General features: G+C 61.7%; 50 protein-coding genes (1 of these 50 cut by a window edge). 31 read left to right on the forward strand and 19 right to left on the reverse strand.

What is annotated here, in order from left to right; genetic code table 11:
- The 4 genes from BM315_RS17045 to BM315_RS17060 form a co-directional block, all read right to left on the reverse strand.
- On the reverse strand, positions 1-620 hold a 620-nt coding region (locus tag BM315_RS17045), incomplete at its 3' end, for a carboxyl transferase domain-containing protein (protein WP_280140428.1).
- Between the two features lie 104 nt (positions 621-724).
- Positions 725-1,906: an isovaleryl-CoA dehydrogenase gene (locus BM315_RS17050; RefSeq protein WP_090503189.1), complete on the reverse strand. Its 1,182-nt coding sequence runs from the start codon at positions 1,904-1,906 to the stop codon at positions 725-727.
- Between the two features lie 37 nt (positions 1,907-1,943).
- Positions 1,944-2,324 (reverse strand): MerR family transcriptional regulator, encoded by a 381-nt coding sequence (locus BM315_RS17055; RefSeq protein ID WP_090503383.1) that lies wholly within the window; start codon positions 2,322-2,324, stop codon positions 1,944-1,946.
- A 148-nt stretch (positions 2,325-2,472) separates the two neighbouring features.
- Positions 2,473-6,036, reverse strand: a complete 3,564-nt coding sequence (locus BM315_RS17060; RefSeq protein WP_090503192.1) for an indolepyruvate ferredoxin oxidoreductase family protein — start codon at positions 6,034-6,036, stop codon at positions 2,473-2,475.
- A gap of 473 nt (positions 6,037-6,509) precedes the next feature.
- Here BM315_RS17060 and BM315_RS17065 point away from each other — a divergent pair, with 473 nt between their 5' ends.
- From BM315_RS17065 to BM315_RS17100, 8 genes are all read left to right on the forward strand, one after another.
- The gene (locus BM315_RS17065; RefSeq protein ID WP_090503195.1) at positions 6,510-8,174 is read left to right on the forward strand and encodes a DUF1302 domain-containing protein; all 1,665 of its coding nucleotides are present in this window, start codon (positions 6,510-6,512) and stop codon (positions 8,172-8,174) included.
- 156 nt (positions 8,175-8,330) lie between these two features.
- Positions 8,331-9,683: a DUF1329 domain-containing protein gene (locus BM315_RS17070; RefSeq protein WP_090503197.1), complete on the forward strand. Its 1,353-nt coding sequence runs from the start codon at positions 8,331-8,333 to the stop codon at positions 9,681-9,683.
- Between the two features lie 62 nt (positions 9,684-9,745).
- The gene (locus tag BM315_RS17075) at positions 9,746-10,543 is read left to right on the forward strand and encodes an SDR family NAD(P)-dependent oxidoreductase (RefSeq protein ID WP_090503200.1); all 798 of its coding nucleotides are present in this window, start codon (positions 9,746-9,748) and stop codon (positions 10,541-10,543) included.
- A gap of 48 nt (positions 10,544-10,591) precedes the next feature.
- Positions 10,592-11,038 (forward strand): nuclear transport factor 2 family protein, encoded by a 447-nt coding sequence (locus BM315_RS17080; protein ID WP_090503202.1) that lies wholly within the window; start codon positions 10,592-10,594, stop codon positions 11,036-11,038.
- Positions 11,039-11,084: 46 nt separating this feature from the next.
- The gene (locus BM315_RS17085) at positions 11,085-12,461 is read left to right on the forward strand and encodes a phosphotransferase family protein (protein WP_090503205.1); all 1,377 of its coding nucleotides are present in this window, start codon (positions 11,085-11,087) and stop codon (positions 12,459-12,461) included.
- Positions 12,462-12,491: 30 nt separating this feature from the next.
- The gene (locus BM315_RS17090) at positions 12,492-13,334 is read left to right on the forward strand and encodes an SDR family NAD(P)-dependent oxidoreductase (protein WP_090503208.1); all 843 of its coding nucleotides are present in this window, start codon (positions 12,492-12,494) and stop codon (positions 13,332-13,334) included.
- A 68-nt stretch (positions 13,335-13,402) separates the two neighbouring features.
- The gene (locus tag BM315_RS17095; RefSeq protein ID WP_090503211.1) at positions 13,403-14,656 is read left to right on the forward strand and encodes an MFS transporter; all 1,254 of its coding nucleotides are present in this window, start codon (positions 13,403-13,405) and stop codon (positions 14,654-14,656) included.
- Positions 14,657-14,739: 83 nt separating this feature from the next.
- Entirely contained in the window at positions 14,740-15,666 is a 927-nt protein-coding gene (locus BM315_RS17100) for a quinone oxidoreductase family protein (protein WP_090503214.1), read from the forward strand.
- 188 nt (positions 15,667-15,854) lie between these two features.
- Here BM315_RS17100 and BM315_RS17105 read toward each other — a convergent pair whose 3' ends face one another.
- Positions 15,855-16,760 carry a helix-turn-helix domain-containing protein gene (locus BM315_RS17105; RefSeq protein WP_090503216.1) on the reverse strand — a complete coding sequence of 302 codons (906 nt, stop codon included), beginning with the start codon at positions 16,758-16,760 and terminating at the stop codon, positions 15,855-15,857.
- Positions 16,761-16,932: 172 nt separating this feature from the next.
- Between BM315_RS17105 and BM315_RS17110 the strand changes: the two genes are divergently transcribed.
- Complete coding sequence (locus BM315_RS17110) at positions 16,933-17,844, forward strand: LysR family transcriptional regulator (protein ID WP_090503219.1); 912 nt, start codon at positions 16,933-16,935, stop codon at positions 17,842-17,844.
- Positions 17,845-17,911: 67 nt separating this feature from the next.
- Here BM315_RS17110 and BM315_RS17115 read toward each other — a convergent pair whose 3' ends face one another.
- Both BM315_RS17115 and BM315_RS17120 read right to left on the reverse strand, forming a co-directional pair.
- Positions 17,912-18,463 (reverse strand): glutathione peroxidase, encoded by a 552-nt coding sequence (locus BM315_RS17115; protein WP_090503222.1) that lies wholly within the window; start codon positions 18,461-18,463, stop codon positions 17,912-17,914.
- Between the two features lie 72 nt (positions 18,464-18,535).
- Positions 18,536-19,384, reverse strand: coding sequence for an SDR family oxidoreductase (locus BM315_RS17120; RefSeq protein ID WP_090503225.1), 849 nt, complete (start codon positions 19,382-19,384; stop codon positions 18,536-18,538).
- 449 nt (positions 19,385-19,833) lie between these two features.
- Here BM315_RS17120 and BM315_RS17125 point away from each other — a divergent pair, with 449 nt between their 5' ends.
- From BM315_RS17125 to BM315_RS17155, 7 genes are all read left to right on the forward strand, one after another.
- Positions 19,834-21,495, forward strand: a complete 1,662-nt coding sequence (locus BM315_RS17125) for a DUF1302 domain-containing protein (protein WP_090503227.1) — start codon at positions 19,834-19,836, stop codon at positions 21,493-21,495.
- 24 nt (positions 21,496-21,519) lie between these two features.
- Complete coding sequence (locus BM315_RS17130) at positions 21,520-22,884, forward strand: DUF1329 domain-containing protein (RefSeq protein WP_090503231.1); 1,365 nt, start codon at positions 21,520-21,522, stop codon at positions 22,882-22,884.
- Between the two features lie 135 nt (positions 22,885-23,019).
- Entirely contained in the window at positions 23,020-24,171 is a 1,152-nt protein-coding gene (locus BM315_RS17135; protein WP_090503234.1) for a WD40/YVTN/BNR-like repeat-containing protein, read from the forward strand.
- Positions 24,172-24,205: 34 nt separating this feature from the next.
- On the forward strand, positions 24,206-26,704 hold the full coding sequence (locus tag BM315_RS17140; protein WP_090503236.1) for an efflux RND transporter permease subunit: 2,499 nt from the start codon (positions 24,206-24,208) through the stop codon (positions 26,702-26,704).
- Positions 26,705-26,787: 83 nt separating this feature from the next.
- Positions 26,788-27,759 (forward strand): VOC family protein, encoded by a 972-nt coding sequence (locus tag BM315_RS17145; protein ID WP_090503239.1) that lies wholly within the window; start codon positions 26,788-26,790, stop codon positions 27,757-27,759.
- Positions 27,756-28,574 carry an enoyl-CoA hydratase/isomerase family protein gene (locus BM315_RS17150; RefSeq protein ID WP_090503244.1) on the forward strand — a complete coding sequence of 273 codons (819 nt, stop codon included), beginning with the start codon at positions 27,756-27,758 and terminating at the stop codon, positions 28,572-28,574. The genes BM315_RS17145 and BM315_RS17150 overlap by 4 nt, the downstream gene beginning before the upstream one ends.
- A gap of 38 nt (positions 28,575-28,612) precedes the next feature.
- A complete protein-coding gene (locus BM315_RS17155) occupies positions 28,613-29,443 on the forward strand; it encodes an SDR family NAD(P)-dependent oxidoreductase (RefSeq protein WP_090503247.1) in 831 nt (276 codons plus the stop codon).
- Positions 29,444-29,507: 64 nt separating this feature from the next.
- On the opposite strand, the gene BM315_RS17160 is transcribed toward BM315_RS17155, so the two are convergent.
- Positions 29,508-30,158: a TetR/AcrR family transcriptional regulator gene (locus BM315_RS17160; protein WP_090503248.1), complete on the reverse strand. Its 651-nt coding sequence runs from the start codon at positions 30,156-30,158 to the stop codon at positions 29,508-29,510.
- Between the two features lie 190 nt (positions 30,159-30,348).
- Between BM315_RS17160 and BM315_RS17165 the strand changes: the two genes are divergently transcribed.
- Positions 30,349-31,128 (forward strand): SDR family oxidoreductase, encoded by a 780-nt coding sequence (locus BM315_RS17165; RefSeq protein ID WP_090503250.1) that lies wholly within the window; start codon positions 30,349-30,351, stop codon positions 31,126-31,128.
- 27 nt (positions 31,129-31,155) lie between these two features.
- Here BM315_RS17165 and BM315_RS17170 read toward each other — a convergent pair whose 3' ends face one another.
- On the reverse strand, positions 31,156-31,563 hold the full coding sequence (locus BM315_RS17170) for a VOC family protein (RefSeq protein WP_090503253.1): 408 nt from the start codon (positions 31,561-31,563) through the stop codon (positions 31,156-31,158).
- Between the two features lie 542 nt (positions 31,564-32,105).
- On the opposite strand from BM315_RS17170, the gene BM315_RS24700 reads away from it, so the two are divergent.
- The 7 genes from BM315_RS24700 (at position 32,106) to BM315_RS17200 (ending at position 39,021) form a co-directional block, all read left to right on the forward strand.
- Positions 32,106-32,273 carry a hypothetical protein gene (locus BM315_RS24700; protein ID WP_170862244.1) on the forward strand — a complete coding sequence of 56 codons (168 nt, stop codon included), beginning with the start codon at positions 32,106-32,108 and terminating at the stop codon, positions 32,271-32,273.
- On the forward strand, positions 32,270-33,928 hold the full coding sequence (locus tag BM315_RS17175; RefSeq protein WP_090503256.1) for a phytoene desaturase family protein: 1,659 nt from the start codon (positions 32,270-32,272) through the stop codon (positions 33,926-33,928). Before BM315_RS24700 ends, BM315_RS17175 begins: the two co-directional genes overlap by 4 nt.
- Positions 33,929-34,038: 110 nt before the next feature.
- The gene (locus tag BM315_RS17180; protein ID WP_090503258.1) at positions 34,039-35,322 is read left to right on the forward strand and encodes a cytochrome P450; all 1,284 of its coding nucleotides are present in this window, start codon (positions 34,039-34,041) and stop codon (positions 35,320-35,322) included.
- Between the two features lie 60 nt (positions 35,323-35,382).
- Positions 35,383-36,414 carry a hypothetical protein gene (locus BM315_RS17185; RefSeq protein WP_090503260.1) on the forward strand — a complete coding sequence of 344 codons (1,032 nt, stop codon included), beginning with the start codon at positions 35,383-35,385 and terminating at the stop codon, positions 36,412-36,414.
- Between the two features lie 84 nt (positions 36,415-36,498).
- Entirely contained in the window at positions 36,499-37,287 is a 789-nt protein-coding gene (locus BM315_RS17190; RefSeq protein WP_090503263.1) for an SDR family NAD(P)-dependent oxidoreductase, read from the forward strand.
- 51 nt (positions 37,288-37,338) lie between these two features.
- Positions 37,339-38,613: an MFS transporter gene (locus tag BM315_RS17195; RefSeq protein WP_090503265.1), complete on the forward strand. Its 1,275-nt coding sequence runs from the start codon at positions 37,339-37,341 to the stop codon at positions 38,611-38,613.
- Between the two features lie 57 nt (positions 38,614-38,670).
- Positions 38,671-39,021 (forward strand): nuclear transport factor 2-like protein, encoded by a 351-nt coding sequence (locus BM315_RS17200; RefSeq protein ID WP_090503269.1) that lies wholly within the window; start codon positions 38,671-38,673, stop codon positions 39,019-39,021.
- Between the two features lie 44 nt (positions 39,022-39,065).
- On the opposite strand, the gene BM315_RS17205 is transcribed toward BM315_RS17200, so the two are convergent.
- The 10 genes from BM315_RS17205 to BM315_RS17250 all read right to left on the reverse strand — a co-directional run bounded on the left by BM315_RS17205 (position 39,066) and on the right by BM315_RS17250 (position 49,814).
- Positions 39,066-39,305, reverse strand: coding sequence for a hypothetical protein (locus BM315_RS17205; protein WP_090503272.1), 240 nt, complete (start codon positions 39,303-39,305; stop codon positions 39,066-39,068).
- A 27-nt stretch (positions 39,306-39,332) separates the two neighbouring features.
- On the reverse strand, positions 39,333-40,916 hold the full coding sequence (locus BM315_RS17210; protein ID WP_090503274.1) for a phytoene desaturase family protein: 1,584 nt from the start codon (positions 40,914-40,916) through the stop codon (positions 39,333-39,335).
- A gap of 63 nt (positions 40,917-40,979) precedes the next feature.
- Positions 40,980-41,900, reverse strand: a complete 921-nt coding sequence (locus BM315_RS17215) for a VOC family protein (protein WP_090503277.1) — start codon at positions 41,898-41,900, stop codon at positions 40,980-40,982.
- A gap of 69 nt (positions 41,901-41,969) precedes the next feature.
- Positions 41,970-43,277 carry an amidohydrolase family protein gene (locus tag BM315_RS17220; protein ID WP_090503280.1) on the reverse strand — a complete coding sequence of 436 codons (1,308 nt, stop codon included), beginning with the start codon at positions 43,275-43,277 and terminating at the stop codon, positions 41,970-41,972.
- 32 nt (positions 43,278-43,309) lie between these two features.
- A complete protein-coding gene (locus BM315_RS17225; RefSeq protein WP_090503284.1) occupies positions 43,310-43,885 on the reverse strand; it encodes an aromatic-ring-hydroxylating dioxygenase subunit beta in 576 nt (191 codons plus the stop codon).
- A gap of 76 nt (positions 43,886-43,961) precedes the next feature.
- Positions 43,962-45,356, reverse strand: coding sequence for an aromatic ring-hydroxylating dioxygenase subunit alpha (locus tag BM315_RS17230; protein ID WP_090503287.1), 1,395 nt, complete (start codon positions 45,354-45,356; stop codon positions 43,962-43,964).
- A gap of 313 nt (positions 45,357-45,669) precedes the next feature.
- Positions 45,670-46,845 carry an MFS transporter gene (locus tag BM315_RS17235; protein WP_090503289.1) on the reverse strand — a complete coding sequence of 392 codons (1,176 nt, stop codon included), beginning with the start codon at positions 46,843-46,845 and terminating at the stop codon, positions 45,670-45,672.
- 75 nt (positions 46,846-46,920) lie between these two features.
- Positions 46,921-48,156 carry an NAD(P)/FAD-dependent oxidoreductase gene (locus BM315_RS17240; RefSeq protein ID WP_090503292.1) on the reverse strand — a complete coding sequence of 412 codons (1,236 nt, stop codon included), beginning with the start codon at positions 48,154-48,156 and terminating at the stop codon, positions 46,921-46,923.
- A gap of 46 nt (positions 48,157-48,202) precedes the next feature.
- A complete protein-coding gene (locus BM315_RS17245; protein WP_090503296.1) occupies positions 48,203-48,523 on the reverse strand; it encodes a 2Fe-2S iron-sulfur cluster-binding protein in 321 nt (106 codons plus the stop codon).
- Positions 48,524-48,536: 13 nt separating this feature from the next.
- Positions 48,537-49,814 carry an MFS transporter gene (locus tag BM315_RS17250; protein WP_090503297.1) on the reverse strand — a complete coding sequence of 426 codons (1,278 nt, stop codon included), beginning with the start codon at positions 49,812-49,814 and terminating at the stop codon, positions 48,537-48,539.
- Between the two features lie 189 nt (positions 49,815-50,003).
- On the opposite strand from BM315_RS17250, the gene BM315_RS25640 reads away from it, so the two are divergent.
- The 7 genes from BM315_RS25640 to BM315_RS17285 all read left to right on the forward strand — a co-directional run.
- Positions 50,004-51,659: a methyl-accepting chemotaxis protein gene (locus BM315_RS25640; protein ID WP_090503300.1), complete on the forward strand. Its 1,656-nt coding sequence runs from the start codon at positions 50,004-50,006 to the stop codon at positions 51,657-51,659.
- 372 nt (positions 51,660-52,031) lie between these two features.
- Positions 52,032-52,262: a ferredoxin gene (locus tag BM315_RS17260; protein ID WP_090503304.1), complete on the forward strand. Its 231-nt coding sequence runs from the start codon at positions 52,032-52,034 to the stop codon at positions 52,260-52,262.
- Between the two features lie 57 nt (positions 52,263-52,319).
- Positions 52,320-53,081 carry an SDR family NAD(P)-dependent oxidoreductase gene (locus BM315_RS17265; RefSeq protein ID WP_090503307.1) on the forward strand — a complete coding sequence of 254 codons (762 nt, stop codon included), beginning with the start codon at positions 52,320-52,322 and terminating at the stop codon, positions 53,079-53,081.
- A gap of 107 nt (positions 53,082-53,188) precedes the next feature.
- Positions 53,189-54,130: a VOC family protein gene (locus tag BM315_RS17270; RefSeq protein ID WP_090503309.1), complete on the forward strand. Its 942-nt coding sequence runs from the start codon at positions 53,189-53,191 to the stop codon at positions 54,128-54,130.
- A gap of 2 nt (positions 54,131-54,132) precedes the next feature.
- Positions 54,133-55,017 carry a fumarylacetoacetate hydrolase family protein gene (locus BM315_RS17275; protein ID WP_090503312.1) on the forward strand — a complete coding sequence of 295 codons (885 nt, stop codon included), beginning with the start codon at positions 54,133-54,135 and terminating at the stop codon, positions 55,015-55,017.
- On the forward strand, positions 55,014-56,642 hold the full coding sequence (locus tag BM315_RS17280; protein WP_090503315.1) for an MFS transporter: 1,629 nt from the start codon (positions 55,014-55,016) through the stop codon (positions 56,640-56,642). Before BM315_RS17275 ends, BM315_RS17280 begins: the two co-directional genes overlap by 4 nt.
- A 108-nt stretch (positions 56,643-56,750) precedes the next feature.
- Positions 56,751-57,271 carry the 5' portion of an IclR family transcriptional regulator gene (locus BM315_RS17285; RefSeq protein WP_090503318.1) on the forward strand. The gene runs 274 nt beyond the window's last position, so 521 of the gene's 795 nt are visible here — the first part of the coding sequence; it begins with the start codon at positions 56,751-56,753; its stop codon lies beyond the right edge, outside the window.

The raw sequence follows: 57,271 nt of genomic DNA on the forward strand, positions 1-57,271 counted from the left end.
TTGCGCACCATGATCGCCTCGTCGGCCATGGCCGGCACATAGGCGCCGCCGGCGGTGCAGGAGCCCATGACCACGGCGATCTGCGGGATGCCCATGGCGCTCATGTTGGCCTGGTTGAAGAAGATCCGGCCGAAGTGTTCGCGGTCCGGGAACACCTCATCCTGGCGCGGCAGGTTGGCGCCGCCGGAATCGACCAGGTAGATGCACGGCAGGCGATTCTGCTGGGCGATGGCCTGGGCGCGCAGGTGTTTCTTCACGGTCAGCGGGTAGTAGCTGCCGCCTTTCACCGTGGCGTCGTTGGCCACGATCATGCATTCGACGCCTTGGACCCGGCCGATGCCGGCAATCACCCCGGCGGCGGGTACGTCTTCGCCGTAGACGCCATGGGCCGCCAGTTGGCCGATCTCGAGGAACGGCGAACCGATATCCAGCAGGCGGTTGATGCGTTCGCGCGGCAGCAGCTTGCCGCGCGAGGTATGCCGATGCTGGGCCTTCTCGCCGCCGCCCTCATGGACGCGGGCGAGCAGGGCGCGCAGGGCGCCCACCTGGGTGAGCATGGCTGCGCTGTTGGCGGCGAACTCCGGCGAGCGTGTATTGATCTGGGTGTGCAGGATGGCCATCAGTGACTCCGATACCGTAATCCGTAGGGTGGATGACGTTTTATCCATCCACCAGCTTTGGTGGAAAACGCTTCGCGGTTTTCCACCCTACGCGGGCAAGCGCCTTACTTGGTTTCGTTGAACAGCTCGCGGCCGATCAGCATGCGGCGGATCTCGCTGGTACCGGCGCCGATCTCGTAGAGCTTGGCGTCACGCCACAGACGGCCGGTGGGGTAATCGTTGATATAACCGTTACCGCCGAGGATCTGGATCGCCTCGCCGGCGAGCCAGGTGGCTTTTTCCGCGGTATAGAGGATCACCCCGGCGCAGTCCTTACGGACCTGGCGCGCATGCCCGGAGCCGATCGAATCCAGGTGCTTGCCTACAGCGTAGAGATAGGCGCGGCATGCCTGGAGGGTGGTGTACATGTCGGCGACCTTGCCCTGGATCAGTTGGAACTCGCCGATGCTCTGACCGAACTGCTTACGGTCATGGATATAGGGCACGATCACATCCATCGCCGCCTGCATCAGACCCAGCGGCCCGCCGCTGAGTACGGCGCGTTCGTAGTCGAGGCCGCTCATCAGCACCTTGACGCCTTCATCAACCTGGCCCAGTACGTTCTCCTCGGGAACCTCGACATCCTGGAACACCAACTCGCCGGTGTGCGAACCACGCATACCGAGCTTGTCGAGCTTCTGCGCGCAGCTGAAACCTGGTGTGCCTTTTTCCAGAATGAACGCGGTCATGCCCTTGGCACCGGCGCTCAGGTCGGTCTTGGCGTAGACCACTAGCACGTCACAATCGGGGCCGTTGGTGATCCACATTTTGGTGCCGTTGAGTACATATCGGTCACCTTTCTTGTCGGCGCGTAGCTTCATCGATACTACGTCGGAGCCGGCATTAGGCTCACTCATTGCCAGAGCACCGATGTGTTCGCCGCTGACCAGCTTGGGCAGGAATTTGGCCTTCTGTGCGTCGCTACCGTTGCGGTTAATCTGGTTGACGCACAGATTGGAGTGGGCTCCATAGGACAGTCCGATGCCGCCCGCAGCGCGGGAGATCTCTTCCATGGCAATCATATGAGCCAGGTAGCCCATACCCGAGCCACCATATTGTTCGGGGACGGTCATACCGAGCAGGCCCATGTCGCCGAACTTGCGCCACAGGTCCATGGGGAACTGATCGGTGCGGTCTGCGGCTTCCGCGCGCGGGGCGATTTCTTTGGCTGCAAAGCTGGCAACGGAATCGCGCAGCATGTCGATGTCTTCACCAAGGAAGAAATTCAGTCCGGGCAAATGGCTCATGGTCCAGCTCTCCTGTAATCGTTGTCGATTGCTTGATTCATACCGCAGGTTGCCGCAGTGCGGCCTGGCAGCGTTGTTCTGCTGTGTTCAATTCCAGCTGCATGTGCTGGATGTCCAAAATCTGTTGTTCGAGTTGCTCCCGGCGTCCGGCAATTTTCTCCAGAAAGCGGCTCAGTTGTTTGTGGTTGCCGCCGGCGGGGTCGTACATACCAATCAGTTCCTTACATTCAGCCAGCGAGAAGCCAATACGCTTGCCTCGCAGGATCAGCCTCAGCGTGACCCCGTCGCGTAGCGAGTAGATACGCTCCTGGCCGCGTCGCTGGGGCACAAGCAGGCCCTGTTCCTCGTAGAAGCGGATGGTGCGGGTGGTCACTTGCATCTCGCGGGCAAGCTCGGAAATGCTGTATGTCCTTGGCATGCTCACGCGCGAATTACCTTTACGTTAACGTTTGTCCGCTTCCGTCGATTCAGCCACTGGCGTATCACCAGGCGGCTAAGCGCTCGACAGCTGTGCTTACTGCGATCCGCAGATCTGCGCAGGGCCTTCGAGAAGGCCCTGCGACCGATCAAAGCTGGGCCGCTGGGATGCGTACGGGTTTGCTGGCTAGGCCGGCATCGTGGAACTGATCCCCATGGCACCATTGCTCTAGCAGCTGGGTCTTTTGCTGCTGGGCATGGGCCAGGTAGCGCTCCTTGACCGGGCCATAGCCGCGTACTGCATCTGGCAGGCTGGCCAGCTTCACGGCGGTCTCGAGTTTTTCCGGGCTGAGCTCCGTTAGCAGTTGGTCGAGGATCTGTTCATAGCTGTGCAGCCACTCGCGCTCGACTTTGCGTTCGTGGGTGTAGCCGAACGGGTCCAGCCAGGTGTTACGCAGGAATTTCATTTTGGCCAGCAGCTTGAAGCCCTTGAGCATCCACGGGCCGAAGCTGCGCTTGGCCGGCTCGACGCCTGGCGCGGCTTTGTTCAGCAGCGGTGGCGCTAGGTGGAAGCGCAGGCTGTAGTCACCCTCGAAGGTCGTTTCGATCTTCTTGAGGAACTCGCCGTTGGTGAACAGGCGCGCCACTTCGTACTCGTCCTTGATGGCCAGGACTTTGAAGTAATAGCGCGCCACCGCCTCGGTGAGCGGGCCCGGCTGGCCGCACAGGGCAGATTCCGCTGCGCTGAATTGCTCGACTCGATCCCGATAACGCTTGGCCAGGGTTGCATCCTGGTACTCGGTGAGGAAACCGGCACGCCGGGTAATGCGTTCCTCCAGGCTCTGCGCCAGTTGGCGGTCGCGGCTCTGGACCTTGCTGGCCTCGAGGTTGCGCTGTACCCGTGGCAGGTCGACGGCAGCGCGGCGGCCCCAGGCGAAGGCCGCGCGGTTGAACGCTACTGCGGTACCGTTCAGCTCGATGGCCTGCAGCAGGGCGTCCTCGCCCACCGGTAGCCAGCCTTTCTGGTAGGCAAAGCCGAGCATGAAGGTGTTGGTGGCAATGGAGTCGCCCATCAGCGCGGTGGCGATCCGGCTGGCGTCGATAAAGCTGGCCTGACTGTCGCCGACCGCTTCGCGGATTTGCGCGGCCATGTCCTGGCTTTGGAACTTGGGATCGGGGTTGGCTTGCAGGTCGCCGCTTTCCGCCTGCTTGGCGAAGCTGCGCACGAAGGCGCTGGTGATGCTTTCCTCGCTGTTGACCAGTGCGTGGGTGACGCCCTGACGCAATTTCATCAGGGTTTCACTGTTGGCGCTGACCACCAGGTCGCAGCCGAGCAACAGGCTGGTTTCGCCCTCGGCGATGCGCGGCGCGAACAGCTGCTCCTGACGCGCGGCGATGCGGATGTGCGACCACACCGCGCCGCCTTTCTGCGCCATGCCGGCCATGTCCAGGTTGAGTGCACCCTTGCCTTCGATAAAGGCCGCCATGCCGAGCAGGGCACCGATGGTGACCACGCCGGTACCGCCGACGCCGGTGACCAGGATGCTGTACGGCTCATCCAGGGCGAGTGGCGAGGGTTGCGGCAGATCCCAGCGCTCTTCGCTGTTCTCGGCCAGGGCCTTGGGCTTGCGCAGCTTGCCACCTTCGACGGTGACGAAGCTCGGGCAGAAGCCGGACAGGCAGGTGAAATCCTTGTTGCAGGAGGACTGGTCGATCTCGCGCTTGCGACCGAATTCGGTTTCCACCGCGACCACCGACATGCAGTTGGATTTGCTGCTGCAGTCGCCGCAGCCCTCGCACACGGCCTCGTTGATCACCACGCGACGTGCCGGGTCGGGGAACTTGCCACGCTTGCGCCGACGACGCTTCTCGGCGGCGCAGGTCTGATCGTAGATCAATGCCGAAACACCGGGGAATTCGCGTAGCTCCTTCTGACACTCTTCCATCCGCTCGCGGGCATATACCGGAACGCCTTCAGCAAGATCCTTGGCGTCGCGGTATTTGTCTGGATCCTCGCTGACCACGATGATGCGCTGTACACCTTCGGCAGCCAGTTGGCGGCTGATTTGCGCCACGCTCAAGGTGCCGTCTACCGGTTGGCCACCGGTCATGGCAACTGCATCGTTGTAGAGAATCTTGTAGGTAATACGCGACTTGGCGGCTACCGCCGCGCGGATCGCCAGCAGGCCGGAGTGGAAGTAGGTGCCGTCACCGAGGTTGGCGAATACGTGCTGGGTTTCGGTGAACGGAGCTTGGCCGATCCAAGCCGCGCCTTCGCCGCCCATTTGGCTGAAGGTCTGGGTCTGCGGGTAGATCCAGGCCGCCATGTAATGGCAACCGATGCCGGCCAGCGCGCGGCTGCCTTCGGGAACTTTGGTCGAGGTGTTATGCGGGCAGCCGGAGCAGTAGTGCGGCACCCGATCCATCAGGTTGTTGAAGTGCCCCTTGCACGCCAACTGGGCGTCGAGGACCGCCAGGCTTACCTGCAACTGGTCGTTCTGCTGCTGACGCAGAATGCGTCCGGCCAACGCGCGGGCGATCTGTGCCGGGGTCAGTTCGCCGATGGCCGGCAGCAGCCAGCCCGTGTGCGGCAGGCTCCACTCGCCTTTGTCATCGAATTTACCGACGATGTGCGGGCGTACGTCTTCGCGCCAGTTGTAGAGTTCTTCCTTCAACTGGTACTCGATCAGGTGACGTTTTTCCTCGACCACCACGATCTCTTCCAGCCCATCGGCAAACTGGCGCACACCCTCGGCCTCCAGTGGCCAGATCATGCCGACCTTGTACACGCGCAGACCGAGTTGCTGCGCCATGGCCTCATCGATGCCGAGAATCTTCAGCGCCTGACAGACGTCGAGGTAGGACTTGCCGGAGGTGATAATGCCGATGCGCGCCTTGGGCGAGTCGAGCACGATACGGTCGAGGCTGTTGGCCTTGGCATACGCCAGTGCAGCATACAGTTTGTGCTCGAGCAGACGCTGTTCCTGCGCCAGGGGCGGGTCCGGCCAGCGAATATTGAGGCCGCCCTCGGGGAGCTCGAACTCGGGGATGATCGGCTGCACGCGGTGCGGGTCGAGGTCGACGATGGCGGCGCTTTCCACGGTGTCGGCGACCGCCTTGAGTGCGACCCAGCAGCCGGAGTAACGCGACATGGCCCAACCGTGCAGGCCGTAATCGAGGTATTCCTGTACCCCGGACGGTGCCAGCACCGGCATCATGACCGCCTTGAAAATGTGCTCGGTCTGATGCGGCAGGGAAGAGGAGCGGGCACCATGGTCGTCGCCGGCAATCGCCAGCACGCCGCCGAACTTAGAAGTGCCGGCGGCATTGGCGTGACGGAATACGTCGCCGCAACGGTCCACGCCCGGGCCCTTGCCGTACCACATGCCGAATACGCCATCGTACTTGGCACCTTCGAAGATGTTGACCTGCTGGGTGCCCCATAGCGAGGTGGCGGCGAGGTCTTCGTTGACCCCGGGTTGGAACACCGTGTGGTGCTGCTTGAGGTGATCGCGGGCTTTCCACAGGGCCTGATCGAAGTTACCCAGGGGCGAGCCGCGGTAACCGGAGATGAAACCTGCAGTATTGAGGCCAGCGTCGAGGTCGCGCTGGCGCTGCATCAGCGGCAAGCGCACCAGCGCCTGGATACCGGTCAGCAATACTTTTCCGCTTTGCTGAACGTACTTGTCGTCCAGGGACGGTGACGTGCTCATGGCTAACCTCCAATCTTGTTCTTATTGATTCCGATTGCCTCACTTGGGGAGGAATCGCTCAGAAAATATGAACAGATTGTCTGTTAGTGTTTTGTTATCTTAAAGACATAAAAATTGCTTTAAGGTATTTGATAAACAAATACCTAATGGCCTTGCCCCGAACAGCCACCGCACATACCTGGTGAGGGCGCAATGTCCTTAGGTTCAGCAGTGCGTCGAGCGCGACGGACAGGTCGAGCGAGCAGATCCGGCGGCATGAACGGTCTGCCGACCTGTTATCGATCCGCACCACTCAGCCACAGGCAGGGGCGCGCTTATGACCTGTGTATTTCAGCAATAGCCCTTTGTATTTCAGCGATAGCCTGAATCGTTGTGTCTGCGCATGTCCTCTCGTCTACTCAGTCGGCGGCTCTGCCAGCGGTGATCGTTGCAGTCAGCTGCGAATAACAATAACAAGCGAGACGGAGATTTTGATGTCTATTGGCAACCTGAAGCTGACCCGCCTGGCAATTGGCGTAGCCGTCGCCCTGGTCTGTAGCGGCCTGACCCAGGCAAGAGAGTTCACTACCGCAAACCCTGACCTGACCCTGCGTTGGGACAACACGCTGCGCTACAACCTCGGGATTCGGGCTGAAGAGCGCGAACAAGCGCTGGCCAACAATGCGACCTATGATGAATCCGACTCCAAATTCGACCGTGGTGACGTGGTAACCAACCGCATCGATGTGATGAGCGAGTTCGAATTGGCTTACCAGCAGTACCATGGGATTCGCGTCAGCGGCGCTGGCTGGTACGACCAGGCCTACGCCGATTCTGATGTCGAGACAAACTCCGGCAATGTCTTCTACCCAGGTGCGTTCCCCGGGGCTAGTACCCCGAGCTACCGAAGCGGTGAGTATTCGGGATTCACCAAGCGCTACCACCGCGGTTTGAGTGGCGAGTTGCTGGATGCTTTCGTCTTTACCCGCTTCAACCTCGGCGATGTGCCGGTCAGTCTGCGTGCGGGCCGACATACCGTGTACTGGGGCAACGGCCTGCTGATTCCCGGTCATGCGGTGTCCTATTCCCAGGCCCCGCTCGACGGCCGCAAGGCGGTGAGTAACCCCGGTACCGAAACCCGCGAGATCTTCCTGCCGCTGACCCAGGTGTCGGCCCAGGCTCAGATCAACGACCGGCTGTCGTTGGCGGCTCAGTATTTCTTCGAGTGGGACACCACTCGTGCGCCAGAAGGCGGCACCTATCTGGCATCCGCCGATGTGGCGCTTGAGGGGCCCGATCAATTGCCACTGTTTCAGGGGTTTGCCCGCCCGCTGGTCGATCCGCTGACGCCAGGGGACCGCGGTAATTGGGGCGTGATGGGCACTTACAGTCTGGACTTCCTGCACTCGGATATCGGCCTGTACTACCGCGAATATGATGACTACACCCCCTGGGGGCTGCAGGTCGGTGCCAATTTCGCACGCTACGTGTATGCCGAGAACGTCAAGCTTTATGGGCTGAGCTGGGCCGCCGGCCCGGTGCTCGGGGGCGCGTCGCTGGGCGTCGATTTGTCCTACCGCAAGAATGCCTCATTGATATCGAAAAACTTCAGCGCCGTGGATAACCAGGGCGCGCGCGGCGACACCGTGCACATGGTGGTCAACACACTGTGGCTGCTCCCACGCACCGACTACTTCGACACGGGCAGCTTTATCGCCGAACTGGCCTACAGCCATGTGCAGAAAGTCACCGAGCACAAGGAGTTGTTCAAGGGCGAGGGCTATGACGGTTGCCCCTCCGGTCAGGACAAGGAGTGGGGCTGTGCGACCCGTAACTATGTCGGCGTGGCGTTCAACCTGTCTCCGCAATGGCTTGGCGTGTTCCCGGGGTGGAACATTTCCGCACCGATGAGCTTCGACTATGGCCTGTCCGGCAACGCGGCCAACGGTGGCGGCAGTGAAGGCAAGTACAGCTACAAGGTGGGCATCAAGGGCACTTTCGATGAACGCTATGACGTCACCCTCGCTTACATCGGTTACGGCAGCCAGCGTAAGTACGCCGACATCGCTGGAGTTGGCAAGACGGTGGTGGGCGGCACTGGAGACATTGGCCTGTCGGATCGCAACTGGCTTTCGCTGAGCTTCAGTACGGCGTTCTGATGCTGGCGGGCCGGTCCACTCGTGAATCCGCGGCATATCAACCTCACGACATCCTTCTTCGCCCTGCGACTGCTTGGTAGCACGACGCGTGCTTGTTTGTTCGCTCTTGCTGCGCCTGTTGCCAGGCGACTACAAAAACAATGACTGGAGGTACTCATGACTTTAAATACCTACGCGACGGGGCTACTGGCCGTGTTGTTGGTCGGCACGGCTACTGCCGACAACAGTCCCATGCCCAGTGACCTCGGCGGCAAGCTGACCCGTTTCGGGGCGATTGCTGCCGGCAGCGCCGATGGCAACATTCCCGCCTACGCAGGTGGCCTCAAGGTGCCAGCGGGGCTGCAACCCGGCGACGGCTTCTGGCCCAACCCCTTCGCCGATGAACAGCCACGTCTGCGCATCGATGCCAGTAATGCACAGCAGTATGCCGAGCAATTGTCTGCCGGGCAGATGAAGCTGCTCAAGGACAACCCGCAGAGCTACTTCATGGAGGTCTATCCGACCCACCGCACTGCCGCGTTTCCCGAAGCATTTCTCGCCGCCACCGAACGCAACGCCAGCAACCCGGAATGCAAGTCGTTGAACCAAGGGTTGTCGCTCGCCGAGGCCTGTCGCGGTGGCCTGCCGTTCCCGCTGCCCAAGGATGGTCAGCAGGTGATGTGGAACTACATCCTCAACTACCAGGGGGTCAATGGCTGGGACTGGAATCACAGTGCCTATGTGGTCAACCAGGGCCACGTAACGCTGACCAACACCAACCGCGCCACCGGTGAGAAACCCTACTACCAGATTGACGTGGCGGACCGCGACCCGGGCATCGCCCAGCGGATCTGGTCGCGCATTATTGCCCCGGCACGGACGGCCGGGCAGGCGTCCGGTTACTGGGACTATCTCGATCCGGTGGCTAACGCCCGTTCGGCCTGGAGCTATTCGACCGGCCAACGGCGCGTGCGCAAGGCCCCGGAGTTTGCCTACGACACACCTAACTCGGCATTCGGCGGGGTGTCGTTCTACGACGAAATCTTCCTGTTCTCCGGGAAGATGGACCGCTTCGACTGGAAGCTGCTGGGCAAGCAGGAAATGCTGATTCCCTATAGCAACTATGACCTCAAGTGGAAGTGCGACATGGCCACCAAATTGATGGACAAGCACATCAATCCGGCCTGTGAGCGTTGGGAGTTGCATCGCGTCTGGGTGGTCGAGGCCACACGCAAGGAAGGCGTGCGTCACGCGCAGAAGACCCGCCGTTACTACATCGATGAGGACACCTACGGAGCGGCGTTGTATGACGCCTGGGACGACAGCGGGGAGATGTTCCGCGCCGGTGCACAGTACAACATCCAGGCGTATGGCATCCCCAATAACCCACAAAACGACGCCTACTCGCTGTACGACTTCACGCGTCATCAGTACGGCATGTTCGGCAACGGTCCAACCCGCTATCGCCAGGCGCCGGTGGCCGAGCGCGAAGCCAACCCGCAAACCATCGCCAGCGGCCAGGCCCGTTGATGCCCGCCCTCGGTCTGGCGCAGAGCGCTGCGTCCAGGTCTTCCTGCAACAGGAGAGAGTCTATGTATCGTCTTGAAGGCAAGGTTGCGCTGATCACCGGTGCTGCCAGTGGCATCGGCCGCGCAGCCGCGCAGATGTTCGCCGCCCAGGGCGCGCATGTAGTGGTCACCGATCTCTATGGTGACGCCGCGCAGCGGGTGGCCCAAGGCATTGTCGAGAGCGGCGGTAGCGCCATCGGCTTGAAGGTCGATGTCGGCGTCGAGGCCGACCTGCAGCAGATGGTCGAGACAGCCGTGCAGACCTTCGGCCGTCTCGACGTGTTGTTCAACAACGCGGTCAACAAGAATCCGCAAACCGCGCGCGACGTGGATTTCCTTAACTTCAACCAGGAGCTGTTCCACGCCAACATGCGGGTCAACGTGCTCGGCGGCGTGCTGGCGTGCAAGTACGCGTTGCCACACATGCTGGAGCAAGGCGCAGGTTCGGTCATCTTTACTTCCTCGACCAGCTCGATTGCCGGTGAAGTCGCACAGTTCAGCTATGGCGCTTCGAAGGCGGCGCTGAACTGGTATGTGCAGAGCATCGCCGCGACCTTCGGCAAACGCGGTGTGCGCTGCAACGCCATCCTGCCGGGGGTGATCCGCACCGCTGCGCTCGAGGGCTGGGCCAACGAACAGATGACCCAGGCCTTTCTCGATATCCAGAACGTACCGCGTCTCGGCGAGCCGGAGGATATCGCCAGCATGGCGCTGTTCCTCGCCAGCGACGAGTCGCGTTACGTCAACGGCGCGCTGCTGCGCGTCGATGGCGGCATGAGCTGTGGCACGCCGATGGTGCCAGTGGTACGCGCCTATCTCTAAACCCTGGCGCGTGCTTGAGGTACGCGCCGAACGACACTGGAGCTTGCCATGGGCATGCAACAAGAAAACTTTATCCGCGAATTCTGCGAGGCCTGGGGCGATGGCAGTGCATCGACCCGCCCGCAGATCGACAAGATCCTCGCCATGATGGCCGAGGACGCGGTCTGGCAGCTGTGGGTGCCGGGAGGCCCGGTAATTCGCGGTCAGGCCGCGCTTCGCCAGGAGATCGAACGACAGATGAGCTACGTCACCCACAACAAATGCAAGATCCGCAACATGGTCTCCAGCGACAACCTGGTGATGACCGAACGAGACGACTACGCGGTATCCCGGGGGCTGCCGATGCCGCATTCGATGGTGGCGGTCTACGAACTGGATGAGCAGGGGCTGATCAAGGCCTGGCGCGAATACCTGGATACGGCGGATCTGGCGAAGAAGAAGGGCGTACCGATCGAGCAGGTTGGCGGACCGAGTCTGAGCAAGGCGGTCGGCTGAGCGCGTGCCCGCATGCGGTGCGGTAGATTTCTGGGGGGAGATGTAGATGCAAACGCAAGAAGATCAAGGCAGTGCAGATACGTTGAATGAGCAGCAACTGCGCAACTTTGTCGAGCAGTTGCTGGGTGGCGAAATTATCAGTATGGAGCGCCTGCTGCGCTGGCGGCCGGCGTGGAACCTCGAGCTGCGGCGTGGCGGCGAAGTGCTGGCGTTGCATATCCGCGGCGACCGTGGCGGTGATGTCAGTCCTTTCCCGGAGCTGCGCCGCGAGGCCGACATCCTTACCCTGCTGGGTGAGCAGGGGATTCCAGTGCCAAAAATCTACGGTTTTTGTGAGGAACCACAAGCCATCATCATGCAGCAGGTGCGCGGTACCCGTGATCTCGCCACGGCGGCCAGCGACGCCCAGCGCAGTGACCTGGCGCGGCAGTATGTGCAGGCCATGGCGGCGATGCACCAACTGCCCCTGGAACCGTTCACCGCCCAGGGCATCGGCCTGCCGCTGGGGGCCGAGCAGATCAGCCTGGCCGGGCTCGAGGCTTATTACCCGCTGTATGCCCGCAACAAGACCAAGCCGCAGCCGCTGGCCGAGTTCGCCCTCGGCTGGTTGCGGCGCAACGTGCCCAAGCACCGTACCAAGGCGGCGTTCGTGCAGTACGACTCCGGCCAGTACCTGTTCGAGAACGGCAAGGTCAATGCGCTCTACGACTTCGAGTTCGCCATGCTCGGCGATCCACTGGCAGATTTGGCTTCGGCGCGCATGCGCGACAATTACGAGCCGCTGGGCGCGCGCTTCAGCGAGCTCTACCGCTATTACCAGGAAGTGACTGGTGAAGCCGCTGATCCGGATGTGGTGCGCTTCCACACGGTGCTGTTCTCCACCGTCAGCACCATGCAGTTCTCTGCCACCATTGCCACCCCGCAGCCGGGTGATCCGCATGACACCTACATCGAGTTCGACATTGCCTTGCGCCGCGTGGTGGTGCATGCGCTCGCCGAGGCGATGGGCATTGCCATCGAGACTCCAGACCTGAAGATCAAAGCCAGCGGGCCGAACGCGCAACTGCTGCTGATGCTCAAGGATGCGCTCGAGCAATTGGAGGTGAGCGGCGAGTTCCAGAAAAGCAAACGTCAGTCGGTGGCCAAGTTGGTCGAGTACCTGACCTGTGCCGACGCCATGGCCCTGCAACTGCTGCAGATCGATCAGGCCGAAGTGGAAGCCTTGCTGGATCGCCGCTTCGACGACTACAGCCAGCTTGACGCGGCCCTGGAAGACTTCGTCAAGCGCGCGGGTCCGGAATACGACGAGCGCCTGCTGCGCCTGTTCATGGCGCAGATCGAGCGCCGCGTACAGGTCTACGGCGCTACGGCGATCGGCGCTTCGGCCAGCCATATCGACCTGCCGCCGATCGAGTCGCATTGACGCTTGGTTGCAGCCATTCGAGGAATTCAGATGTCGTCATCTACCAAGCAGGCCAGTGCAGTGCTGGCATTCCAACAGAAATACGGGCCCTGGGCGCTGATCGCCGGGGCTTCCCACGGCGTTGGTGCAGCCTTTGCCCAGCAGCTGGCGGCACGCGGCTTGAACTGCGTACTGGTGGCGCGCCGTGAAGAAGCGCTGCGCGACTTGCAAGCGCAACTGATCGAAGAGTATGGCGTCGAGGTGCTGCTGGTCACCCAGGACCTTGCGCATGCCGACGCGACCAGCAAGTTGCTCGCCGCCGTGGCCGAGCGGGAAATCGGCCTGTTCGTCTACAACGCCGGGGGCGATCCCTATATCACCAAATTCCTCGACACCTCAGTCGACGACTGGAGCACCTTGCTGCGCCTCAACGCTCTGACAGTGATGGCGTGCAGCCACGCTTTCGGCGGACGCATGTTGGAGCGTGGTCGCGGCGGTTTGATTCTGGTCGGTTCGCAGGCGGCACTGGGGGGGATTCGCAAACTGGCTATGTATAGCGCGACCAAGGGCTTTGCGCTGAACCTCGGCGAGTCGTTGTGGGCCGAGTGGAAAGACCGGGGTGTCGATGTGTTGAACCTGCTGATAGGCACTGTGGACACGCCGACCATGCGCGCTGCCATGGTCAAGCTGAAGATTGCCGATGCCCTGACCATGGTCTTGCCCAAGGCCGGGGAGATCGTCGAGGTGGCTCTGCGCGAGCTGGCCAATGGCCCGACGCTGATCCATCCAGAAGACCTCAGCTTTAGCGATCCGGCGCTGCAACCGGGCACCGTCCGCCAGCAGCATGTGCTGAGCAAAAGTGCCGAGGCGGCCCTGTTTATCGGCACCGATTGAGCAAGGTTACCGGCCGCCTCGGTGGCCGGTAACGACAGTCGACCCCGTCCATCCGGCGAGTAGTGTTTATGAAAAAATTCAACAACCTGGAATTCAAACGCGGCTGGCATGTGCTGATCCTGGCCATTGTCGGCGTAGCCACCAGCTCCAGCTCGTTGCTGCTGTATAGCTTCAGCTCTATGGTGATTCCCTTGGAGCAGGCCATGGGCTGGGCGCGCAGTGATTTGCAGGCGGCGATTACTGCGTTGTCTCTGGGCACCATTGTCGCGGCGCAACTGGCCGGCTGGCTGAACCTGCGTTACGGCCTGCGCGCCGTGACCCTGGTGTCGCTGGTAACCCTGTCGCTCAGTGTGCTGATGCTGAGCCAGATCAGGGGCTCGATCTGGATGCTCTACCTGGGTTTCTTTCTGGTGCCGCTTGCCGGCTTGGGCACCTTGCAGATCACGTGGTCGCACCTGGTCAACCTGTGGTTCGAGGAGAACCGTGGTTTTGCCCTGGCGATCATTCTCAGTGGTTCAGGATTGGCGGCGATCATGCTGCCGCTAATCACCACTTGGGCGATCAGTAGTTGGAACTGGCAGGCCGGTTTTATCGCGCTTGCGTTGCTGCCGCTGTTGTTGGCGCTGCCGCTGGCGCTGCGCTGGCTGATCCCGGAGATCCGCAGCACCAGCAAGAATATTCAGCCCGGTAGTGAGGAAGAGCGCGAGCGTCCGGGCCTGTTATTCAAGGATGCCCTGTGCTCCTGGCGCTTCTGGGTATGCAACCTGTCGATGACCCTGGTGGTGTCCTGCGTGGTTGGCATGGTTACCAATATCGTGCCAATGCTGCAGGACCGCGGGCTGACGGCGCTACAGGCCGGACAGGTATTCAGCAGCTTCGGTGTTTCGCTGATTCTCGGGCGTCTGCTGGTGGGCTATTTGATTGACCGGTTGTGGGCTCCGGGCGTCGCTGCGCTGGCCTTGCTGATGCCGGCCGTTGCCTGCCTGGTCTTCATCTATGGCGAGTCCAGCCTGTTGTCCTTCACCATCGCCACCTTGCTGGTGGGAATCGGGGCGGGGGCCGAGTTCGATATCGCCGCCTTCCTGATCGCACGCTATTTCGGCATGCGCGACTATGGCCGTCTGTTCGGTGTGCACCTAGGGCTGGTCACCGCCGGTGCCGCCACCGCGCCGCTGTTGTTCGGGGCCTTACTGAGCACGACCGGCAGCTACACCGCGATGCTCGGCCTCTGCTTCGGGTGCTTCGTGGTCGGGCCGCTACTGTTGTTGGGGCTGGGCGGCTACCCGGTGTTCCGGTCGGTGCCGGTTGCGGCCAATGCATAAAAAGATATGGACAAATTGTAGAAATGTGTTCAATTTGTCCGGACCGATGAGTGCCAACAACAAGAGTCCGTGATGGAGGCAATATGCGTGCTGCTGTGATTTCCGAACGTAACGCTCCGCCGGTGGTCGGCGAGTTCCGCGAGCCCGAGCCGCAGGAAGGCTCGGTGCTGATCGAAGTGGATACCGCCGGCCTGGGTGGCTGGGATGTGCTGGGCGCCTACCGCCTGGGCGTGGAATACCCGTGTGTCATTCGTGGCGAGGGCGTCGGTCGTGCCCCCGATGGCCGCCGCGTGTATTTCGGTGAGCGTTCGCTGTTGCCGTTCGGTGCCTGGGCCGAGCGCACCGTGGTGCCGGCTGCGGAAGTCTGGGATGTGCCGGACGACGTGGATGACAAGACCGCCATCAGCATGGGTATTGCTGCCACCGGCGCCATCGTGCCGCTGGAGCAGGCGAAGATCCAGAAAGGCGAGAAGGTGCTGATCCTCGGGGCCACCGGCACCCTCGGTCAGATCGCTCTGCAACTGGCCCGCGGCATGGGCGCAGGCAAGGTGGTGGGCGCGGCGCGCTCCGAGGAAGCCTTGCTGCGGTTGAAGTCACGGGGCATCGCCGACGAGGTGGTGACCCTGGGCGGTGCCGATGACGTGGCCGCGCTCAAGGATGCATCCGGCGGCGGCTTCGACGTGGTCCTCGATCTGGTCTGCGGCCAGCCGATGCTGACCTCGCTGAAAGCCACCAACTGGGGCGCGCGGATCATGACCATCGGTACCGGTGCCGGGCGTCAGCTCAATCTGGACATCGCCGACCTGCTGTTCCGCACCCTGTCGTGCATCGGTACCGGCCAGCGGCCGCCAGCCGATCGCGAGCAGATCTGGAAGCGCCTGCTGAAGATCGCCAAGGAGCAACAGATCCACGTCGACTACGTCGATTACACCTTGGACCAGGCTGCCGAAGCGTGGGCAGCGCAAGTGTCCGGCCCGCATGCCAAGATCACGGCTAGCATCAGGCGCTGAATGGGTTAGAGAGGGCGTTTGTCGTTAAACCGCACCTGACGCAACAACAAACCGTTGAGCGACTTTAGCCGCGAAAGCGCCATGAACTTTGCGGCCCTTGTGGGCCGTTTTATTTGTCTGTCTGTTTGCGAAGGTAAAAGCGCCGCCCGGGATTGCTAGTTGCTACCGGTGGTACATCGGGGCGCGTCTCAGCCCAAACGCTGTCGGCGAAATTCCTCTGGCGTCAGGCCAACCGCCTTGCGAAAAGCAGCGGAAAAAGCTGCAGCATTCTGGAAGCCGCTCTGATAGGCGACCTGCTTGATCAGCAGGCGCTGGTCGGCGAGTAGCGCCATGGCCTTGTTCATGCGGGTTTGCGCGGCATAGTGGCGCAGCGTCTTGCCGGTGGTGTTCTTGAAGTAGACCGAGAGCTTCCTGACCGGTAAGGCGCAAATGTCCGCCAGGCGCTGAAGGGAAAGGTCTTCCGCGGGGCCGGCGTCCACCAGTTCGCGCACCAACGCGAGCTGTCTGGCACTGAGCTTGCCAGCGGCATCGCCGGAGTCCTGGGTGCCGAGAAATTCTCGTCGCAGATCCAGGGCGATACTGGTCAGCAGGCATTCGGTATGTAACTCGCTGGCGAATCCTGGCGCTGCGACTTCTTCGGCCAGCCGCTGCAATGAGGCCTGGAGGTAGGGGCTCTGCAGGTTCAGCATGCTTTCGTTGGCGCATTCTTCCCAGTTCCAGTGATACGCCGCCAGTGCCCCTAACGCTGCGGTGTCGAACAGGCAGATCAGTGCTTTCTGTTGGCAGGCCCCATGCTTGAGATGAAACTCGGTACCATGAGGAATGAATAGGAGTTGGCCAAGTGGCTTGAAGTGGCGCATGCCCCGCCCGGAAAACCTTCCGAGATTGTGTTCGGATTCGCCTTGGTTGAAGTCGTCGGCTGGCAACCTTAGGCGTATCAAACAGCTGTTGCGGATTTCCACCGACGCCGTGCCTGAGCAGGACCAGCGCGCATGCTCGAGGCGGATATCGAAGCCCTTCTGGTATAACGAGGCTTCGGTCTGAAAGTCGCCTGAATGTTCGGATTCGTACTCGCTATAGTTGATCGGATTCATCTTCTACCTTCAGCCATTCTTATTATTGGTGCTTAAGCCGGGCGGTCGCGAAACCGCGTCTGCAGCCGGATCCGCATCCCTAGTGAGGCGCAAATCCGCTCAGCAACTGAGTGTACTCAGCGGATGCCCGAAGGCAGTTCACAATTACAGGTCACAGGTATCAGATAAGCAGATGGCTAAGGGCAAAGATATTTCGATGCGACAGTTGCGCTACTTCGTAGCGGCGGCCGACGCGGGCCAGTTTTCCCAGGCGGCGCTCAAGGTGCATGTCTCGCAGTCGGCCATCACTGCCGCTGTCTTGCAGTTGGAGCAGGCGCTTGGCGTCAGCCTGTTCGAGCGCTTGCCCTATGGCGTTGCCTTGACCGCCGAAGGCAACAAGTTCGCCCAACACGCGCGACATATCCTCGACACCCTGCAGGATGCGCTTAGCGAGCCGTTGTTTCTTGGGCACTCGATGCAAGGGGTGGTGCGAGTCGGGGCGTCCTATACGGTGCTCGGCTACTTTCTGCCCGCCTTGCTGGCGCGCTTCAAGCGCAGCTACCCGCAGGTGGAGATCGACCTGCTCGACATGGATCGACCGAGTATCGAGACGGCGGTTCTCAGTGGCGAGTTGGATCTTGGCTTGGCCATCATTTCCAATACCCAGGATTTGATGCGCTTCGAGCACCATGTACTGATCCGCTCGCGGCGTCAGTTGTGGTTGGCCACTCAGCATCCGCTGAATGCAGTCTCGTCAATCACGTTGGCAGACGTGGCAGAGCATGCGTACATCATGCCGACTGTGGACGAGGGGGAAGTTTCGGCTCTGCGCTATTGGCAGTCCCAGGGGCGGATGCCCAAGGTGGCGTTTCGAACGTCATCGATGGAAGCCTTGCGCGGGCTGGTCGCTCATGGTTTTGGCGTGACCATACTCTCCGACATGCTTTATCGGGCCTGGTCGCTGGAAGGCAAGAAAATCGAGAGTCGGCCGCTGGTCGATGTCATTCCACCCATGGAATTGGGGCTGATCTGGCGCCCCGAGGCGCAACTATCCGAGCCGGCCCAGGCGTTTCGCCAGTTCCTGATCATGGCCTGTGCGTCCTGAAAGACGGCCGATCATCGAGGCATGGCCGGGGCTGGCCTCGATGATCAGTGGGGTAGGGCGCTGAGGGTTAAGGTGTCAGGTTTAATTGGGCGTCGATGGCCTGGCGCAGGTCAGCGTCGTCGGCCGCGATGTCCGGGGCGAAGCGTCCAACCACCTGCCCGTCGCGGCTGACCAGGAACTTCTCGAAGTTCCACTGCACTGCCGGTGCCGGCTCGACTTCGATGCCGTAGCCCTTGAGCCGCTCGCGCATCGGGCCGTCGCCGCTGGCGAGCGGTTGGGCCTCTGTGAGTATGCTGTACAGTGGGTGCTGCTCGGCACCGGTTACCGCGATCTTGGCGAACAGTGGAAACTGAACGCTGTAGTTGAGATTGCAAAACGCCTGAATCTCCTCATCGCTGCCCGGCTCCTGGCCACGGAAATCGTTCGCTGGAAAACCCAGTACTTCGAACCCTTGTGCACGCTTTTCTTCATAGAGTGCCTCGAGGCCTTCGTATTGCGGGGTGAGTCCACATTTCGAGGCGACGTTGACGATCAGCAGCACCTTGCCTTTGAACTGATCGAGCGTCAGGGGATTGCCTTCGATGGATTTCAGCGGGATATCGTAGAGTTTCTGACTCATGGGGAGGCTCCTGATTGCGGTAGTCGCCGCCCGCAACATGCCTGTCGAGGCGGGCCTTGGGGCAGGTTGTAGTCAGCCGTTTTGGTTGCTGTTGCGCTCGCGGATCATGGCCGCGAAATCGCGCTTGAGGGTAGGGAAGTAGGCGATCTGCCCACCCATGCCGCCGGCGATATCAATGGAGGCGGCGCTGATGAAACTAGCGTATTCGCTGGCCAGGAACAGAGCCATGCCGGCTACGTCTTCCGGTTTGCCATAGCGGCCGATCGGCACCACCTTCATGACCATGGCATCGAATTCCTCGCGGCTTACGCCCGGTCCCATTTCCTTGTAGTGACGATCCCACTGCCCGGTATCGATCCAGCCCATGTTCAGGCTGTTGACCAGTATGTTGTCCTTGGCCAGTGACATGCCCAACGAGCGCGACAGAGCCACGCAGGCGGCGCGGTTGATCACGGACGGGATTCCATCCGGCGTTGGAACGGTACCCGCCAGGGCATTGATCTCGATGATCCGCCCCCAGCGCTGTTCACGCATGAAGGGCACGACCGCCTGGACAAAGCGAAAATGGCCCATCTGCAGAATGTTCGCGTGTTCGAGGATGTCTTCCGGCGTCAGCGTATCCAGATTGCCGCCCTTGCCCTGGCCTGCGTTGTTGACCAGCACATCCACCCCGCCCCAGCTGTCGGCGACTTCCTGAACGAACTGCTTGACGGCCGCGCTATCGGTTACATCGACCGCGCGGGCGATCACTGCCTCGGCGTTTGCTTGTAACGCCTTGCCGGCCGTAACGACGGCCTCTTCGGTACGTGCGCAGATCGCGACCCGCGCACCTTCTGCGGCGAATGCCTGGGCAATAGCCTGGCCGATACCTCGGGACGCGCCGGTCACGATCACGCGCTTGCCACTGAGATCAATATTCATGAGGTCTCCGTGTGAGTGGGAATGGGGGCATACGAGGCGTACGGCTCCCCTTCTAGGCTGCACTATGCAGCGCGGATGCTAGGCTCATTAAAGCCAATCCGATGCGTGGAATAAAGTAATTTATGAACAAAAACAGAATATATGTTTATTTTGTTTGGGCGCCGTTCGAAGGTCCCGAGCTTGGCGCTACCCTGAGGCTGGTTTGTCTTGCCCCTGCTCTGTAATGCACTTGAGAAGGGTTGTGTATAACAAACCATAGAATTCTGTATAAAGAACTTCAATCTGCATGTGGAATTTGATGTTTTGATGCGCTATGGTAGGCCTCACGCTAAGTGGAACGGTTCTGCCGCTTATGTGCAGTTGAGGCCACCGCCTTGTAGGACTCATGAAGGTCAAGCGTGTGGCTGATAATTCCTAAGTTGTTGAAAATAAGAACAAAAGGAGCTGATATGAAGATGATGAGTAAGCTTGGTCGCGTCTCGATGCCTCGCAGTGCCTTGGCGCTTGCGATCATGAGCTGTGCAGGAGGCGCCACGGCGATGCAGATTGATGTCGGTAACCCTGACATTCGCATGCGTTGGGACAATACCGTGCGCTATAACCTGGGCATGCGCATGGAGGATCAGGAGCAAAAGATCCTCAACAACCCGAATTTCGACGAGTCCGACGGCAAGTTCGACAAGGGCGACATCGTCACCAATCGCCTGGATCTGCTGACCGAGTTCGACGTGTCCTACAAAAGCGATTTCGGTGGGCGGGTCAGCGCTGCCGGCTGGTACGACAATGCCTACGACGATACCTCGGTCGAGAGCAGCGTCCCGGGGTTTGCCACCAGTTACAACAACAATCGCTATAGCCGCGAAGTAGAGCGCTACGTCAATGGTCCGTCGGGCGAGATCCTCGATGCCTTCGTCTGGAGCAATTTCAATATAGGCGCGGCCCCGGTCAACATTAAGGCGGGCCGCCATGCGCTGTTCTGGGGGGAGGGCTTGCTGTTTGGCGCGCACGCCGTGTCCTACTCGCAGGCGCCCGTGGATGCGGTGAAAGCGGTCACCAGCCCGGGTATCGAGACCAAGGAAGTGTTCTTGCCGATCGGGCAGGTCTCGGCCAAGGCGCTGGTCACCGACAACCTGACACTCGGTGCGCAATACTTCTATGAGTGGGATAACACCCGCTTCCCCTACGGTGGTACTTATTTTGGCGCCGCGGACCCGTTCTTCGAGGGGCCCGATCGTCTGCCTGCGGCCCCCGGCTTCAACCTCAACCATGCGACCTCCAAGCGCGGTCGCGATGGCCAGAACTGGGGCGTGATGGGCAAGTTGGACATCGAGGCCATCGAGGCCACAGTCGGCGCCTACTACCGTGAGTTCGACGACTACCAGGCGTGGCTGGCGCCGCAGGTCAACCTGGCGACTCGCGAGTACCGACTGGTCTATCCGCGCGATGTCAAACTCTATGGCCTGAGCATGTCCACCGCCATTGGCACGGCGTCGGTCGGTGCCGATCTGTCCTACCGCAAGGGCGGTGCGCTCAACGCCACAGGCGTCAGTCTGGTGGATGATGAAGGTCCGCGTGGCGACACCATCCACTTCGTGGCTAACGCTGTTTACGGCGTGCCGCGTAACTTCATCGCCAATAACGCCACTCTGGTGGCCGAGTTCGCCTACAGCCACCTGGACAAGGTCACCTCTCACGAGGAACTGTACAAGGGCGAAGGCTTCGCCGGGTGCCGGGATATCCAGACAGGTGGGGCCGGCGACAAGTCAGATGGCTGCTCGACCAAGGACTACTACGCCGTTGCGGTGAACTACACGCCACAGTACGTGGAGATTCTGCCTTCCTGGACCTTGGATGTTCCGCTGACGGTCAACTACGGCCTGAACGGCAACGCCGCCAGTGCCGGCGGTGGTAGTGAAGGTGCACTCTCCTGGTCGGTCGGCGCCAAGATGACCTACCGCTCGCTGCATGAGTTCAGCCTGCGCTATGCCGACACCTCGGCACAGGAAAAGAACTCGCGTAACGCTAACGGTGACCGGATGATCAACGGCAACGGTGCCGTAGGCGGCACCGATCGCGGCTGGCTGGCGTTCACCTATAAGACCTCCTTTTAATAATTCCAAGATCGGAGACTGGTTATGAAACTACAACTCGCACTAACTATTGCCTTGAGTGGATTGTCGGCGTGTGCGCTCGCGGCGGTGAGCCCCGAAGAAGCTGCTGAGCTGGGCAAAACCTTGACCCCCTGGGGCGCCATTCAAGCCGGCAATGCCGAGGGTACTATTCCTGCCTATGAAGGTGGCCTGCGTCAGGCACCGGCCGGCTTCAAACCGGACAGCGGTTTCTGGGTCGATCCCTTCAAGGATGAAAAACCACTGTTTCGCATCGACTCGAAAAACGTCGATCAATATGCCGACAAGCTGAGCGAAGGGCAGAAAACCCTGCTGAAGAAGTATCCGGAATACTACCTGGATATTTACCCGAGTCATCGCACTGCCGCTTATCCCAAGGCAGTGGTCGATGCGACAATACGTAATGCTACCGAGTGCGTTATCCAGAAAGATGGCCTGGCGGTCGATCCAGTTTGCCGCGGCGGTTTGCCGTTCCCGATCCCGAAAACCGGTAACGAGGTGATCTGGAACCAGCAGCTGCGCTACAAGATCGGTACCGGTTACTCCACCACCTCGTCCTCCAATAGCTGGGTCATCGATAGCAACGGTCAGGTGACCAAGGCTGCCGAGCAGGCCACCTTCGAAGAGATGCCGTATTACCAGGTCAATCAGGCTGACCGCGATCCCTTGATGTATGCCAGGGTGTTCTCGCGCAATGACTACCCGGCACGTCGTTCCGGTGAAGTGGTTGTGTTGAGCGACTACCTCGATCCACTGGCCAAGCCGCGCCGCGCCTTCAGTTACACGCCAGGGCAGCGCCGGATCAAACTGGCCCCGGAGTTTGCCTTCGATACACCCGTGGCCAGCCAGGGCGGCGTAACCCTGTTCGACGAACTGCAGATGTTTTCCGGCAGTCAGGAACGCTTCGATTACAAACTGGTAGGGCGTAAGGAGATGTACATCCCCAATAACGCCTACAAGTTCTACTTCGATTGCAAGCAGGATGAGCAATTTCTGACCGACCATGCCAATCCGCAATGCGAGCGCTGGGAGTTGCACAGGGTGTGGGTCGTCGAAGCCACGCTCAAGCCGGGCAAGCGTCACGTGTATAGCAAACGCACCTACTACCTCGACGAGGACACCTTTGGGGTCGGTCTGTACGACGCCTGGGACAAGAGCAATGCTCTGTATCGTTCGATGTTCCTCAGCGGTGTGCAGCTGTACGACAAGGACATTCCTTATAACGTGAAGAACGTCATCTATGACTTCAACAAGGGCATGTACGCCCTGGTCAACGATGCCCTGAAAGGTGGCTACAAATTTGTCGATACGCCACTTTCCGAGCGCGAGATGAAACCCGAGGCAATCGTCTCGCGAGTCACCCAGCGCTGATCGCGTTACGGCATCCGGGTACGAACCAGGTTCGTGTCCGGATGCCGAGAATAATGTTTTGCTAGCAGCGGGTACGCATTCGCTCAATGGGCGAAAGCGCGGCAGCGTACCCCTGTGCGGTTGAGGATAAAAATAATGATTGGCGCTGACCTTGAGATGTTCTGCCTGTTACGCAATCGCCAGTTGGCGAGGCTGTTGCGTAGATCCCTGCCGTCGATCATCGCGGTTCTTTCCACTATGATGTTGGTTGCTGTTGCCGAGGCGGCGCCATCCTCTGTTATCGACTCCCTTCGCACGCCGGCGCAGCAGATCGATACTCGACTTCCCACACCGCTGATCGGCGTGGCGCGGGCAGGGAACGACCTGTTCAGCGTCGGCCCGCACGGCTTGATCCTGCGTTCGTCTGATAGCGGCAAGAGCTGGGAGCAAGTGCCGAGCCCGGTCGCCAGCGACCTGGTGCAGGTGCGTTTTCGTGATGCCCAGCATGGCTGGATCGTTGGCCATGATTCGCTGTTATTGCACACCAGTGATGGTGGTCGCAGTTGGGCGGTGCAGTTGGACGGGCGCAGCCTGTTGACCCTATTGCGCGAATTTTATGGCCAGCGTGCCGACAACGGCGATTCCGTAGCGCAAGACATGCTCCAGGAAATCGACCTGGCGATGGGGACCTCGGCCAGCCCAGATGTTTTGGCTGCGCCGTTGCTCGATGTGTTGTTCGACGCTAATGGTCAGGGTTTTGTCGTTGGCGCCTTTGGCATGATCCTGCGCAGCACCGATGATGGCGCCACCTGGGAGCCCTGGGTCGAGCGCACCGAGAACGACCGGCGTATGCACCTGTATGCCCTGGCCGAACACCGCGGCAGATTCTTCGTCAGCGGCGAGCAAGGACTGCTGATGCATCTGGATCAGCAGTCGCAACGTTTCGTCATGCTGGAAACACCCTATTCCGGCACCTTGTTTGGTGTGCATGCCGCCAGCGACCTGCTGCTCGTGCATGGCCTGCGCGGCAACCTGTTTGTCAGCCGCGACCAGGGGCAGGAGTGGTTGAAGATCGAGACGGGCCTCACGGCCAGCCTGGTGAGCGCAGTAGAACAGGACAGCCAACTGATTCTGGTCAGCCAGAACGGCGAAATGATCGCCCTCGATCGCGGCAGTTTGCAGGTCACTCCGTTGCGCGCGGCCAATGCCGGGGAAGTCCATGCAGCCAGTGCAACCGACAAGGCCGGCAGGTTGGTCGTGACCCGTTTTTCCGGCGCCCAGGTCGTCGAGATCGCCCAGGCAAAATGAGTTGTCGGTACGATCCCTCAGTGAGTGAGCAGAAATGGTAGAGCAAAAGTACAACAGCGGGATGCCAGTGATTCCGAACCTTCGGGACTTCGACAAGTCGTCCGGGGGGCTCCTCGAGCGGATTGTTTTCAGTAACCGCATGCTGGTAGTCGTTGCGTGCCTGCTCGCTACGCTGGTACTCGGTTTCTTTGCGACGCGGCTGGAGGTCAATGCCAGCTTCGAGCGGATGATTCCTAGCGCCAGCCCGTACATCAAGAACTACCTGGCCTACAAGGATCAGCTGCCGGGTCTGGGTAACAGCATCCGGGTGGTGGTGTCGAACAAGCAGGGTGATATCTACGATCCTGAGTACCTGCAGGCCCTGCAGGAGGTCAACGACACGCTCTACCTGATTCCCGGCATCGATCGTTCCTGGATGAAGTCGCTGTGGATGCCGATCGTACGTTGGAAGGAAGTGACCGAGGTTGGTATCGATGGCGGCGCGGTAATGCCGTCCGACTACGATGGCAGCGAGGCCTCGGTCAGCGCCTTGCGGCGTAACATCAATCGGGCGGGCATCATCGGCAGCCTGGTGGCCAACGACGCGACCTCGAGCATGATAGTCGCGCCTTTGCTCGACACCCATCCGCAGACTGGCCAGCCGCTGAATTACGGCGAGTTCTCCAGCCAGTTGGAAGAACAGATCCGCTCGCTGCAAAGCGACAAGATCGGGATTCATATCGTCGGCTTCAGCAAGCTGGTGGGCGATCTGATCGATGGGCTCTACGCCGTGATGATGTTCTTCGGCGCCTCGGTGGTGATCGCCGCGTTGTTCGTTTATTTCTATACCCGTTGCCTGCGCAGCACCCTGTTGCTGGTGAGTATCGCGGTGGCGGGGGTGGTCTGGCTGCTGGGGCTGATGCAACTGCTCGGCTACGAGCTGGACCCGTATTCGATTCTGGTACCGTTTCTGATCTTCGCCATCGGGGTTTCCCATGGCACGCAGAAGATGAATGGCATCCTCCAGGACATCGGCCGCGGCACCCACAAGTACATCGCGGCGCGCTACACCTTTCGGCGCCTGTTCCTCACCGGGCTCACCGCACTGTTGTGCAATATAGTCGGGTTCGCCGTGCTGGTGATCATCGATATTCCGGTGATCCGCGACCTGGCCATCACCACCAGCATCGGCGTGGCCGTGCTGATCTTCACCAAACTGTTGCTGATTCCGGTCGCGCTGTCCTATATCGGTGTGAGCAAGAAGGCCGCGCGCATCGCCATCGAGAAGGACCGCGCCGGCGAACAGAATCGCAGCCTCCTGGGGCATGTCTGGCACGGTCTGGATCGTTTCACCGAGCGCCGTTGGGCGACGGTGGTCATCGTCTTGTCGGTCGTCGTCACGGTGGTCTGCAGCGTGGTCATGCTCGACCTGAAGATCGGCGATCTCGACCCCGGCGCGCCTGAGTTGCGTCCCGACTCGCGCTACAACCGCGACAGCGCTTACATCACCGAGCATTACGGCCTGTCCAGCGACCAGTTTGTGGTCATCATGAAGACCAACGAAGACAGCTGCCGTCTTTACCAGTCACTGCAAACCATGGATCGCCTGGCCTCTCGCCTGCGCCAGACCGAGGGCGTGCAGACCACCAGCTCGCTAGCCGAAACCGTGCGCTTCGTTACCTCGGGCATGGCCGAGGGCAGTCCGAAGTGGCTGACCATCAGTCGCGACCAGGCGATCACCAACTCGTCGGTGGACGCGGCGATGATCTCGTCGCCTGGTATCACCAACCAGCAATGTTCGGTCACACCGCTGATCGCCTACCTGGCGGACCATAAGGCCGATACCTTGAACCGCGTGCTGCAGGTAGCTGAGAGCTTCGCCGCTCAGCACAACACCGCCGCGGATGCCGAACAGCCGATTCAGTTTCTCCTGGCCGCCGGCAATGCCGGAATCGAGGCGGCCACCAACATCGAGGTGGAGAAGGGCATCGTCACCATGTACCTCGCGGTGTATGGCGCCACGGCGCTGCTCTGCCTGCTGACCTTCCGCAGTTGGCGCGCCACCGTGGTCGCGCTGATTCCGCTGATCATGACCACGATCATCTGCAAGGCATTGATGGTCTGGCTGGGTATCGGCCTCAAGGTGGCAACCTTGCCGGTGATCGCCGTTGGTGTGGGTGTGGGGGTGGATTACGCACTCTATCTGCTCAGCGTGCAGATCGCGGTGCAGGAGCGCGGCGGCACGCTGGCCGTGGCCTACCGCCGCTCGTTGGATTTCACTGGCCGCGTGGTGGCGCTGATCGGCTTGACCATGGCCGCCGGTGTCATCACCTGGGCCTGGTCTCCGATCAAGTTCCAGGCCGACATGGGCATCCTGCTGACCTTCATGTTCCTCTGGAACATGCTCGGCGCCTTGATCCTCATCCCGGCGCTGTCGCATTTCCTGCTCAACCCGAAGACCACCGTCACGGCTACCGAGACCCTCGGTACCGATGAACCGCCGCGCTCGCGCGAACAGGCCGACAGCCATACCCAGGCGGTTACAGCTCATTGATCGGATTCGTCGCACGGGCGGCGTAATCCACTGACTTATCGGCCAAGGATAGCGTCCTGGCCAGCTATTGGAGGGAGAGTGTTATGTTCGAATTGTTGATGAGTGCCGACATGATGGTTCCGGATCCCGATGGGATGACGGAAAAGCTGGTGGATAAGCTCGGTATTTACAAACACGAGCGCTGGCGCCAGGCGTTCGACAACCATCCGTATATCGCGCACTTCCTGCGCGTGCACAAGTCGTTGGCCGTCGCGCCGACTCGCATCGAACCGCAATGGCACCTGGATCTGCCGAATCCTGGCGATCCGCTGTTCCATGACTTTCTCGAAAGCCTGAAGGACTTTCAGGGCCATCATCGGCCGATGATCACCCACTCCATCGTCCTGGCGTTGCATGGCGACAAGTTCGACGCCCTGGTCGACAAGTTGATGCGTCGCCGCCTGCCGTTCCGTATGGCCCAGCGCACCCCGGAAATGCCGTTCGACCGTCTCTGGCTGGGTGCGACTCCGGAGCAGCCCTATTACCGGCCCACGGTCGATGGTGGACTGTGCATCGAGATCATGCCCACCGAGCCGCTGCAGATGCCGGCGGAAACTTACGCCCAGCCGCCGGCCCAGCCGCGCGACCTGAAGCCGGGCGACATGGTGCGGGTGACCGCGCGCGGTTTCCTCGTGCGCGACCTCGATGAAACTCTGCGCATGGTCTCCAGCAATCTCGATTGGGAACCAAGCGGTCCGGTAGAACATATTCGTAGCGAAGGCTACCGCCGCGCACGCATGGGTTTCACCGTCGCCAATAGCGCGACCTTGGATATCATCGAGGCGACCTACTGGAACACCGATGCCGGTCACTACGTGAATAACTGGGGGCCAGGCCCTTACTACATCCGCATCGGGGTCAACGACCTGGCCGCCAAGGCCGAGGATCTGCGCGCCCGCGGCACGGCCTTCGACTGGATCGAGTCGTCCGAGGCGGTCGGTGGCAAGTCACTGATCAAGATCGATCCGAAGGAGCTTGACGGCCAGGTCTTCGAGTTTGAGGAGTGTCCCGTATGAATGCCGATACCAGCCAACAGTTGCCCTTGGTGATTAACGAGGCTGTACGCGTCGAGCGCGATGCGGCGGTTGGCTGGGTCGTGCTGACCCGGCCGGGGCAGATCAACGCGATCAATGATCAGATTCGCCAAGGCGTGCCAGAAGCTCTGGCGCTGCTGGACAAGGATCCGCAGGTACGGGTCATCGTCATCCGTGGCGAAGGCGAGCGTGGCTTCTGCGCCGGCGCCGACATCAAGGAACGGCGTGGTGCGGAGACTTCCCTGCAGGTGCGCCAACGTATGCAGCGGGCTCGCTGGATCGAGTCGCTGGATCAGGTCGCCAAGCCAATCATTGCCGCGATCCACGGGTACTGCATGGGCGGCGGCCTGGAACTGGCGCTGGCCTGCGATATCCGCTTCGCGTCGCCGAACGCGATTTTCGCCCTGCCGGAAACCGGCCTTGGCTTGATCCCCGGTGGTGGTGGCACCCAGCGCCTTTCCCGGGTGGTGGCCGCCGGACGAGCTCTGGATATGCTGCTTTCCGGTGACCGGATGAACGCAGAAGAGGCCCGGCAGATCGGTTTGATCAGCCGGTTGGCCAGCGATGCTGCAAGCTTGTTGAGCGAGGTAACTGAGTTCGCCCAACGCATCGCCAGCAAGCCGCCGATGGCCTCGTTGTATGTCAAGAGGGCCGCGCGCGCGTCGCTGGAATTGGACCTGAAGAGTGGTCTTGACCTCGAGTTGGACCTGTTCGCCTTGCTGGCCACCACTCAGGACGCGAAAGAGGCGGCCAGCGCCTTCAGTGAGAAACGCGCGCCGCGTTTCACCGGTGAATGAAGCATTCCCCGCTTGATCGACAAGAAGAGAGAACCAGCATGACAACAGGAAAACTGGATGGCCGCGTCGCCATCATCACCGGTTCGGGCGGCGGCCTGGGTGCTGAGTGCGCCCGTGTGCTGGCTTCCCACGGCGCTCAGATTGCGGTCGTCGATATCAATGGCGAGGCCGCACAGCAGGTGGCAGAGTCGATTGTGGCGCAAGGTGGGCAGGCCATTGGCCTGTGCACCGACGTGTCCTCCGAAGAGTCGGTCGAGGCCATGGTAGCGGCGGTAGTCGAGCGTTTCGGGCGCATCGATATCCTGCACAACAACGCGGCTGTTCTGGATGTAGAGCAACGCCAGCGCGACCGCGATATCTGCAACCTGGACATGGCCGCCTGGGATCGGGCGATTGCCGTTAACCTACGCGGGGCGGTGTTGTGCTGTAAATACAGCATTCCAGTGATGCTCAAGCAGGGCAAAGGCTCGGTGATCTTCGCCACCTCGGGACTGGGCGTGCAGGGCGATCTTTCCCTGACCGGCTATGCCACCTCCAAGGCGGCGCTGATCATGTTGCCGCGGCTGGTCGCCGCTCAGTATGGCAAGCAGGGTATCCGCGCCAATGCCGTACAGATCGGCCTGGCGCCGGCGGAGAACGCCCATGATTCCATGCCCGCACAATTGCTGGATATCCTGCGCGACAACCACATGACTCCGGAACTGGGGACGCCTCGCGAAATCGCCAACGTCGTGGCGTTCCTGGCGTGCGACGAGTCGTCGTTCGTGACCGGCACCACTCTGGTGGCGGACGGCGGCTTCAGCAGCCACACGCCCTCGTTGGTGGCGATGCGCGAGTTCTTCCAGAAGTCGGGCCGGGGCGGCATGTGATTGGTTGCCGCTGAGTGCGCCGGTGAGCCGGGTAGGGTGTTTTTTACCCGGCTGCTTGAGGCGTTTACGCCGGGGCGGGAACGAGGCTGATGCTCGACACGATGAAGTCGACCGAGTGCTGCCGCCACAGCTGCATGCCCTGCGTAGAGCGCGTATCGACACCTACCAGCACCGACATGGAGTAGTGGTTGGTAAAACCGCCTGAGGTGAGCAGGGCGGCCGTTGCAAGAAACAGCCGTGGATCGGCCACGGCTTTGAACTCCCCGCATTGCGCGCCGCGTTTAAGAATATTGTCGAATTTTTCTGCGAGGGCAGGCGTCAGGTCGGCAAACATGTTGCGTGGCGTGTCATGGGCGTCATGGTAGCGAATGCCTTCAAGGGCCAGCGCGCCCAAGAACGGATCATCCCGGTATTGATCGAAGCAGTAGTAGAGTAATTCGCGCAAGGCAACTGTCGGCGCCAGGTGTTCGACGTCGAGAGCGATGAGTTCGGCCATGATCCGTTGCGAGGACTCATCCAGTACAGCACTGAACAGTCGCTCTTTCGAACCGTAATAGTGATAAACGAGCTGTTTGGTAATCCCGGCTTCGCGGGCTATGTCCTCGATGCGTGCGCCGCTCAGGCCTTTTTTAGAAAACTCCTGGCGAGCGACTTCCAGCAAGCGGTTCAAGGTATTGCGTTTATTGGGTTCGGTGCGAACTGAGGAAGTATTCATTTTATTGTTGTTCCGTCTGCCTTACGCCGGCAGCGAGATCGGCGCCTGATTGATACGCAGATTAACACGTCGACCCTTTGCGTATGGCTTTGCCATGCCGCCGGGTGAGCGCCGCACCGTCGCCGTATAGGTGGCAATGCCGAGTCGGCGAAGAGGCCAAAAGCGCTACTAAAGCAAGAGGGGAGTTGCCATGGATCTGCGAATTGCCGGCCGTAAGGCCATTGTCTGTGCGTCATCCCGTGGCCTGGGTAAAGCCTGTGCGCTGGCCCTGGCGCAAGAAGGCTGCGAGCTGGTGATCAACGGCCGTGATGCCGGGCAGCTGGCCCGAACTGCAGCCGAGATCATGGCCCTGACTGGACGCCAGCCGCTGGTGGTGGCTGCCGATGTCAGCAGCGAGGCCGGGCGTGCCGCCCTGTTGGCCGCCTGCCCGGAACCGGACATCCTGATCACCAACAATGGCGGGCCTGCTCCGGGGCGCATCGAGGAGTGGGATCACGGCGCCTGGCTAGCGGCGGTGGAGGCCAACATGCTCTCGGCGATTCTGCTGATCCAGGCCGTGGTTGGCGGCATGCGCGCCCGGCGTTTCGGGCGGATCGTCAATATCACCTCGGCCATGGTCAAGTCGCCACGCCTGCCACTTGGCCTGTCCACCGCTGCCCGGGCAGGGCTGACGGCCTTTTCCAAGGCGCTGGCCAGCGAAGTCGTGCGTGACAACGTCACCCTGAATAACCTGTTGCCGGAGCGTATCGAAACCGATCGCTTGCAGTTCATGAGCGCACAGCTGGCCAAGCACAAGGGCTGCAGCCTGGAACAGGCGCGGGCGGAAATGCTCCGGCCGATTCCGGCCCGGCGCTTCGGTACGGCCGAAGAGTTTGCCGCGGCCTGCGCGTTCTTCTGCTCGGCCCAGGCCGGCTATATCACCGGGCAGAACCTGCAGGTGGATGGCGGCAGCTATGCCGGGCTGATTTAGCCGCAGCCCAGGTTGCGCCGCTGTCGCTCATGTCGCGCAACGGGCTTTCCAATCGGCCGGGGCGACTTCCGCCTCCGCGAAGTCCAGTTCCACCTCGACCCCGTTGGGGTCGTTGCAGAACAGTTGCCATGTGCGGGTTTCGCCCGGTGCGCGAATGATGCGAAAGGCGATGCCATGCTTATCCAGGCGCTCCAGGGTGGCCGCCAGGCCCTCGGCGCGAAAGGCCATGTGATCGAGCACTCCACGGCGCGGCTCGGGCATCCGTTCGACGGCAATCACGTGCAGGACCGGATGGGGTCCGACGTACAGCCAGTAACCGGCAATGGGGAAGGGCGGGCGCGGCCCTTCGCGCAAGCCAAGTATCTCCACATAAAAGTGGCGAGTGCTCTGCAGCTGATCGGTGACGATGGTGAAGTGATCCATGCGCGTAATCATGCGGTTTCCTTGAATGACCCAAGTTCGGCACTTCGACTGTTTCGCCGGATTGGCAGCGCTGATAGCGAGTGCACTTGCGTTGTCGGCCCCATGCTACGAGCGCGCGTTCTCCCGACCAAGACATCTGGCTGCTTTCGTTTTACTCAAGGTCAAACGGATACGCTGCTGCTGTGGCTGCTTATTCGTTAGGGTATTACTCGGCAATCGCGGTGAACTGCGTTGCGATTTCTCGATAAGTCTAATAACGGAGATCGGCCTGATGAACCTTCTACCAACTGTCTCAAGTTATCTAGCGATCATCGCCTCTATCGCGGCTGCCCTGGCCGACGCTCAGGCGCAGGGAAACGCATAGTGGTCAGCAGACAGTTGCCAACACAACGTTTCAATAGTTCGGGCGTGCTGTGCTCGGTGTTAATGCCGTGCGCGGGCTATTGCTGAACTGATTCTTTTCACGCTGAGCGGCTGTTACCAATCAGCGTATATAGCGAGCAGGAGGCGGGTTACCTGGCTGCAAGGCTTTCGGCCTGACGCAGGTGAGCCTCTTGCAAACGATTAAATACGGCTGGTTCGTACTCGCCGGCTTAAGTGACGTGCGCTTTGCTGGCGTCGCCGATTGTCCGCGTATGGATGATCCGATAACGAACCAGGCCATTGAAGTGCACCACAAGTCGGCTGGCGTCGTATCGACCGGCCATGGAGAGCAAATATGACGTTGAGTAATGCCGAGTTCGATGTCCTCATTGTTGGGGGCGGACACAATGGCCTGACAGCCGGCTGCTACCTGGCCGCCGAGGGCAACAAGGTGATGGTGCTGGAGGCGTTGGGCAAGGTCGGCGGCATGGCATCTTCTGGCTACCTGATCCCCGAGGCTCCCGAGCACCTGGTGCATCCTTGCGCATTGGACATGATGTCGATGCGTGTGCATGCCCATGTACCGCTTGAACTGGAGTTGGATCGCCACGGTTTTCAGGCGGTCGAGTACTCGCCTGGCTATGTCTATCTGCACCCGGACGGCACCTCGGTGGTGTTCTGGCGTGACCCCAACAGAACCGCCGAGGAAATCCGCCGTTATAGCCCGCGCGATGCCGACGCCTATCTGGCGTTCGTCAAGGTGCTGGATGCCTTTATCGACATGGCGCTGCCGATGATGCGGGCCGATCCGGCCAAGTTCAATCTGGGCACCAAACTCAAGGTTCTGGGAACCGTGTTGCGCAATCGCAAGCTCAAGCCTGAGTTGATGGCGTTGATGACCGGCTCGGCCTACCAGGCGGCGCTGGAGCGTTTCGAACACCCGGTGACCATCTCTGCCATGTGCGCGCTGACCGGGCTGGCCGGGGTGATCACGGCGGATGGCAGCGGCATCTACTACGCCCTGGTGGCCTTCCTTCATCGCTTTGGCGTAGGCCGGGTGATCGGCGGCATGCAGAAGCTCAGCGATGCGCTGCGCTCGCGCTTCGAAGAGTTGGGCGGGACGGTGATGACCTCGGCCTCGGTGGCCGAGATCGTCGCCGTTGACGGCAAGGTGCGCGGGGTGCGCCTGGTGGACGGCCAAGAGTTCCATGCCCGTGCGGTGGTCGCCAGCTGCCATCCCAAGGTGGCGCTGGAGATGGTCACGCCGGGGGCGATCGAGCAGCAACTGCTGACCCGTGTGGCGATGGCGCCGGCCAACGCCCATGGCGCCGGACCGGTCAAACTCGACCTGGCCCTGAACGGGCAGATCTCGGTGCCGCGTTTCGAGGCCATGCGCGGCGACGGCATCGACCTGCGCAAGGCCTGCCTGTTGATCGGGACCGCCGAGGCGGTGCTGGAGAACTTCGCCGCCAGTGCGCGCGGCGAAGTGCCGCGCTTGCCTTACATCACCTTCGCCGCGCCCAGCGCTGTCGACCCGTCGCAGGCGCCGAGCGGCCAGGACGTGCTGTACATCTACCCGCCGGCCATGCCGGTCAACCCCGTCGAAGGCTGGGATGCGTTGCGCGAGCGGGTCGCCGATCAGCTGATCAGCCAGGTCAGCGAATACATCGAGGGCGTTAATGAACACACCATTATTGGCCGCCGCCTCGAGGCCGCGCCGGATTTCACCGCGCGCTTGAACACGGTGAATGGCTGCGTTGTGCACATCGACACGACCACTCTGCGCTCCAGCAGCATGCGCCCGGCTCACGGTCTGGGCGGCGATACCCTGCCGGTCGAAGGCCTCTATTTAGGCAGTGCCGGCATCCACCCCGGTGGCGGTGTCAACGGCATGGCCGGGCGCCTGGCTGCCCAGCGGGCCAAGCGCTACCTGGGCAAGCGTGCCAGCGCCCGCACAACGGTACCGGCAGGTGCCAGTCAGCAACCTGTTGGCCAGTCCACGCCTGGGGCGTGAGCGCGGCCGTCCGGCCATTGATCGGTTGGGGCTCCACAGGGGCCGGTGCGGCGAGCCGCGTCGCTCGACAGGTCAATGGCAATGACAATTCAATAGAGCGAGAAGTGAACATGAGTGCTACCCCTAACGAGTCCCCGATCGATCTCAAGAGTGCCTACGCCGCGGTATCGGCAACCTACCTGGGCACGAACCTGGACATCCATGAAGTGTGCCGGGAGCAGCGCCTGAAATCCCCCGTCTACCAAGGCGACTTCATCACCCAGTTCGGTGTGCCGACCAATGCCGGCATCCAGCAGGGGACGCGTCCGACCTTCGCCCTGTTCAAGTACCAGGACGTGATGGCGGTGTTGCGCGACGGCAATACCTTCACCAGTGGCTTCATCGCCGAGGGCCTGGGCGCCTTCTTCGATGGCCTGGTGATCCTGGCCATGGACGGCGAGCCGCACCGCAAGGTACGTGCCCTGTTGCAACCGGCCTTCATGCCGGAGAACGTGAACAAGTGGCGTGGGCAGATCGACGAGGTGATCCGCAAGGGCTTCCTGGAGCCGCTGATCCCGGAGAAGAAGGCCGACCTGATGCAGTTCGGCCTGGAGTTGCCGATCCGTATCATGTACGCGCTGATGGGATTTCCCTCCGATGACCCGTCCAAGTACAAGCAGTACGCCGCCTGGGCGCTGGCGATGGTCGGCGGCAACCAGATCGATCCGGAGAAGATGGCCGAGGCCCGGCAGAAGGCCGGCATCGCGGTAAAGGGGCTGTACGACGCCATCCAGGAGGTCGTGGTGCGCCGCCGCGCGGAGGGTAGCCAGGGCGACGATGTGGTCGGGCGTCTGCTACGCGCCGAGTACGAAGGCCGCACCCTGGATGATCATGAGGTGATCACCTTCACCCGCTCGCTGTTGCCCGCTGCCGGCGAAACCACCACGCGCATGTTCAGTTCGGTGATGACCCTGCTGCTCACCACCCCGGGCCTGCTGGAGCGGGTCAAGGCCGATCGCTCGCTGATTCCAAAGCTGATGGATGAAACTGCGCGCTTCGAACCGGTGGCCACCTTCAAGGTGCGCGAGACCGCCAAGGATGTCGAGTTCCACGGGGTGAAGATTCCCAAGGGCTCCTTCGTGCAGTGCATGGTGGTCTCCGCCAATCGCGATGAGGACGCCTTTGAGAATCCCGAGGTGTTCGACATCGATCGCAAGCTCAAGCCCGCCTTCGGCTTCGGCTTCGGCCCGCATATGTGCATTGGCCAGTTCATCGCCAAGGTCGAGATCAGTTGCTCGATCAACGCCATTCTCGACCTGTTCCCCAACCTGCGCCTGGACCCGTCGCAACCGGCCCCGGTCATCGAAGGTGCGCAGTTGCGCGGTGCCGCGTCTCTCCCGGTGATCTGGGACTGAGCGGCACCAGCCCAATCTGCCTTGCGTGACTTTCGACGATAACGACAAGAGATGATTCCCATGAGAACGTTCAAGACGATTCCCGAGCGCGGCGACTTCGGCTTTCAGCAACTGGTCGGCCCGCACCAGGTCAGTGGTGCCGCGATGGGCGGCAGCCGCGGCTTCTTCGGCCTGCAATTGAGCAAGTCCTCGCCGTTCGGCTCGGTGCGCGACGAGGACGGCAATATCTATTCGTTCGTGCGATCGCTGATGGCCCCGGGCGGCACGCCGAACCCGACCAAGTTCTTCTACCTGAACAACCATGTCGACGGCGTCAACCTGCGCATGGACCACGAGAAAATGGCCCGCCAGGCGCTGACCCCCATGCCGCTGCAGACTCTGGACGGCGACACCGTGCGCTGGACCAACCAGCCGGGTGAGGCCGGTAACGGCTGGGAGATCACCGCCAACAGCGAGCGTTTGACCTGGAGAGAAGATGGCCTGTTCCAGCTGGAGGGCAGGCTGCTCGGCCCAGGCTTGCAGTGGTACCTGCCTGGGGTGGAGTGGGGCACGTTCTACGTGTCGCAGTTGTGGGAACTCGCCGGCGTCTGCGAAGGCAAGCCGGTGAAGGGGGCGATGGCGCTCGACCAGTTCTACATGGCCGAGGGTGGTGCCATCCATTTCAAGAAGGATCTGGTGGTCAACAACAACAAGCACGTCATCTGGTGGTCGTTCGTCACCGTGTACAAGGACGGCAGTTGGGATACCGGCTCCTTCATGGTCGGCCATGACCACCTCGGCTATGCCATCTTCGCCAACGACAAGGGCGAGGTACGCGTCACCACCGACATCGAAGGGCAGACCAAGCACAAGGACGGCAGCTACTTCCTGGAGTCGGCCAAAGTGGTGCTGGATGGCAAGGAGGAGTGGGAGTTCCTGCCTGACGAAAAGGGCGAAATGATCGACTTCGTCGGCGGTTTCCCGATCACAGCACAGCAGGAAGGACGCTGGCGCCGGGTTGGCGATACCCGCGAGCCCTCGCATTGGCTGGGATGGGGCGAGTCCGACCGGCGCAACGGTTCCGCGCGTAACGTGCCGGGCCGGGATCTCTAAAGCCCAGCGGCGTTGCGACTATGGGCTCCTGCCGGCCTGGCCGTTGCGGGAGCCCTAACGAACAAGAATAAGAGGAAGCTGTCGATGAGATTCAAAGACAAGGTGGTGCTGATCACCGGTGCCGGGCGTGGCATGGGGCGCGCCATCGCCCTGGCCTATGCGACGGAGGGCGCGCGGGTGGTGGTGTCGGCCCGTACCCGCGAGTATGGCGAGGAAACCATTGCGCAGATCCGGGCGCTCGGCGCGCAGGCCTGGCTGGTGGGCGGCGACATCGCCGATCGCGTGGCGGTCAAGTCCATGGTCGACGGTGCCATCGAAGCGTTTGGCGCCTTGGATATCCTGGTGCACTGCGCCGCCGATACGGCTCACGGGCTGATTACCGAGATGGCGGATGAAACCTTTGATCATCTGGTGCGCAGCAACATCCAATCGTTGTTCTGGCTGGCCAAGGACGCGGCACCTCATCTGGCCAAGGCGCAGGACAAGGGGCGGATCATTTTCATCTCATCGGGCGAGGCCAATCGCAAGTACACGCCGACCTTGATTCCCTATGGTTCCAGCAAGGCGTTCATGAACGCCTTTGCGCGTGGTCTGGCGGTGGAGTTCGGTGCCTTGAATATTCTGGTCAACGTGATCGAACCGGGGCTGATCGGCACCGACCATATGCTCGCAACCCTGGGCGAGGACCTGCCGCACCGGCTGGCCGAACATTTCCCCGTGCCGCGCTTGGGGCAGTCGGCGGACATCGCCTCGGCCGCGCTCTTTCTGACGTCCAACGAGGCGTCCTACATCACCGGTACTTCGCTGCTGGTCGACGGCGGTGCCACCATGGTGACCCTGCCGAAGGTCGAAGAAATCCTCAAGGGGCATTGAGCCCAGATCGCGCCGCCCGCTCGGCACGACGGGTGGCGCCAGGAGTCCCCTATGTCCGCCCCATCCCCTTCACGACCCAAGGCCGCTATCGACACCGGCGAATTCAAGCGCGGTTGGCGTGTGCTCTTGCTCGGCCTCGCCGGCATCTGTACCAGCATCAGCGTGGGCCTGCTCTACGGCTTCGGCACCCTGGTGATTCCGCTCGAACAGGCTTTCGGCTGGAGTCGGGGCGACTTGCAGGCGTCGATCACCTTCCTGTTCGCCGGGGTGGCGATCTCCACCCAACTGGTCGGCCCCTTGTACCGGCGCTTCGGCCTGCGGCGGGTGGCTATCGTCTCGATCGTGCTGCAGGTGATCGGTTATGCGGCGATCACCCGGATCGAGCACTCCATCGGCTGGCTGTACCTGGCGTACTTCGCCATGCCGCTGGTCTGCGCGGGAACCATCGCCATTACCTGGACGCAACTGGTCAACCTGTGGTTCGAGCGCAACCGTGGCCTGGCCTTGGCGGTCATTCTCTGCGGCACCGGACTGATGGCTGTAGTTCTGCCGCCGCTGCTGGTGCGGCTGATTGCCCAGTTCGGCTGGCAGGCGGGCTTTTTCACCCTGGCGGCGATGCCGTTGCTGTTTACCTTGCCGATGGCGCTGTTCTGGCTGCGCTTGCCGAGCATAGTGGAGTCTACCTCGCCGGCGAGTGGAGAGGCGGTATCGCCGTTGAGCGGTTTCAGCTTCCGCCAGGCGCTGCGCTCGCCGGTCTACTGGAGTTTCAATATCGCGCTGATCCTGTCGGTGTGCCTGACCGTCGGCATGGTCACCAATATCGTGCCGATGCTGCAGAGCAACGGGCTTTCCGCTCAGGCGGCGAGCCAGATATTCAGCAGTTTCGGCGTTTCCATCATCGCCGGGCGCTTGCTGGTGGGCTATCTGCTGGACCGCTACCCGCCGATCCTGGTCGCGGCGGTCAGCCTGGCGCTACCGGCCATCGGTTGTGCGATCTTCCTGCTCGGCGGCGTGCAGAGCATGGCGCTACTGGTGCTCGCCACCCTGTGCATCGGTGCCAGCGCCGGCGCGGAGTTCGACCTGGCGGCGTTCCTTATGGCGCGTTATTTCGGGCTGCGCGAATACGCACGGATCTTCGGCCTGCACTTGGCGCTGGTCACCATCTTCGGCGGACTGATGCCGGTGTTCTTTGGCCGCCTCTACGAAGCCTACGACGGCTATTCGGCGGTGCTGTTGAGCTGCCTGGCCTGCTCTATCATCGGCCCATTGATCCTGCTCTGGTTGCGGCCGGCTGCGGTGGTCGCGGTCCAGCAACAGCACGCCTAAATGATTGTGCAAAAGTCAGGCGGGCTTGGCCCGCCCATGAAAACCGAGGAGCAATAAATGAGTGCGCAAGAAGCTATTGAGCAGTTCCTGCATGGCCAGATCGAGTGTTGGAACAACGGTGACAAGGAGGGATTCTTCGAGCATTACCGCCGGGTGTCGCCCGCCGGCCTGAGCATCGAATACGTCGGCCGGCCCTTGCCGACCGACCCCTGGCAGATCCTGGAAGGCATGTGGGAAAACCAGCAGCCGCGTTTCCGCGTGGAGGTCAAGGAAACCATCATCAACGGCGAGGAAGCCGCCTGCCACCATCGCAATGCGCTACGCGACGGCAGTGGCGGTATCGAAACCATCGAGCTGTACCGTTTCCAGAACGGCAGGCTGTCGGTGCGTTATTTCATCAAGGCTTGATCGGGCAAGCGGAGTGCGATGGTCGCGCTCCGTTTGCACCAGACTCAGTCGTTACCCCGGGCCTTCCTGTGCGCGGCCAACCAGCCCTTGAACAGGATCAGCGGCAGGCGCAGGATCACGCCGATGCCGAGCAGCCGGGCGGCCTGCCAGCAGTCTTCCGGGTTGACCAGGATGGTGGTGGCCATGGCGCCCATGACCTTGCCCTTGATGACCAGTTGCTCGCCATCCCGCTTGATGGACTTGACGTCCACCATCTCCACACCTTCCTTGCTGAACATTTTCATGCTGCGATCGCTCCTGCAAGGGGGTGGTCAGGCGCCGACCAGTTCGTCGAAGTCCAGGCCGGATTCCTCCAGCAGCACCCGCGCCACGTTGCGTCCGGAAGCCGCGGTGACGCCGCCGCCGGGGTGGGTGCTGGCGCCGGCCAGGTACAGGCCCTCCACCGGCGACTTGTACTGGGCGTAGCCTGGGGCGGGGCGGTTGCCGGCGATCTGCCAGGAGTAGGAGCCGAAGTGCAGGATGTCGGCACCAATCATGGCGTTGTTGTGGCGCTCGATGTCCAGCGGGGTCATCCAGGAGAAGCCGATGATGTTGTCGTCGTCCATGTTGGTGGTGAGCTTGCGCAGGTCGTCGAGGAAGGCGTGTGCCACCTCTTCGCCGATCTCGTCCCAGCGCTGGGCGCCGCCCTTGAGGTTGTAGGGGCAGAAGGCGTACATGTTGAGCACGCGCTTGCCTTCCGGCGCGCGGGTCTTGTCGTAGGTGTCCTGGGTCACGTAGGCGATGAAGTCGCGACGCGGGATGCCGTACTCCAGGTCGCGGAAGGCGCGGGCGAATTCCTCGGGGTCGGAGTGCGAGCGCTCCACCCAGAAGAAGTCGTCCACCGCCGGGCCGACCTTGTAGCGCGGCGCCTCATGCAGCGCGACGTGCATGTTGAACGGCTGGAAACTGCTGTGCTTGAGAGTGCGGATACGCTGCTCGAAGCCCTCGGGCAGTTCGCAGCCGGGGACCATGGCGGGGAATACCTGCTTGGCGTGCAGGGTGGAAATCACGCCTTTGCGGGCCAGTATCTCCTCGCCGGTTTCGAGGATCACACCGGTCGCCTTGCCGCCTTCGATCTTGAACTGGCGGATCGGCGCCTCGGTGCGCACCTCGCCGCCGTGGTGTTCCAGGCAGGCGCGCAGGGCGTCGGCGAAGGCACCGGAGCCTCCGACCGGGATGCCCACGCCGTAGCGGTGCATCAGCGGCAGGATGATGTAGAAGCCGAAGCCTGTGCCGTTGTCGAACGGGTTCATCATCGCCTCGGAGGCGTAGCGGGCCAGGGCGATCTTGACCTTGTCGTTCTCGAACCATTCGCTGATGTAGTCCCAGGCGCTCATCGCCTGGGTGCGCATCAGTTCCTGGCCGACCTGGCTCTGTTCCATTATCAGCGCCTGGTGCGAGGCGCTCGGTGGCGTGTTGAACATGCCCATGACCAGCATGTCGAGGTTCTGGAATACCTGGTGGTTGAAGCGGCGGTAGGCCTCGGCGTCACGCTCGGAGAACTTGGCGATGGCCTGGCAGGTGCGCTCCAGGTCGGTGTAGAACTCCAAGGTGCTGCCGTCATCGTAGAAGATCGCGGTCATCTTGTCGGGGTTGATGTACTTCAGGCCGAACTTCGCTTTCAGCTCCAGTTCGTCGTTGCGCAGCAGCGGGTTGGCCTGCAGCAGGGTGTGCGCCACCGAGCAGACGTCGTGCTTGAAACCGGGCACGGTCAGCTCGCGGGTCATCACACCGCCGCCGACCTTGTCGTTCTTTTCCACCACGCAGACGCTCTGCCCGGCCTTGGCTAGGTAGCAGGCAGCGACCAGGCCGTTGTGGCCGCCGCCGGCGATGACGATGTCATAAGTCTTGCTCATCTTCTTGTCCTTGTTCTATCGATATTAGTCAGGTTGCCACGCCGCCCAAGGCGGCGCGGCGGGCTAGTCGTCGGGGTATTGCACCAGGGGCATGACGCTCGGTCCGAGAATCGGCCCGACCTGCTCGTGGCCCCAGACGCTCAGTTGCTCGGGGTTCAGCTCAAAGCCGTCGTGGTGCCAGGGCTGCAGTTCGTGGATGCACTCCACGGCGAAGCCGGACGGGCTGAAGTGGTAGAAGGAAACGTGCGGATCCTGGCTGTGCTGGCCGAGGGTCATCTGCATCGGCAGCTCGCGCTTGTGCACGATGTCGTAGGTTTCGCCGAGGTCGCGCAGGCTTCTGACAAACAGCCCGATGTGTTGCACGCCTTTCATGCCGGGAGCGTGGCCGAAGGCGATGTCATGGCTGGTCTTGTCGTTGAGCTTGGCGCGGAAGAAGCCGGTGCGGCCCTTGCCGGCGCCGGCGCCGTACCAGTGGAAGCCCATCAGGTCGATGAAGAAGGCTTCCAGTTCCGGGCCGTAATCCGGAGTCATCAGGACGATGTGGCCTACGCCGCGCTCGTCGGCGACGAAGCCGCCGTGCGGACGGCCGGGGACGAACGAGCGAGGCGTCCATTTCTGCGCGTAGAACAGTTCGTGGCGGTAGCCCGCCGGACAGCGGAAGCGCACCAGCTCGCGCACGCCGCGTGTCTCGCAGAGGGCGGCGTTACCAACCTCCAGGGCCACGCCGGCGTCGCGGAAGCGCGCCACCGCCGCGTCGAAGGCTTGCCGCCCGCGCGCTTCCCAGCCGATGTAGGCGATGCGGTCGACGGGGCCGGGGTGGAAGGCAATGCGGTGGCGGCGGTCGTCGCTGCGCAGGTATAGGGAGCCGGGGTCGCCCGGCGGGGTGTTGCCCAGCCCCAGGCCGAGCACCTGCGGCGCGTACTCGCGCCAGGCTTCCAGGTTCGGGCTTTCGAAGCCCAGGTAGCCGATACCGATGATGTCCATGATGGCCTCTTGTTGTTGTCTGAACCTGACTCTCCCGGCCTTTGCTCGGGAGAGTCGCCATGGCCTTCCTTACAACGCGGTCTGGGCGTCCGCCTGGGCGAACATCGCGTTGATGTCGCCAGAGGTCACCGGCTTGCCTTTCTCGCGCTTGGGCGCGGCGCCGCCCATGCCCAGCGCCGGTTCAGTGCTGACGTGCGTGGCCTGGGCGCGCAGGGCTCCGACCGTGCAGTTCTCCCGGCCGAGCAGGGCGAACGGGTCGTAGGAGAACTCGCGCATGGCGTTAAGGTGGGTGACCTTGTCGATGCTCGCCTTGGGCAGACGCTTGAGGCTTTCCCAGGCGATTTCCGGCGAGTTTGGCCAGGTGCAGTCGGAGTGCGGGTAGTCGCACTCCCAAGTGACCATGTCTTCGCCCACGTCCGGCAGGTTGCGCAGGCCGAAATCGTCCTCGATGAAGCAGGTGATGAAATGCTTGCGGAAGATATCGCTGGGCTTCTTGCCGCCGAAGTCGGCATTGGTCCAGGCGTGGTGGTGGCGGTGGGTGAAGTCGGCACGTTCCAGCAGGTAGGGGATCCAGCCGATGCCACCTTCGGACAGGGCCATGCGCAGGTCGGGGAATTTCTTCCACATCGGTGCCCAGATCCAGTCGGCCGCCGAGTTGGCGATGGAGATCGGCATGGAGGTGATCCAGGCATCGATCGGCGACAGCTCGGAGGCGTGCTCGGCCTTGATGCCGGTACCGATGTGGCAGCAGATCACCACCTTGTTGTCGGCACAGGCCTTCCACAGCGGATCCCAGTAGTCGCTGTGGATCGACGGGAAGCCGTGCAGCGCCGGGTTGTCGGACAGCGATACGGCGTGCACGCCAAGTTTCGCCAGGCGCGTGACTTCCGCGGCAGCGGCCTGCATGTCCCACCAGGGCACCAGCATCAAGGGGATAAAACGCCCCGGTGCGACGTTACACCAGTCGTGCAGGTGCCAGTCGTTGTAGGCCTGGATCGCCGCTAGGGACACGGCTCGGTCCGGGTGATTCTGGAAGCGTTGGCCGGCGAAGCCGGGAAAGGTCGGGAAGCACAGCGAGCCGAGGATGCCGTTGGCGCTCATGTCGTCGACCCGCGCCTTGATGTCCCAGGTGCCGCGGCGCATCTGCTCGTAACCCAGCGGCTCCATGCCGTATTCCTCTTTCGGCCGGCCGACCACGGAATTGAGGCCCATATAGCCGGTGGCCTGCTCCTCGAATACCCAGACGTCGCGCCCTCCATGCTGTTCGATATGTGGCTGACGGCCCTTGAAGCGCTCCGGCATGTGCCGGTCGAAGGCTCCGGCCGGTTCGATAGCGTGGTCGTCGACGCTGACTAGGATCATTTCTTCGAGTTTCATTGTTGTTCTCCCTTGTCGTGGGTGTTTCGGGATCAGAAGAAGATGCCGAGGTTCGGCGTGCCGATAACCGCTTGGTCGACGATGATTTCACGGCGCGCCAGCTTCAGTTGCCCGTCCTCGCGGCGCAGGATGTCGTGGCGCTCGCAGGGGATCAGGTCGAAGTCGTCGAAGTCGAAGCGACTGCGGGTCACCAGCAGGTAGCTCAGCACCTTGTATTCGTTAGCCTTGTCGGTATGGAATACGCGGACATTGCTGACCAGGCGCTTGGTGCGCGAGGGCGGGTCTTCGCCCCAGGCGCTCTTGGTGTCGGTGATGCGCATGATCCGCACCATCATCGAACCGTAGTTGTCGTGCATGTGCTGCACGGTGCGCACCACAGTCTGCGCCTGCTGGCGCACCGGGCGGGTCAGGCGGATCGGCAGGTTGTATTCGAGGTCCCGGGTCAGGCTCTCGCCCCACTGGCGCAGTTGCAGAGTGTCGAGCAGCTCGGCCTCGTCGTGGAGGAAGTCGAGGATCTCGTGGTACAGCGGGTCGCCGCTGGAAACGCGCTTGGCGCGGTCGGTTGGCGGCAGCGGGGTGGGCTCGAGCAGGCGCTGCAATTCGTTCATGGCGTTTCTCCAGAATGCTGTGCATGACGTCCGCGCGGAGCGGACGACGGTTGTGCGAAGGTGCGGGGACGTGGGCTCAGGCGGTCATCAGCGCGTGCCAGTACAGCCACCATTGCCACTGGGTATCGTCCTTGGTGAAACCTTCGCCGACATAGCCTGGGCCGGGCCAATTGGCTGGCCTGCCGTTCTCGTAGAGCGCTTGATACTTGAGGGTGATGTCCTGGCTCATCGCACCTTTGGAAGCGATGGTCTGGTGCGGCCAGGTGTCGGAGTCGTCCTGTTCGACCATCCCGGAGGTGCCGAGCAACTGGATCGACTGGCGCAACATCAGTGCCTTGATCTCGGGCGGGGTGTCCTTCTCCGCCAGGATCCAGTTGACGAACTCCAGCTTGTCCGGCCCCTTGGGTACATAGGCATGCAGCGCCATGGCACCGAGTACCGTGCCGTCCGGCTGTGGCAGGTAGATGAACTCGAACAGGCCGTTGGGGAAGAAGTTGCCGACCTGCGGCGGACGCGAACTCATCAGCTGCAACTGCTCGTCGCTGAAACGACTGAGCAGTTCCGGCACCATCTCCTTGGTGATGCCCGGCGGCGGTAGCAGGGTGAGCTTTTCCTCCGGGGTCAGGGTGGCTGGGTCCTTACCGGTGAGGCGGCGGATCTTGCGATCCAGCTCGATGCAACGCATGGTATGTCCATGCTCGGTCCACACCTCGGTGCCGTACATCTCCGGGGTCAGGTCGCCACCTTTGCCCTCGGCGTCCGGCTTCTTGGCGTAGGGACCGACCTCGCCCAGCCAGCGGTGCAGGGTCAGGGTGTGGAAGCCGTCGGAGGCCGACTGCTCGGCGGCGGTCTTCCAGTTGGCGCGGACGACGAAGCGCTGCGGTGGGCCGAGTACCTCCATGCCGGCGATGGTGCGGCACCAGAGCGTGTCGAAGTACCACTTGGCATCGCCGAGGAAGTCCTCGAAGGACGGTCCGTCGATATTCCAGGTGGCAAAGATCAGTCCGCCATAGACCGCCACCCGGGCCTTCTTCAGGCCAAGCTCATCTTTCGTGCGGGTCTTGCCGTGCATGCATTCCTTCTCCACCGGCGCGCCGATGAAGTCGCCATTGGGCTTGAAGGCCCAGCCGTGGTAGATGCACAGGTGGGTGGAGGCGTTGCCGCCGTCGAGGGTGGATATCTTCATGCCGCGGTGCGGGCAGACGTTCAGAGACACATAGATCTGCTCGTCGCCGGAGCGGGCGACGATCACCGAGTCGGAGCCCATGTCGCGAACGACGTAGTCGCCCTTGTTGGGTATTTCGGTTTCGTGGCCGAGGAACACCCAGGTCCTGGCGAAGATCTTCTTCATTTCCAGGTTGTAAAGTTCGGGGTCGGACAACGTCCGCATCTTCACTTCACGGTTTTCCAGGTCGATCAGGTCCGAGATTCTCGTGCCATCGTTCAGTACCGGATTCGTGTAACTGGTCATGCTCGATCTCCGTTCTTGTTTTTCTTTAATATGAACAAAATGTGTAAATGTGTTCAGTTGCGAGCCGATTATCTGCTCAGATCCCGGCTTGTGAATTGATCTGGGTCAACGAATGATCGGTACTGGGGGACCACCGATCACGTTTTGCAGAGATGCTGGTGAGTCGGATAGCAGGTCATTAGTGGCGAGGCTTTGCAGGGGAAGGGGAGGGGCTGGTGCGGCGGCTTTCTGGCAGACCGTGGTGACCTGTCGTGAATGTATGTGGACAATATTAGTGAAAATGTCTTTTTGTCAGGGCCGCTGTGCAGCCGGTTCAGCGGCGAGAGTGCCGCTGGAGATTCAGCATCAGCAGCAGGCCGATGGCCGAGAGCAGGGCCGAGCAGAAGAAGACCTGCGCCAGGCCGAAGCCGGAAACGACCAGCCCCATCACCGGCCCCGCCAGGCCCACCGCCAGATCGAAGAACAGCGAAAGCGTGCTCAGGGCCGAGTTGCGGTTGGCCTCCGGCGTGCGTGCCAGGGTTTCCACCGCCAGCCCCGGATAGACCCAGGAAACGCCGAGACCGGTCAGTGCGGAACCGAGGATCGCCACCAGAGGCGAAGGCGCGAGCCAGACGAGCAGCAGCCCCAGGGTCTGTACGGCCATGCACACCGTGACCACCCGATAACCGCCGAAGCGTGGCACCACATTGGGCGAAACCAGCCTAGCGAAGATGAAGGCACCACCGAAAGCGCTCAGACAATAGGCCGCGTTATCCCAGCCCAGGCTGTCGAAGTACAGGGCGACGAAGGCGGTCAGACTGCCGAAGCCCGCCGAGCTGCAGGCGACGGCGAGACCACTGGGCAGCACGGCCATGAACACGCTGCGAAACGGCAGCCGTAGGCCCGGCAACAAGGGCGCGGGACGCCTGGTCAGGGCGAACAGCAGGGGCAGGCAGCCGAGCAGGGTGATAGCGATACCGATGCCGGCGAGCCCCAGGTGATCGCGGATCAGCACGCCGAGCGGTGCGCCTATGGCGGTGCCGCCATAGGCGGCGATACCGTTCCAGGACATGATCTGCGCCGTGCGCGACGGGCCATGCAGGCCGATGGCCCAGGTGCAGCTGGGCGTGGAAATCAAGGCCGAGGCAACGCCCTGGAGGATGCGGCCGGCCATCAGCAGTGTCAGGCCGGCCCAAGGCGTAGTCGGCAGCAGAAATGTCAGAGCAGTCAGCAGGCCGCTGGCCGCAAGGAAGGCCAACCCTGTCATCACCGTGCGTTTTGCCCCGAAGCGGTCGGCGAGCTGTCCGGCGAGCGGACGCGACAGCAGGGTCGTCAGGTATTGCAGGCCGATTACCAGGCCGGCCATGGCGCTGCCGAAGCCCAGGGTGTTCAGCACGTAGCCGGGCAGCACGGCCAGTGGCAGCCCATTGCTTATGAATGAGGCGAAGTTGAAGCAGACGATCGAAACGATCGACAGGCCGACTGGAAGGGATTTTCTACTGGCGTTCATCCTTCGTCGCCTTGCGGGTCGTAGGTTTGTCCTTGGCCACGCGCCGCGCCCGGTTGGGGCGCGGCACTGGGGTGGTCAGTCGCGGTTGGCGGCTTCCCAGGCCTTGAGGTCGAAACCGGCTGCGGCCGCTTCTGTTGGGCTGAGCTGGGGTGGGCGTGAGAGGATCTTGCGCGCCGCCAGATGATCGCCAGGGCGATTGCACGACTCCACCGCGATCAACTGGTCGCCGCGGAAACACAGCACCGAGAGCTGCGCGCTGTCCGGCGAGCCGATGACCACGGTGCTGTCATAGCCGTTGGAAAGGCCGGCGATCTGCAGTTTCATGTCGCCCTGATCGGTCCAGAACCAGGGCAGCGCCCCATAGGGCGCCGGTTTGCCCATCAGTCGGGCGGCCACGGTGCGCCCCTGATCCACGGCGTTTTGTACGGACTCTAGGCGCGTTGGCTGTTCGTCGTTCTGCAGGCATGGAAAACAGGCGACATCGCCGATCGCCGAGATATGCAGGTCGGAGGTGAGCAGATTGGCATCGACCTTGATGCCATTGGCGATGTCCAGGCCGGCTTCGCTGGCCAGTTGCGTGTTGGGAATCACGCCGATGCCGAAGACCACCAGGTCTGCATCCAATATGCGTCCATCGGAGGTTTCCACCCCGGTGACGCGGCCATTCTCGCCGATCACCCGAGTCAGGCCCTGACGGAAGTCCAGGTGCACGCCCCAGCGGTGGTGTGCCTGGCTGAACAACTCGGACATCTCGCGACTGACCGCGCGGGCCATTGGTCGGTCGCCCAGTTCCAGGACATGCACGGCTGAGCCCAGCGACACCGCCACTGCGGCGAACTCCAGGCCGATGAAGCCGGCGCCGACCACCACCACGTTGCGCGCCTGTTTGGCGAGCGGCGCCAGGGTGTCGGCATCGATCTTGGTCTTGATGCCGAATACGCCTTCGAGTTCGGCACCGGGTACCGGCAGGGGACGGTTGTGCGCTCCGGTGGCCAGTACCAGGTGATCGTAGGCCAGGGCTTCGCCGCCCTCGAGCAGGACCCGTCGGTTCTGGCGGTCGATGGCGGTGACGCGGTCATGCCTTAGCTCGATGCGTTGCTCGGTATAGAAGTTCTCCGGGCGGAACAGCAGGTTGGTCGCACCTATCTTGCCGAGCAGGTAGGCCTTGGACAGCGGCGGTCGCTGGTAGGGCAGACCGGGTTCGTCGCCAATCAGGCTGATGCGCCCGCCATAGCCGGCCTGGCGCAGCGAGGTGGCGACCTGAAAGCCAGCTTGGCCGGCACCGACAATGACTACCGAAGCGAGTGACATGGAGCCTCCTTCTTATTGTTAGCGTGCCGCGAACGTGGTTCGGGCTTCAGAATTGTGATGCGGGCAGGCGTAGCACCATGCCATCGAGTGCTTCGCTGATGATCAACTGGCAGGTCAGGCGACTGTTGTCGTTGCGCTCGACGGCATACTCGAGCATGTCGGCTTCGGTGCCTTCGGCGGCGGGCAGGCGCGCCAGCCACTGGTCGTCGACATAGGCGTGGCAGGTCGCGCAGCTGCAAGCGCCACCGCAATCGGCCTGGATACCGGGCACCGACGCGAACATTGCCGCTTGCATGACCGATTGGCCAATTTCTCCGGTCACCTGGTGTGCTGTGCCGTTGTGTTCGATGAGGGTGAGAGTGGGCATGGTCGGATTCCTATTAAACGGTTGTGGCAGTGGCAGGAATGGGCTGCGCGGAGAAATGCGGGACGCGGCCGAGGGTCAGCAAGAGCAGGGGGCCAATTAGGCTGCAGGCCATGGAGTAGAGCAGCATCGAGGTGTAGGAGCCGGTTCGGCTAAGCATCAAGGCGAACAGCAAAGGCGCAAGCGCCGAGGCCACGGTGTTCAGCCCCTGATGCACGCCAAACAGTCTGCCGTATTCGCGTAGCCCAAAGTAGCGAGCAACGAGGAAGGCGGCGATGTCGAATTCCGCGCCAGCGCCGAAGCCGATCATCACGGCGGCGAGCATCAGCAGGGCGAAGTCCGGCGTACCACCGAGGTAGATGAGGCAGCCGATAGCAGGTAAGGCCAGACTGAACGCAGCTATACCCGGCGGCCACAGACGGTCGAGCAGATAGCCGATCAGTACGCGACCGAAGATCAGCGAAACGCCAAAGAAGCTGAAAATCAGGTTGGCGTCGCCCGCTGACAAACCTCGGCTCTGCAGCATCGGCACAGTGCTGGTGACCATACCAACGATGGATGAGATCACCAATGCCAGCGCCAGGTTGCAGGTCCAGAACTTGCGCGAGCTCATGCCTTCTTTAAAGCTCATGCCCGGTAGCCCAAGCAGTTCGTTGCCCGTGTGCTGCCGCTTGGCGGCTTGGCCCCCCTGCACCCTGAACCAGAGCAGGGTCAGCGGCAGCAGCACCATTAGGTTAAGCAGCGCGAGAATAACAAAGGCAGCACGCCAGTCCCAATGCTCGATGCCCCAGGACATCAGGCGCGGAATGGTGGCGGCAGTGATGCCAGTGCCCGAGAGACCGATCGCCAGCGCCAGGCCGCGGTTGCGGTCGAACCACAGGCTAAGCAACTGGGTCCAGGTCACCGCCAGTGCGCCCATGCCGATGATCGGCAGTAGAGCAAAGGCCAGGTACATCGACCAGATCGAACCTTGCAGTTGTGTAGTCGCCAGATAACCCAGGGAGAGCAGCACCAGCGAGATCAGGGTGACCCGCTTCATGCCGTAGCGCAGGTTGAACCAGCCGACCAGTTGCAGGGAAATCACCGCTCCGCCGAACAGGAACGTGATGGAGGCCTGTAGTTCGCTCTTGCTCCAGCCGAAAGCCTGCTCCAGCGGCACGACCAGGGTGCCAAAACCGTAGAGCAGGGCGGCATTGATGCTGATTGCCACGCCGACGACGGCAAGGATGACGATTCGCCAGCCTTGTCGAAACTCGGTGAGATCAATAGCAGCGTTGTTCTTGTGGGTGGACATCAGGCAGGCACCTTTTGTTGATTTTGTCTTGCCAGGTAGCTCGGCGGTTTCTGCCGATTTTACGTGAATCTGGTTATCATTGTTCTGAAATAAGAATTGAATGCTGGATTTAGAATATTGCAGAGTGGATTATCTGTCTAGTCATGCCTGATCGAACCACCCCATTACAACAACATGAAAGGTACAACGATGCTCTCGCTCAGCCGCTTCTCCATTGGCGCCAAGCTGCTCATGCTGCCCGCCTTCTTGGTGTTTTCCCTTCTGGTTATCTCGGCAGTCGCTTATCAGGGGTTGTCCAGTCAGCAGGAGGTCATCGACGAGATGGAGCAGTTGCGGGTCAAGCAATATAAGCAGGCACTGGACATCTCGGCGGCGTCTCAGGCCGCCATGGCCAACGCCTATGCCATGGTGGTGCGGATTCTCGAGTCGAACGGTGACGCGTCGGCCGAAGAACTGGAAGCTTATCTCGAGGAAATGGAGCTGAGTGTCGAGGAAATGCTCGCGGGGTTGCGCAAGAGTGCTGCGCAAGAGCGCCTGGGCGAGGATGAGCGCGCGCTCTATCTGGCTTTGCAGGAGCAGGCCACGGTGGTGGCAGGCGGCTTTGCCGAGCTGAAAAGCATGGCCCTTAGCGATCCGATGCAGGCCGTGTCGATGCTTGGCAATCTGCGCGCCGACTACAATAGCCTGCTCGGGCAATTCGGACGCTTGTTGATATTGCAGGAAAGCCTGACGACGCAGGCCTTCAGCGACGCGACTCGGGTGGTGCAGAACGTTACCCAGGTGCTGATCGTGACCCTGCTCACAGCAGTTGGCTTGGCCCTGGTCGTAAGTTTGCTGTTGCGCGCGCACATCATTCGCTCGATTCGCGCCATCGAGCAGGCGTCCATCAAGCTGCGCGATGGAGATTTGACCCAGCGCGTGCGAATTGTTGGGCACGATGAGATTGCCCGGACCGCTCAGGCATTCAACGAACTAATCGAGAGCTTCCAGCTCGCCGTTCGGCAGGTGGCTGGCGTATCGGCTTCGGTGGGTTCGTCGGCAGAGGAGTTGGTGATTACCTCGTCCCAAGTGTCTGACAGTGCTACGAATCAGGCCAAGGCGGTTATCGAGGTGTCGGCGACGGTCGAGCAGATGAGCGAGGGGGTTGCTTCTATCTCCGCCAATGCCGAGGAGCTGAGGTCTTCTGCGGAGGCCAGTCTGCGGGGAGCGGAAGCGGGGCACTCGGCCTTGAACCGTCTACTGACGGAAATTGAAAGTGTACGCCTCGCCTTTTCGGCCATCAGCGGCTCGGTGGGGGATTTTGTTGTCAGCACCTCTGCCATCACTGCCAGCATCAATCAGGTCAAGGAGCTCTCGGCGCAAACCAATCTGCTGGCACTGAATGCGGCAATTGAGGCGGCGCGTGCCGGCGAAAGTGGCCGAGGCTTTAGCGTGGTTGCCGATGAGGTGCGCAATCTGGCGCAGCGCTCTGCGACTGCGGCAAATTCCATCAACGAGTTGACGCTCAAGTTGGAAGGCCAGTCGGCAGTCGTAGAGAGGGCCTTGCAGGCAGGCACAGTGGCCTTGGACGGCAGCGATAAGCTGTTGGGCGAGTTGGAGAGCACGCTGCAGGAGTCCGCGCGTCTGGTCGGTGACTCTACTCGTGGTGTCGACTCGATAGCTATCGCAGTGCGTGAACAGAGCGAGGGCGGGCGGGACATCGCCTCGAACGTCGAGCATCTCGCGCGCATGGCTGGAGAGGGGGATGCGATCACGCAGCAGGTATCCAATGCGGTGGTTTCCCTGCGTGAGCTGTCCGAAGAGTTGAATCTGGCGGTGAGCCGCTTCCGCTTCGAGACGTTTTGACCGCCACTGTACTGAGCCAGGTACGCCGTATGGCGTGTCGAAGCATGCTCTGATGAGGTATTCGTTCGCGCTCACCAGCGTTACATGAGTGGTTCTCGCCGGTTCGCTGGCGTGAATCTGAGGCGGGTGGCTAGAGTAAAACATGATCTAAAATCGTAAATCTGTTCATGTTTATCTGTTTTTATAGGGGTTATAAACCATTGCTTGTCACGCTCTGCTCCGGTTGCGCTGCGAATAACCCGCTAGATCGGCGATGGAATGCCGGATTTTTGGCCGTTCATCGTGCTTTCGCCTTGTCACACCCAAAATATTTACAAATGTATTAAAAGTGTTCATTATTTTGCTGTGCTGGTCCCTGATAAGGAGAACAAGATGAGTTCCGAAAAAGCGCGATTCCAAGTGGTAGCCGACCGCAGCCGGTGCTGTGGTTACGGCTTGTGTGCCGCCATCTGTCCGAGTATCTACAAGCTGGATGCCGATGGTCTGGTTTATCTGGACGACAAGGTCGTCCCGCCTGAGCTTGAGGAAGAGGCTCGCGAAGGTGCAGCAGCCTGTCCTGCCGAGGCAATCTGGCTTGAGGACATCACCGCCGAAGGTGACTAAGTCTGAGCTGTTCACGAGGCTTCAGGTCGCATTCACAGACAAACGGTGGAGGATGGGATGACAGGTCGTTTAGAAGGTAAGGTCGCACTGATCACAGGCACCGGCGGTGGTCAGGGCAGGGTAGCTGCACTGCGTTTCGCCCGAGAAGGTGCCATTGTCGTGGGCTGCGATTTTAATGCGCAGGCGAATGAGGAAACTGCCGCCTTGCTGCAGGCCGAAGGTCTGCGGTTGTATGGCTACGCCCCCGTTGATCTAGGCGATCATGAACAGGCCAAGGCATGGGTCGAGTCCGCCGCCGCAGAGCATGGGCGCATCGATATTCTCTACAATAACGCCTCGGCGGCGCGTTTCGGTGCAGTCAGCGAGTTCTCCGTCGAGGATTGGCGCTACACCATGCGTAATGAAATCGATCTGCTGTTCTACACCACTAAATACGCATGGAATTACCTCGCCGAGCAGCAGGGCGTGATTATCAACGTGTCATCGACTGCCGCCTGGGGCGGCTCCAAGGTCGCTGGCATCGCAGCGCATGCCGCTGCCAAAGGGGCGGTAGTTTCCTTCACCCGTCAGCTGGCTGTGGAGGGGGCGCCAGTCGGTATTCGCGCGGTCAGCCTGAGTCCTGGATTCATCGCTACACCAGGCACGGCTCCGTTTCTCGAGAACCCAGTCGCCCGTGCGGCATTGCTCGATGGCGTGCTCATGGATCGCCCCGGCGAGCCAGAGGAAGTGGTAGCCATGGCAGTGTTCGTGGCTTCCAGTGAAGCCTCGTTCATCACGGGCTCCGATTTCGTCATCGACGGTGGCCTGCTGGCCGTCTAAGAGATTCGGGCGGCGCTGCCGCCTGGATGGACATATTGCTATCGTCCGGGCAGGCCTTAATCGGAGCTTGGGACGAATGAAAATCGAACAAGAACAGGTGAATAGTCATGGACATCATTGGCATTGGCTACATGGGCTTCGAGACCGCGAACATCGACGCTTGGCGCGAGTACGGCCCGCAGGTGATGGGGTTCGGTATTGGTCGCTCCCCCGAGAGCGATCCGGACTCGCTGTATTTCCGTATCGACGACCGCCGTCATCGCTTCGCCTTCCATCCTGGAAAGATCGACCGTATCGCCTACATAGGCTGGGAGGCGATCGGGCGCATGGCGTTCGAGGATGCCCTGAAGAAGTTCAGTGCCGCTGGGGTCGAGTTCACCCGTGGTGATGCCGAGTTGTGTGAGAAGCGCGGGGTGCGCGAGCTGATTCGCTTCCGCGATCCGGTCGGCTATCAGCATGAGCTGTTCTATGCGCAGAAGTGGACACCGCGCTCCTTCCAGCCCGGCCGTCCTCATGGCGGCTTCCTGGCAGACGAACGCGGTGCCGGTCATGTGGTGTTGATCACCCCGGAATATACGCCGGAACTTGAGCACTTCCTCATCGAAGTCATGGGGTTCCGCTGGTACGGTGCTGGTGCGGGTAAGGGGCGTACGGGGTTCTTCCGCTCCAAGCTCAACAATCACACCAGCCACGATATCGCCTATGGCCACGGGCCTGGTCGCATGGGCGTTCAGCACGTAGGCATCGTGGTGAACAGCATCCGCGATGTCGGCGAGACCTACGATATCGTGAAGAAACGCGAGCTGCCGATGATGATGACCTTGGGGCAGCATTGCCAGGACCCGCATGTATCCTTCTACCACTTCAATCCGTCAGGCTTCGCGTTTGAAACCATTGCCGAGATCGAGCCATGGCAGGGGGACCACTATGAACTCAATCCCGAGGTGCTGAGCGTCTGGGGACACGAGATGGTTGGGCCTATCCTCGGGCCGAGCGTGCGTACGCCTGAAGAAGTGCTGGACCCGGAATACCTGGCCAACAAGCGCTGAGCATGCGCCTGGCACGCGTTGAGGTCGCCGGCGAAGCCTTCTGGGCATTGCTGGCGTCGCCATCCGGACCGCTAAGGCGCATTCGTGCACCTTTTGCCGAGTGGGTGGCAGCGCTGGCCAGGCAAGGGATTGCGGCGCTGGATCTGGCCGCAGAACCTATCGAGCTGGCGCGCTGCCGGCTGCTGCCGCCACTTCAGCCTGGTGCCCGGGTGTTTGGCGTTGGCTTGAACTACCTGAGTCATCTACAGCGTCTGGGTAGCGCTGCGCCGGCGCATACCCTGGCGTACCTGAAAACAGATTCGACCCTGCTCGGCCCGCTGGACGACATCCAGTACCCGCCGCTGACGGCCGAGCTGGATTACGAAGTCGAACTGGTGGCCATGGTCGCCCGGCCCTTGCTGGATGAGCCACAGGCGAACAGTTGCCTGCTCGGTTATACGGTTGGCAACGATATCAGTGCGCGCGATGCCGGCCGGCAGATCGGGCGTCTCGATCTGCTCACGCAAAAGGCCATGGATCGCACCACGCCACTCGGGCCCTGGATCGTCACGCTCGACGAGCTGGGCGGCACCGGGCAGCCGGCGCTGGAGATGAGCCTGAGCGTCAATGGCGAGCGCCGCCAACAGGACAATACCCGCAACATGATCTTTCCCGTCGACGAGTTGCTCAACTACCTCGATGCACGCATCGCGCTGCGCCCCGGCGATTTGCTGTTCACCGGCTCGACTCATGGAGTGGGCCTGGAAAGCGGGCGTTTTCTGGAGCCCGGGGATCTGGTCGAGGCGCACATTCAGGGCATCGGTCAACTGCGCAACCGCGTCGGCGCGCCACGCCGCTTGCATCCGGCGCGCGAGGTCGGGCGGCTGGGGCTGCCCGCCGGCGAATGACCACGGACAAACAAGGTGCCCCGGCGAGCGAAGCGGTGGCGGAGCACGCCTCGTTCTGGGCGCCGCTGCGTCATAAGCTGTTCGTCGGGCTGTGGCTGGCCTGTGCGCTGACCAACATGGCGATCTGGATGCAGACGGTCGGCGCCGCCTGGATCATGACCCTGTTGTCGGCCTCGCCCTTGATGGTTTCGCTGGTGCAGACCGCGATCACCTTGCCGGTGTTCCTGTTCGGCCTCCCGGGCGGGGTGCTCGCCGATCGCATGGACCCGCGCCGCCTGTTGCTGCTTACCCAGTCGGCGATGTTCGGTGCGGCCGCAGTGCTTTGCCTGCTGGCCTGGTTCGACCTGTTGCAAGCCTGGTCGCTGCTGCTGTTCACCTTCGTTCTTGGCACCGGCAGCGCGCTGGGCATGACGGCCTGGATGATCACGCTGGTCGGCGTGATCCCGCGCGAGCAGGTGCCGGCGGCAGTATCCCTCAGCGGCATTTCGATCAATGCCACCCGCGCCCTCGGCCCGGCCCTGGCCGGTGCGATGATAGCCTGGTGGAACAGCGCCTCGGTGTTCCTGGCTATCGCTCTGTGCATGGTCGCGGTGATCGTCTTCATCATCTTCCGTCTGCCAGCCAAAGCCCGAGTGGACGGTCTGCCGCCGGAAACGCTGTACGGCGGCATGCGCAGCGGCCTGCGCTATATCCGCCACTCGTCGGTATTATCCAGTGCGCTCAAGCAGGTGTTCGTTTTCACTAGTTGCGCCAGCGCGCTCTGGGCGCTGATGCCGCTGGTGGCCAAGAACGAGCTGGGCATGGACGCAGGTGGTTACGGCCTGCTGATGGCCTTCATGGGTGCCGGCGCGGTGATGGCCGCTCTCGGCCTGACCAGCGTGTATCGCCGTTTTACCCTGCGCCGGCTGATCGTCGCGGGTGCCTTTGCTTTCGCGGCGGCAACCCTGGCGGCGGCGCTGTCACACAGCCAGGTGGTGGTCTGCGCGATGCTGCTGCTTGCGGGCATGGGCTGGATGGCGGTGAACGCGACCATCTCCACCGTGGTGCAGACCTATGCGGCGAACTGGGTGCGTGCCCGTGTGGCCTCGGTGTACCTGCTGGTGCTCATGGGCTCTATGGCCGTGGGCGGCGTGTTGTGGGGCGCGCTGGCGCAGTATCTGGGCCTGGAAGACAGCTTGCTGCTGTCGGCGGCGAGCCTCCTGCTGGGGTTACTGCTGACCCGCGGAGAAACGATTGCCATGGGCCAGGAAGCGGATTTCGCCGACGCCCAGCAGACCGACAAACTGGTGCTGGCGGGCGAAGTGTCGCATGGTGAGGGGCCGGTCTGCGTGGAGATCAGCTACCGGGTGGGCGATGGCGAGGGTAAGGAGTTTCTGCGTATCGTCTACGCGGTCGGCCTGTCACGGCGGCGCAACGGCGCGCAGAACTGGCGACTTTATCGTGACCTCGGCGAAACCGATCACTACGTCGAGCGTTTTATCGTCGAGTCCTGGCTGGATTATCTGCGTCAGCAAGAGCGCGTGACGTTGGCCGATGAGTCGCTTGAACGTAGCCTGTCCAGGTTTCGTTTCGAGCCTCTGGCCCCCAGGCGTTATGTCTATCAGCCGCCTGCAGAGGTATTTTGAGCGAAATGTGGTGCGCGGCATAAAGTCTCCATATTAAATTTGTCGCACTACGTTGTTCTCGGTATAGAATTGCGTTCTGGCTCCCGCTACGTTAATCCGAGAAATTTTATGGACAGCACCGACGTTGTAGACCTCAATGATGCTCGCAAGGCTGCCGGCGCCGTGACTGTCAAGCCGGTCGCCAACGCGATTCGCATCCTCCGCCACCTGAGTCAGGTCGGAACGCCTGAGCGTTCGGTGGACATTGCCCGCCGTCTATCGATCAACCCAAGCACCTGCTTCAACATCCTGCGGACGTTGGTGATGGAGGATGTGGTCGATTTCAACCCCATGTCGAAGCGTTATTCGGCGGGGCTAGGGCTGGCCCGGCTAGTCGAGCAACTGGTCACCCAAGGACAGCGCGTGCAACTGGCAATACCACTGCTGCAGAACCTGGCAGCGCGACTCCGGGTGACGGTGACCCTGTGGCGGCGTATAGGATCGGATCGCATTGTGATCGTGAGTTCGGCCGCTAGCCCCACCGATGTGCGTATCGACATGGCGGAGGGCCAGCGCCTGCCGATGTTGATGGGCGCAAGCGGCAGGTTGTTTGCCACTCAGATGGACCTGGATGATCCAGAAATTCGAGC

It is taken from the genome of Pseudomonas borbori, from assembly GCF_900115555.1.
Lineage (GTDB): Bacteria > Pseudomonadota > Gammaproteobacteria > Pseudomonadales > Pseudomonadaceae > Aquipseudomonas > Aquipseudomonas borbori.

Bases quoted from the DNA above. Each gene is read 5' to 3' on its own strand.
- BM315_RS17210 (WP_090503274.1), bottom strand. From the start codon at position 40,916: ATGAGCAAGACTTATGACATCGTCATCGCCGGCGGCGGCCACAACGGC.
- BM315_RS17240 (WP_090503292.1), bottom strand. From the start codon at position 48,156: ATGTCACTCGCTTCGGTAGTCATTGTCGGTGCCGGCCAAGCTGGCTTT.
- BM315_RS17190 (WP_090503263.1), top strand. From the start codon at position 36,499: ATGAGATTCAAAGACAAGGTGGTGCTGATCACCGGTGCCGGGCGTGGC.
- BM315_RS17090 (WP_090503208.1), top strand. From the start codon at position 12,492: ATGTCGTCATCTACCAAGCAGGCCAGTGCAGTGCTGGCATTCCAACAG.
- BM315_RS17180 (WP_090503258.1), top strand. From the start codon at position 34,039: ATGAGTGCTACCCCTAACGAGTCCCCGATCGATCTCAAGAGTGCCTAC.
- BM315_RS17265 (WP_090503307.1), top strand. From the start codon at position 52,320: ATGACAGGTCGTTTAGAAGGTAAGGTCGCACTGATCACAGGCACCGGC.
- BM315_RS17095 (WP_090503211.1), top strand. From the start codon at position 13,403: ATGAAAAAATTCAACAACCTGGAATTCAAACGCGGCTGGCATGTGCTG.
- BM315_RS17160 (WP_090503248.1), bottom strand. From the start codon at position 30,158: ATGAATACTTCCTCAGTTCGCACCGAACCCAATAAACGCAATACCTTG.
- BM315_RS17105 (WP_090503216.1), bottom strand. From the start codon at position 16,760: ATGAATCCGATCAACTATAGCGAGTACGAATCCGAACATTCAGGCGAC.
- BM315_RS17065 (WP_090503195.1), top strand. From the start codon at position 6,510: ATGTCTATTGGCAACCTGAAGCTGACCCGCCTGGCAATTGGCGTAGCC.
- BM315_RS17230 (WP_090503287.1), bottom strand. From the start codon at position 45,356: ATGACCAGTTACACGAATCCGGTACTGAACGATGGCACGAGAATCTCG.
- BM315_RS25640 (WP_090503300.1), top strand. From the start codon at position 50,004: ATGCTCTCGCTCAGCCGCTTCTCCATTGGCGCCAAGCTGCTCATGCTG.
- BM315_RS17060 (WP_090503192.1), bottom strand. From the start codon at position 6,036: ATGAGCACGTCACCGTCCCTGGACGACAAGTACGTTCAGCAAAGCGGA.
- BM315_RS17050 (WP_090503189.1), bottom strand. From the start codon at position 1,906: ATGAGCCATTTGCCCGGACTGAATTTCTTCCTTGGTGAAGACATCGAC.
- BM315_RS17280 (WP_090503315.1), top strand. From the start codon at position 55,014: ATGACCACGGACAAACAAGGTGCCCCGGCGAGCGAAGCGGTGGCGGAG.
- BM315_RS17150 (WP_090503244.1), top strand. From the start codon at position 27,756: ATGAATGCCGATACCAGCCAACAGTTGCCCTTGGTGATTAACGAGGCT.
- BM315_RS17245 (WP_090503296.1), bottom strand. From the start codon at position 48,523: ATGCCCACTCTCACCCTCATCGAACACAACGGCACAGCACACCAGGTG.
- BM315_RS17225 (WP_090503284.1), bottom strand. From the start codon at position 43,885: ATGAACGAATTGCAGCGCCTGCTCGAGCCCACCCCGCTGCCGCCAACC.
- BM315_RS17115 (WP_090503222.1), bottom strand. From the start codon at position 18,463: ATGAGTCAGAAACTCTACGATATCCCGCTGAAATCCATCGAAGGCAAT.
- BM315_RS17215 (WP_090503277.1), bottom strand. From the start codon at position 41,900: ATGGACATCATCGGTATCGGCTACCTGGGCTTCGAAAGCCCGAACCTG.
- BM315_RS17070 (WP_090503197.1), top strand. From the start codon at position 8,331: ATGACTTTAAATACCTACGCGACGGGGCTACTGGCCGTGTTGTTGGTC.
- BM315_RS17100 (WP_090503214.1), top strand. From the start codon at position 14,740: ATGCGTGCTGCTGTGATTTCCGAACGTAACGCTCCGCCGGTGGTCGGC.
- BM315_RS17135 (WP_090503234.1), top strand. From the start codon at position 23,020: ATGATTGGCGCTGACCTTGAGATGTTCTGCCTGTTACGCAATCGCCAG.
- BM315_RS17155 (WP_090503247.1), top strand. From the start codon at position 28,613: ATGACAACAGGAAAACTGGATGGCCGCGTCGCCATCATCACCGGTTCG.
- BM315_RS17080 (WP_090503202.1), top strand. From the start codon at position 10,592: ATGGGCATGCAACAAGAAAACTTTATCCGCGAATTCTGCGAGGCCTGG.
- BM315_RS17145 (WP_090503239.1), top strand. From the start codon at position 26,788: ATGTTCGAATTGTTGATGAGTGCCGACATGATGGTTCCGGATCCCGAT.
- BM315_RS17250 (WP_090503297.1), bottom strand. From the start codon at position 49,814: ATGTCCACCCACAAGAACAACGCTGCTATTGATCTCACCGAGTTTCGA.
- BM315_RS17260 (WP_090503304.1), top strand. From the start codon at position 52,032: ATGAGTTCCGAAAAAGCGCGATTCCAAGTGGTAGCCGACCGCAGCCGG.
- BM315_RS17195 (WP_090503265.1), top strand. From the start codon at position 37,339: ATGTCCGCCCCATCCCCTTCACGACCCAAGGCCGCTATCGACACCGGC.
- BM315_RS17120 (WP_090503225.1), bottom strand. From the start codon at position 19,384: ATGAATATTGATCTCAGTGGCAAGCGCGTGATCGTGACCGGCGCGTCC.
- BM315_RS17185 (WP_090503260.1), top strand. From the start codon at position 35,383: ATGAGAACGTTCAAGACGATTCCCGAGCGCGGCGACTTCGGCTTTCAG.
- BM315_RS17175 (WP_090503256.1), top strand. From the start codon at position 32,270: ATGACGTTGAGTAATGCCGAGTTCGATGTCCTCATTGTTGGGGGCGGA.
- BM315_RS17165 (WP_090503250.1), top strand. From the start codon at position 30,349: ATGGATCTGCGAATTGCCGGCCGTAAGGCCATTGTCTGTGCGTCATCC.
- BM315_RS17275 (WP_090503312.1), top strand. From the start codon at position 54,133: ATGCGCCTGGCACGCGTTGAGGTCGCCGGCGAAGCCTTCTGGGCATTG.
- BM315_RS17235 (WP_090503289.1), bottom strand. From the start codon at position 46,845: ATGAACGCCAGTAGAAAATCCCTTCCAGTCGGCCTGTCGATCGTTTCG.
- BM315_RS17055 (WP_090503383.1), bottom strand. From the start codon at position 2,324: ATGCCAAGGACATACAGCATTTCCGAGCTTGCCCGCGAGATGCAAGTG.
- BM315_RS17125 (WP_090503227.1), top strand. From the start codon at position 19,834: ATGAAGATGATGAGTAAGCTTGGTCGCGTCTCGATGCCTCGCAGTGCC.
- BM315_RS17270 (WP_090503309.1), top strand. From the start codon at position 53,189: ATGGACATCATTGGCATTGGCTACATGGGCTTCGAGACCGCGAACATC.
- BM315_RS17140 (WP_090503236.1), top strand. From the start codon at position 24,206: ATGGTAGAGCAAAAGTACAACAGCGGGATGCCAGTGATTCCGAACCTT.
- BM315_RS17205 (WP_090503272.1), bottom strand. From the start codon at position 39,305: ATGAAAATGTTCAGCAAGGAAGGTGTGGAGATGGTGGACGTCAAGTCC.
- BM315_RS17130 (WP_090503231.1), top strand. From the start codon at position 21,520: ATGAAACTACAACTCGCACTAACTATTGCCTTGAGTGGATTGTCGGCG.
- BM315_RS17220 (WP_090503280.1), bottom strand. From the start codon at position 43,277: ATGAAACTCGAAGAAATGATCCTAGTCAGCGTCGACGACCACGCTATC.
- BM315_RS17085 (WP_090503205.1), top strand. From the start codon at position 11,085: ATGCAAACGCAAGAAGATCAAGGCAGTGCAGATACGTTGAATGAGCAG.
- BM315_RS17200 (WP_090503269.1), top strand. From the start codon at position 38,671: ATGAGTGCGCAAGAAGCTATTGAGCAGTTCCTGCATGGCCAGATCGAG.
- BM315_RS17110 (WP_090503219.1), top strand. From the start codon at position 16,933: ATGGCTAAGGGCAAAGATATTTCGATGCGACAGTTGCGCTACTTCGTA.
- BM315_RS17075 (WP_090503200.1), top strand. From the start codon at position 9,746: ATGTATCGTCTTGAAGGCAAGGTTGCGCTGATCACCGGTGCTGCCAGT.
- BM315_RS17170 (WP_090503253.1), bottom strand. From the start codon at position 31,563: ATGATTACGCGCATGGATCACTTCACCATCGTCACCGATCAGCTGCAG.